The sequence below is a fragment of the Gluconacetobacter asukensis genome (assembly GCF_014174375.1).
Lineage (GTDB): Bacteria > Pseudomonadota > Alphaproteobacteria > Acetobacterales > Acetobacteraceae > Gluconacetobacter > Gluconacetobacter asukensis.
Genome location: NZ_JABEQE010000012.1, coordinates 57,672 through 115,342 on the forward strand (window position 1 = coordinate 57,672; position 57,671 = coordinate 115,342).

Here is a 57,671-nt window from a genome sequence, read left to right on the forward strand (position 1 = left end):
TGCGCGCTGACCGCGCCCAACTGGCTGGCAATCTGCGCCTCGCGCGACGTGACATCCAGTTGAAGCTGCGGGTTGGTCAGCCGCGCGAGAATATCGCCCTTTGCCACCAACGCGCCGTCACGGGCCACAACCTCCGACACCTCGCCGCCCTGCACCGCCCCGACATAGGTCACATGCAGCGGCGCCACGCTGGCCCGAACCGGCAGATAATCCAGAAACGGCGCCGAGCGGACAGTCTCGATCGTCAACTGGTCATTGCGGACCGACAGCGTGCCCGACGCCGGCACTATCCGCCACACGACCACGCCAGCCATCACCATTGCGGCCGCGACACCCCAGCGCCTCGCGCGCCGCATCAGCACATGATGGCGCGAACGGCGCACCGCCCGATCCATCCCCCCACCCGGGATCGGACGTGTTGGCGACGCCACCGCGCCGGGGGATGAAATCGGTCGGTCCATGCTCTGTTTCCCTCGTTCGCAAACAGTGTATGGTACCCGAACGGATTTTTATCCCATTGTAAGAAAACGATGTTTTCCGCATCACCGCCTCACCCTGTCCGCCAGCGGACAAACTGTCCGAAACCGGACAGTCCCCTAGACGTGTCAAGACGGTATCCGGACGACTGCGAAACGAATCGGGAGCGACCACACCATGACGGACCCGGCCAGCCAGCCAACGGTCCTGTTCGTCGATGACGATGCCGACATCCAGTCCGCCGCCCGCCTGCTGCTGACGCGGCGCGGTTTTCGCGTACTCGCGGCACACAACGCGGCAGAGGCCCTCACCCGCGTCGCCGCCGCCCCGATCGACCTGGTGCTGCTGGACCTGAACTACGCCCCCGGCGCCACCACCGGGGCGGAAGGGCTGGCCCTGCTGCGCGACCTGCACGCGCTGCGCCCCGCGCTGCCGGTCATCGTGGTGACAGGCCATAGCGGGGTTGCCATCGCCGTCGCCGCCATGCGCGAGGGCGCCACCGATTTCGTCATGAAGCCGTGGCATAACGAACGGCTGGTCACCCTGCTGCACGACACGCTGGACCGCCAGCGGCGCGAAGCCCGCCCCGAAGCGCCGGGGGCGGAAACGGACGAACCCGTCCTGATCGCGGTGTCGGAGCAGATGCGCGCGCCGATCGCCCTGGCCGACCGCGTCGCCCCCACCCGCGCGCACATGCTGCTCTCGGGGCCGCCCGGCAGCGGCAAGACCCTGCTGGCCCGCCGCATCCATGCGCGGTCGGGCGATGCGCAACCACCGCTCCTGCTCGACGCGGATGGCCTGTCCGCCCTGCCGCCCGGGCACGGCACCTGGGTCCTGCGCGGTATCGAGGCACTGACATCCCCGCTCCAACGCGCCCTGGCTGACCGGCTGGACGGCACCGCCCCGCCCCGTGTCCTGGCCCTGTCCGCCCTGGGGCCGGAGGAACTCGCCGCCCGCCTGCCCCCCCGCCTGTGGCTGCCGATCGAGGCCGTCCGCATATCGCTGCCCCCCCTTACGGAGCGCCCGGACGATATTCCGGCACTCGCCGCCCACTTCCTGCATTATTTCGCCATCCGCCACGGCCTCGCCGAACCGGCGCTGGATGCCGCATCCCTCGACGCCCTCCGCCTGCGCCCCTGGCCGCAGAATGTCCGCGAACTCCGCGCGGCGATGGAGCGGATGGTGGTGCTGGGCGATGTGACCTCCCCCGTGTCCACCGACGGCGAACGCGCCCACGACAACCCCACCCTGGCGCAGTCGGAACAGGCCCTGATCGAGGCCGCGCTGCGCCGGCACGGCTTCAACGTCTCGCATGCGGCACGCGACCTGGGGCTGACCCGCCCCGCTTTGTATCGCCGCATGGCGCGCTACGGCCTGTAGATGCGCGCCATCCGCAGTTTCGTGGTCTGCATCCTCATGGTCGCGGGCGCCTGCCTGCTGGCACCGCACGCGCTGGCGGCCGGCCTGTATGCCACCACCGCATTGCTGGCGCTGGCGGCCCTGGGCACGGCGACCGTCCACCTGGCCACGCTGGCCGGCCTGTCGCGCCGCCCGGTACGGGTGGAAACCTCCATCGTCCGGCCGTCGGACCGCGAGCGGCTGCGCAACCGGGCCCTGCTGGACCATGCGCCCATCCCCCTGCTCTACCGCACGGGCGACGGCGCCTTCCACGCCGCCAACCGCGCCGCCCGCCGCCTGTTCGCCACCGAGGACCGCCTGCCCGCCGACACGGCATCCCTGCTGGGCACCCCCACGCCCGAACGCCGCATCGTACGCATTCCCACCATGCCGGACGCCCCGCCCCGCACCTTCGCGCTCGCCATCGCGCAGGGCAGCGGCGCGGGCGGGGTGACGCATTTCCTGGCCCTGACCGATATCGAGGCGGAGCTGAACGCCGCCGACGCGCGCACCCTGCGCGACCTGCTCCAGATCCTCGGCCACGAGATCATGAATTCGCTGACCCCGATCATCTCCCTGGCCGAAACGGCCCACGAGGTCGCGGACCACCCCATGGACCCGCCGGCGGCGGACATGATCCGCGAGGCATTGGCCACCATCCTGCGCCGCACACGCGGGCTGGACCGCTTCGTGCAGGGCTATCGCGACCTGGCCCGCCTGCCGCCCCCCGACCTGCGCCCGACCGACCTGCACGACCTGCTGCGCGCGCTCGGCGCGCTGTTCCACGCCCGCTGGAACGGCCGCGTGCATCTGGAAACGAGCGTCCCCTCCAGGCGCGTCATCGTCCGCCTCGACGCGGCGCAGATGGAACAGGCGCTGCTGAACCTGCTCAACAACGCGGCGGAAGCCGCCCTCGCCTCCAGCGACGCCGCCGGCCCCACCGTCTGGCTCCAGGGCCATGCCACATCGACCGGCATGGTCATCGCCGTCCGCGACAATGGCAGCGGCATCGAAGACGCCTATCGCGACGCGATCTTCCGCCCCTTCTTCTCGCTGAAACCCAACGGCAACGGCATCGGCCTCAGCCTCGCCCGCCAGATCGCCCTGGCCCATGGCGGCTCACTCACCCTCGAGCCCTCCCGTCCCGACACGCCGTGGCACACCGCCTTCCTGCTGAGCTTATAAAGGGCACGTGCCAGGACCTCTTCGGAGCGTCCCCGAAGCGCAGGCGGCGCATGTTCGACCAACTGGAATTCCAATGCGAGGATCAAGATCCTCAATCACATATCTTCCGCCAAACGAGTGCCGACTTGAAACTGGGGCACATTGGAGGAAGCTGGATCACTCCAGGTTGCTGGAGACGCCGCAATATCTCACTGAAAGCCGGATGCTCCCGCATCACAGCCGAGAAGTTGCTAAAGATACATATATTCTGATAAAATAACGAGCAATGGAGCACCAAAGACAAGGCTCATAGGACTCTTATAAAATTCAGCCTGCCCTTCTGCCTCACCCGCTGATTGTGTAGACGTCAGCAAACGAATTGGGAAATTATTGGCGAAAAACTGAGGAACTGAAATTTGATCCAGTCAACAGCTTCCTTTTATGTCCAACAAGTTGCCAGGAGCGGCTCAATTCGAAAAGCCGCAATGACACTCCGGGTCGCTCCATCCGCCATCAATCGTCAATTATCAAAATTGGAACAGGAACTCGGCGGCAGGATCTTTGAAAGAACCTTGAATGGCATGGTGCCAACAGAATTTGGCAAGATAGTTTTAGAATACATTGAAAAATCGTTCTCCGACTATCACGGAATGCTAAATACTCTCGAAGAAATCAAGAAGACAGGGAAACATCACGTCCGGATACATACTTTGGATAGTTTTATGGTTTCCATAATACCATCCGCCATTATGACTCTCACCACAGAAATGCCGGAAGTCACCTTCTCGGTCGTGGCTGGCAGACCGTCGGACATGCTATACAAGCTTCAGCATGGACAAACGGATATCGTTATTACGTTTTTATTACCGAGCAGCCCTGTCACTTTGACTCATGCCATCTTTTCCACGCCTAGCGGCGCCATCGTTTCTTCCGCACATCCGCTGGCCTCTCAAAGCATCATCTCGTTGAACGAGATGCTCAACTACCGCTTGCTTCTTCCCATGGAACCACTACCGCAACCAGCCTCCGACAATCTCGATTATATCGCATTTCGCCGTGCGGCCAGCAGTGTTTGCAGAAGCAACGAAATAGGTTTCGTAAAAAAACTCATCATGCAAGGCGTTGGAATCGGATGCTACACAAAAGTTGGGTATATAGATGAAATAGAAGAAAATAAAATTTCCTGGATTCCAACGGATAACACTTTTTTAAATTCCCTTAAAACAGGAATATTCTCGTCATTATCGGCCTCAGCAGGAACAAGCTCTGTCATTAAACGTGTCGCCACCTGCCTGGGTCAGGTCGCGGAACATATGATCAATCGGACCTGAACGCGCGGTGCAGGTTCAGTCAATCCGGTAACACGGCAATCGCCGGAGCACCTTGGCGCCAGCCAGGACGCTGTTCGTCTGGCCGATTCCGGCTCTGGCGCGTGACGGTCCGGTCATCATCCGGATCGACGATACGCTGGACCGGCGGACAGGGCGCAGGATCATTGCCATCACCAACAATTCCTATGCCGCGATCGACCGGCTCAACGCGGTCAGGGACCGGGCGTGCATCGCCAGTTATCTGTGCTCGGACGCCAGGCTGTCCGACCCGCCGCCTCCGCATACCGCAAGGATACTGGGCCGGCCCCGCCGGACAGGCGGACGGCAGCCATCACTGGCGATGCCGCCCGCAAAATCCGGCCGTATGGTGGGGCGAAACCACAACCGTCTGCTCTGCCGTGCAAACCGCCAAAGTCCAGCTTAGAAGGACGTGGAAATAGTTCCGGTCATTGAAAAGCGCGGCTCGAGCCAGAACTGGGCACCTGAACCGGTGGAAGGGCCAGCCATTCCGTTGATAAGCGTCACCGCATAGCGATTGATTGCGGTGCCATAAATACTGCTGCGAACGACAGATCCCGTAAGATTACGAAAGTTCAAACGAAAAGTCGGTGATTTCATAAAGCTGATCGGCTTGAAATGATACCCGATCGACACGGAATCGGTCATGTAGCCAGGCATGCGCTGGTCGCCGACGAGCGTGACAGATTGAGGTCCGACATACTTCAACGACAGGTTGCCGAAGAAATGCCCATCATCGTAACTCAGGCCCGCACTGGTGATGACATGCGGCGAGGCGATGGCCTGCTTGCCTTTTGTCGGCAAATAGGAGGTCGCGTAGGGAATATTCGTATCGAACGTTGAATGCAGATATTCAAAGCCGAAGAACGGACTGAAATGATGCCAGGGATGCGTCGACAGCATGGCGTCGAATCCGCGGGAAGTCTGGTTGCCTGCGTTGATCGTCCCACTCTGCGTGGTGGACGTATATGTCGTCAGCAGGCGGTTGGTGATGTTGATGTTGAAAAACGAGAGATCGACGATCAGCACTGGACCGGCGTAACGGTAGCCCAGTTCTTCCTTGATGGAATATTGTGGCTTGGGCATCTCCCCCTTGCTGTTGATGGTCAGGGCATTCGGGCTGGGCTGACGGAAATCGCCTTCGGCATTGAGATAAATCTGATTCTCGCGATCGAAATGATATCCGATCGACAAATGAGGCAGAGGAGCCGTCGTATTCGTGCCGTAGGTACGATTGGAACTCGTCGAGACGACGTTGTCCCAGTAATTTGTCATGACATATTTGAACCCGGCTGCCACCGTCAAGCGATCCTGAAAATATTTTGCCGCATCTTCAATAAAGAGAGAGTGCAGCTCATCTCCAGCATTTGTATAAATCGTATTGTGAACCAGTTGTCCCGCTGCATTCTTGACGAAGACCATATACTGCTCCCAGTTTGGGCTCGGGTTTTCGCCATCTGACATCGTGAAACTTTTCGGTAGACCGCGAGGTGTCGCATAATTTTCAAACCAGTAGCCAAACTGGAGTCGATTATGCCGGTCCAGATCCACTCCGAAATTGGCCATCACGCCGACCCGCTCATCAGCATATTGCTGAAAATAGGATGTCAGTTGCGTTCCCGCCGGTGCAAGCATGCCATCGGCGTAATAATAGGGCGTCGCCGAGCTTGTCGTGCCGCCATTCGAACCATCCCAGCCCCGGCCTAACGTATAATAAGGCGTTATGTCCAGCGTGACATGGGGTGTGATCACGAAATGCTGATGCGCCGAAAGAAAAATCTGGTTCCAATGGTCGATGTTATTCTTCCAGTAATTACCGGAAACATATTCGGCATTACGACCATAACTAACACCGGTGTGTTTATATTGCTCGAACTGAGCAACCGTTGGTTTCACATCGATGACAAAGTCTTCGGAATTCCAGGATATGAAGAAATCGCTCGTCGATCCGTTGGCCCAGCTCTTCCGCAAGCCGAAATCGATATGCTTACGGTCGTTGATTCCAGCCCCGAGCCACGAGCGGGCATGGGTATTGGAAAAAGAAAAATATCCCTTCATACCACTGTGCGCGATGTCACCGGATTCCAGACGGATAAACTCTCGCGACATGTTATTCGTGCCGTAAGAGAAATCCACCATACCTCCAGCCTTGTCGAGTGGCGTATGCGTGGTTTCGTCCAGCACGCCGCCGGCCGCCGCTGTCACCGGAAGGTCAATCCGCGAGGAGCTCGGCGTTACCGTAACTCTTTCGACGTTCTCCGCGTCGGCATCTTCGTTGAGATAGTTGGCTGCCGTTGCGGGAGCACCGTTGAGCATCAGCCCCATGTCCGCATCCGTCAGGCCTCGTGACTGAATTTGACCACCTTGCATACCGGACGTATCAGCCGTCGAGACATTCATGCTGGGGGACATCTTGGCGATGTCGAGCACGGTTGCCGTCGGCGAGAGCATGTCGATATATTGCTTGCCGATCGTCTGGATACTATACGGCGCGGTCTCGATCTTCATCATACCGCCCCCGCCGTAAAGCGCATGCTGGCTGCCCGCGACCGTCAACATCTCAGATGACCGGGCCATCACAGGATTCGCTGGATGCGACGCGACCCTCGTCTGGATCGGGCGACGGGTCGCAACGGGCATGGATCTGGTGGCTTTGTGACCAGGAGGAGCACCACGCTCCGCTGCGGCAGCGGCCTTCACAAACATGAAGCCGAGCAGTACGGTCGACGCAACCAGGCAATGACGCATGCCCGTATTGACCCTATACATTTCTTTTGTTCTCCGAAGAAACTGAGATAGAGAGAAAAGCTCGATCGCTACGAACGGGTCATGAGCGCGAGAAAGAGACGCCGAAAGCGCTGTACGTCGAAATCGGTTGGTACATCGGCAATCTGTGCATCGGCGGCGGGAACAGCCATTTGCATGCCAGGTCCTTCATGCCCGCGTGGCCATGGTGCTCCGCCATATCCTTTGGGCGTGACGTCCCAATAAACCGAGGCACCCCGCTCAAGCCCGAGAGACAGATCGACATCTACGAAATATTGCCGTGAAGATGTAATAATACTTGGATCAACAAGATAAGCCGCCATCAATTCATCGGGCATCCGGAACCATTTTATGGTCTCCCCCCGGTCGTAAGGATCGACGACAGACTTCTTATAGAGCTTGGCGATCGGTTCATTGCCACCAGCAGAAACGGCACGAGCCAATTCGATGTCACGGCGCACCTTTTCGGCAAGATCGACAGTAAAAATAGTAAGTCTTGGCCAGGCTGCGTGCAGGACGCGGGCGGCTGCTTCCGGATCCAGCAGGACGTTGACCGTCCGAGGTTGCAACTCCGGGCTCGTCCCCATGAACACGACCTCTTTGATGAGCGGAACAATATCAGGCGCAAGATTGATTGCCAGCGCCAGGTTCGTAAGCGGTCCACCACAATAGATGACGATTTGGTGGGGATGCGCCCTCACGGCATCGACAATGAACTGGGCTGCCGGAACCGCCTGCTCACGAACCTTGGCAAAGCCTCCCTGCGGCGCGATGACCGTCGAGGCTGCAGGACTATGCGCCGCATAAGCCCCAAGCCATGGGTCCGTCCGAACACCGCCATAGATACGCGTATCGCGCACAAATTCGGCCGGACTCTGCACCAGGGGAAATTCCGCCCCCCTATAGACAGGTATCGATGAGCGTCCTTGTAGCTCCAGTAACTTCAAAGCATATTCCGTTCCCTGCCGCACCCAGCCATCGCCGCTAAGCGTCGTCACGCCCAGGATCTGGATGTTTTCCGCATGAAGCAGCATGGTCAATGGATCAGCATTACCACCGATCAGGTTATCGATATCCTCATCGAAAATGACGGGCGTCTTTCCGAACGCTTCCCCGACACCAGACCCCAGACCGACAAAAAGACACAGACCAAGGAACATGGCGCGAATGGGCTGCGTCCAGACGGATGCATGGCCTCTCCTGTCCTTTGTAACTTTGATCTTCACGCTTTTCCGTCTCCCTGCCATTCGCCGAAAGCGACAAATCGTGACGACAATGGAATGGATCAGATCGGATGCGGAAGTGGATAAGATTTAGAGACGGGTGTCTGAAAATGTGTCCGCCAAACCCCCGCTGCGCGAACCTCTCTCGTTCTTCGTTCTGAGCCGTTGCAAAAATATAGATATCGCCGGCGAGCCGATTTTCCGCTCCGCTTCACACCTTCGCCGGCGATGTGACCGGACCATCCGATCATATGCTGCCGGACCACCGCCCCGCGGCAGCGGAAAGCAGTCTCCGACCGGCCGCCGCCCGCCGCGGAAAAGACGCCCTTACGTTCGACGAAATATTATTTTGACTCCATATCATTCTTGCCGCACAATAAGCAGCGGATCCCACTCCATATCGGTTCCCGCCAACGGCGGCGGATAGGCCGGGAGCGGTCGAAGCGACACAACGAGACACCGGGAAGTCAAAGACGGCTTTCATGCCCGCCGAGGGCGCGTCCCCCTGATACAGGGTGGGCGCTGGATGCTGCACCGTGGACAAGGGATTTTTCAAAGCCGGCAATCCGCGCACGCTTCTTGCCGCGTTTCTCTATTTCGACGTTTCCTTCATGGTCTGGGTGCTGCTCGGCCCATTGGGGATCGCGATCTCGCGCGACCTGCACCTCAATGCCGGGCAGAAGGGCTTCCTGGTCGCCATACCGGTGCTGGCCGGGGCGCTGTTCCGCGTCGCCGCCGGCGCGCTGGTCGATCATTTCGGCCCCCGCCGCGTCGCCATCTCCCTGCAGCTTCTGGTCATCGCCGGCCTGGCCGCGACCTGGCTCATCGCCCCCCATACCTATCTCGGTCTGTTCCCCGTCGCGCTGATCCTGGGCGTGGCCGGCGCCTCCTTCGCCGTCGCCCTTCCCCTCGCCTCGGGTTGGTATCCGCCCCATTATCAGGGCACGGCGCTGGCATCGCGGGCGCCGGCAATTCCGGCACCGCGCTCGCCGCCCTGTTCGCTCCCGGCCTGGCGGTGCTCTATGGCTGGGTGAACGTGCTGGGCCTGGCCACGCTCCCACTGGCCGCCGTCCTTGCCGCCTTCCTGTTCCTGGCCAAGGAGCCACCCCGCCGCCCCAGCGCCGGCTTCGTCGCCTGGCTGCCGGTGCTGAAAAAACCCGATTGCTGGGCGCTGATGTTCTTCTACGGCGTCACCTTCGGCGGCTTCGTCGGCCTCGCCTCGTTCCTGACCATCTATTTCAACGATCAATACGGCCTGTCGCCGGCCGTGGCGGGCAGTTGCACGGCGCTGGTCGTGTTCGCGGGCTCTTTCGTCCGCCCGCTGGGGGGCGCCCTGGCCGACCGTGTCGGCGGCGACCGCGCGCTATGCATCCTCTACGGACTCGCCGCCGCGATCTTCGCCCTGATCGGCTGCGGCCTGCCCACCATCTGGTTGGCCTTTCCGGCCTTCTTCGCCGGCATGCTCGCGCTGGGACTGGGCAATGGCGCCGTGTTCCAGATCGTGCCGACACGCTTCCCCCATCAGGTCGGCGTCCTGACCGGGCTGGTGGGCATGAGCGTCGGCTGCGTCGGTCCCTCATGGGGCACCGAAGCCTGCCTGCGTGGCCTCGGCTTCCTGGTCGGCGGCTCATCCACCGTCATGCCGCCCCACCTCGAAAAACTCCTAGTCATTTCGGACACGATCGCCAACAGCGCCGCCCCCCCTCAAGGCCGCCCTGCGCGACGCCGTGTCCTACTGCCGGGCAGCGGACAACCGGCATGCCATCGCCCAGGACCTCGCCCGCCCACCCGAGAAAGGTGGCCTCGCCCTGCCCTCCCGCGCGACCGTCGCGACACTGGACGAAAAGACGACGCCCGAACCCGTCACCTTCATCGCGGAAGACGTCACGCAACCCGATTTCGAATGGATCACGCAGGACATGTTCGATCTCGGCTGGATCGACGAGACCGAGCGCCGGACGCTGGGGGTCTAGGAAACGCCGCGCGATGTGCGACACTCCGCCGCCAGAACGATCCATCGCCGGAACCAAGGTCCCTTCATGACGCGTCGCCCGCCCCTTTACTGCCTGTCCGCCACGCTGGCGCTCGCAATCGCCCTGCCCTCCGGCCCCGCGCACGCTGCCGGAGACATGAGCGGGGGCCCGGCCGCCATGGTGGACCCGCGCATCGGCACCGGCGGACCGGGGCATACATTTCCGGGGGCGACGGTGCCGTTCGGCATGATCCAGCCCTCCCCCGACACCGCAATGCCGGAATTCCACCACGCCTATGACTGGGCCGGTGGCTATCAGTACAATGACCCCACCATCATGGGGTTTTCGCACACGCATTTCTCCGGCGCCGGACATTCCGACCTCGGCGACGTGCTGCTGATGCCCATCTCCGGCGATGTCCGGATGGAACCGGGCGACCCGGCCAAACCGCAAAGCGGCTACCGCTCGCGCTTCAGTCACACGACCGAGGTCGAACATCCCGGCTATTACGCCGTCACGCTGGATGATTACGCGGTCCGCGCCGAACTGACGGCCGGGCTGCGCGTAGGCTGGCACCGCTACACCTTCCCCACGGGCAAGCCTGCCCATGTGCTTCTGGATCTGCGGCCCAGCATCTACGACTATCCGGGCAAGGTACTATGGACCCGCCTGCGGGTGCGCGAGGACGGCACGGTCACAGGCTGCCGCACCACGCGCGGCTGGGCTCCGGGGCGCACGCTCTGTTTCGCAATGCGCTTCTCCCGCCCGATGACCGCACGCACGCTCTACAACCGGGAAACCAACGTCCTCTATCGCGGCTTTCGCGGGCCGGGCAACGCACCGGTGGACCAGAATGTACAAAACGGCCGCGCGGTGCAGGCAGTATTCGATTTCGGCATGCTGGATGGCCCGCTGGGGGTAAAGGTCGCGATCTCCCCCGTCAGCGAGACGAACGCCATCGCCAATCTCGACAAGGAAGGTCAGGGCTGGGATTTCGACGCCCGCCACGCCGAGGCCACAGCCATGTGGAACCGGGCCCTGTCGGTGATCGACGTCGCCGGCACGCCGGACCAGCGCACGCAATTCTATACCGCCCTCTATCACGCGATGCTGGCCCCGACCCTGAGCATGGATACCAACGGCGAATATCGCGGCCCGGATCAGGAAATACACAAGGCGCAGGGCTTCGGCTTCTACTCCACCTGGTCCACATGGGATGTCTATCGCGCCCAGCAGCCGCTGATGGCCTTGCTGCGCCCGGACATGAGCACGCAATTCGTGCGGTCGCTGATCGCGGCACAGCAGGCCAGCCCGGTGGGCGTGCTGCCGGTCTGGTCCTACCAGGGGCTGGAGACATGGTGCATGACCGGCTATCACGCCGTGCCGATCATCGCGGATGCCTATCTCGCGGGCGTGCGCGGCTTCGACGCGGACGCGGCGCTGAACGCCATGGTCGCCTCCGCCACCTCGCCCGTCTATGGCGACCTGACGGATTACATCAGGCTCGGCTATGTCCCGATCGACAAGGAAGCCGAGGCCGGCTCCAAGACGCTGGAATACGCCTATGACGACTGGTCCCTGGCACGGATGGCACGCGCGATGGGCCGGACACGCATCGCAGAGCAGTTCGAAAAACGCGCCGGCAACTGGCGCAACGAATGGGACCCGCAAACCGGCTTCATGCGCGCGCGCCTCAGCACCGGGGCATTCCACACGCCCTTCGATCCCGCCCCCGCAGCCTATGGCAGCGATTATACCGAGGGCAATGCCTGGCAATATCTGTGGTTCGTGCCGCAGGACGTCCCCGGCCTGATCGCGACGATGGGGGGCGATGCGCCCTTCATCGCCAGGCTCGACGCCCTGTTCGATACCAAGGTCGATCCCGCGCAATTCAAGAATGTGGAGGATATCAGCGGCCTGATCGGCTGGTACGCCCACGGCAACGAACCCAGCCACCATATCGCCTATCTCTACGACTATGCCGGCGCCCCGTGGAAGACGCAGCAGCGCCTGAAACAGATCATGGACAGCCAATATAGTGGCCGCCCCGACGGGCTGGCCGGCAATGACGATCTGGGGCAGACATCGGCGTGGTACCTGTTCACCGCGCTGGGCTTCTATCCCGTCGCACCCGGCAGCAACGACTACACGATCGGCCGCCCGTTCGTGCCCAGGGCCGCGATCCACCTGCCCAATGGCCGGACCTTCACCATGGTGGCCGACCATCTGGATGCCGCCCATCCCTATGTCGCGGCCGTGACCCTCAACGGCAAGCCGCAGGACCTGCTGCACCTGCGACAGCAGGACATCCTCAACGGCGGCAAACTGCACTTCGTCATGCAGGCGGAGCCGAAACGGCCGTAAATCCGTAAAGATCGGCAATCGCCTGCGCCGACAGCATTTCGGCGGCCGGCCCGTCAGCAACGAGCCGGCCCTCGCGCATCAAAATCGCGCGGCTGAAATTCCGCGCAGCGCGCAGCGGGTCATGCGTCGTGGCCAGTATGCCATACCCTTCACCGGCCAGCCCACGCAGCAGGCCGGAGAGTCGCTGTTGCTGGCCGTAATCCAGCCCCGTCTCCGGCTCGTCCAGCACCAGCAGCCGCGCTCCCTGCGCCAGCGCCCGCGCGATCAGGACCGCCTGCCGCTCGCCCCCCGACAGCGCGGCATAGGACCGGTCCGCCAGATGACCGATCGCAAGCCGCGCCATCGCCTGCTCGGCGGCGTCGCGATCGGCCGCCGGCACGACAGGCGCCAGCATCGCCCCTCCGGCCAGCCGCCCCAGCGCCACCACGTCGCGCACCCGATAGGGAAAGACCACCCCATGCCCCTGCGGCACATAGGCCAGATGGGTCGCCAGCACGCGCCGCGTCATGCCCGCGATCGCCCGCCCGTCGAGCAGCACCCGCCCCGACCGGGGCCGCAACAGCCGCAGCACCAACCGCAGCAGCGTCGTCTTGCCTGCCCCGTTCGGCCCCAGCAGCGCGACCATCTCGCCCGCCCGCATCGCGAACGACACCCCGTCCAGCACCGTCCTGCCGCCCCGCGCGAATGACAGGGAATCGACCACCAGCCCGGTCATTCCACCCACCCGCGCCGGATCAGCCGCAACACGCCCAGAAAGACGACAACCCCCAGCAGATCCGCAATCAACCCGACAGGAATTTCCTCGACCGACACGCACCGCGCCAGATCGTCGCAAACCAGCAGGAACGCCCCACCCAGACAGGCACTCAGCGGCAGCACCCGCGCATTGCACGGCCCCGCCAGCAGCCGCGCGACATGCGGCACGATCAACCCGATCCAGCCGATCATCCCCGCCACGGAAACTGTCACCGCCGACAGCACGGTCGCGACCGCAATCACCCCATAACGCAGCACGCCAACCGGCACGCCCAGCGTCCGCGCCTCATCATCGCCCATCGCCAACGCATCCAACATGCGCCCACAAAGCGTCAGCGCCACAATCCCGATTGCCACCGGGGCCGCCATCATGCCCAGATCAGCCCCCGTCACCTGCGTCAAGCTGCCCAGCAGCCAAAAGACGATATCGGGCAATTGCCGGTCGGGATCGGCCACATATTTCAACAGCGACAGCAGCGCGGTGAACAGGGCGGTGCTGACCAGCCCACTGAAGACCAGCATCAGCATCGACACCGCATCGAACAGCCGCGCCACACCGACCGCCACCGCCACCGCGACGGCCCCACCCGCAAACGACAGAAGATGCATGCCCATGGGCGACGCCCCGGCCACGATCCCCAGCGCGGCACCGAACCCGGCACCGGCCAGCACACCGAGCAATCCGGGCGACACCAGCGGATTGCGGAACACGGCCTGGAAGCCAGCCCCCGAAACCGACAGCGCCCCTCCAACAACCACCGCACCGGCAATGCGCGGTAGGCGCGTGCCCAGCACAATGGAATGCAGCAGGGCACGTCGTCCCTCAGGCATCCCCCCGTCATGCCCCACCAGCACCCCCACCAGATCCCCGAGCGGCACCCGATACCGGCCAAGCCCAAGTGACACCACTATCAGGAGCAGCAGGCCTCCCAGCGCCACGGCCCACAGCGCGCGCTCGCGCCACGCAGTCATGGCGCGCTACCGGGCCCCTTGGCCGCCAGGATGCGCGCGGCATCGGAGGAAGACAGATCATATCCGAAAAAATCCTTATAAAACCTTATTGTTTCCTCTTTCATGCCGACCATCGCGAAGCGGTCCGGATACAGTATCCGCGCCGTCCACAGAAGCTGGAGCGGATATTCGATCCCATACCGGTCCCACGGAAACACGCCCGCCGGATTGCGATAGATCCGCCCAGCGCGCACCGCACGCAGCCCCGCCCATTGGACTGCGGCAGGATCGAACACCCCCGCATCGCCGCCCAGAATGATGATGTCAGGGTCCCAGGCGGCAATCTGTTCCACAGAAACCGGATGCATGCCGCCTGGAATATCAGCCGCATTCCGCCCCCCGGCCTGCGTGATCCAGTCATCGATGATCGTGTGCGTACCATCAATTTTCAGCGGAACCAGTGACTGGATATGCAGTACGCGCGGCCGGTGGCCCTCTGGTATGTCGGCAACGGCCGCCGCAACCCGGTCCCGCATCGCATCCAGCTTGGCCACATAGCGCCCGGCAATCTCATGCGCGCGCGGATCACCCAGCACCTCCGCCGTCAACGCCACCGCCCTCCGCAATGAGGCCTCGTTGGTGAATCCCGCCTGCACCACCGGCAACCCGATCCGCCGCATCGGTTCCAGAGCCGGCGAACCGCTGGAGACGAACGCTACATCCACCCCTGCATGGCGCAGCATCTCCACATTCGGCACGGCCCCGGCCACCCCGGCCGCCCGGTACAGATCCGGCGCCACGCGATACATCCAGGGCCGCGTCGTCGGCAGGTCATTGGTCACGGCAATCCGCCCGGCGGCACCAAGCATGATGGTCACGGCATTGTGCGCGAACCACAGATCCGCGATCCGGGCCGGGTGATCCGGAGCCGTCACACTCTGCCCGGCCATGTCCACCACCGTCCGTCCCTGCCCGATGGCAGGCCAGACAATACAGGAAGCCGCTGCAAGAATCCGCATCGTGGCGCGTGGGTCGTATCGTCTCATTCCCGGCCCTCTATTCGACAGGGGACTATATCCCGTCAGATAGATCCGTCACTCCCGGGTTCACGCGCGGCCATCGCGCGCCTCAACCTTAAACTATCTTTTCATGAACGTGGGTGACTGCCCTGTACCACCCTCGGCCGTGAAGGAGGACGAGCCATGATGATCTCAATCCGCACGGTCCTGATTGCCGCCTCATTATCGGCCGCAGCAATCACGTCATCAGCGATGGCCCAGACCGTGGCTTCGGGCCATCGCGATATCCTGTTGCAGACCAACCATTCCTGGAATGGCGTACCCTACACGCATTATCCAACGGCGCAGCCGGAACTGACGATAATCCGCCTGACGATTCCCGCTCATTCGGCCCTGCCGCGGCACAAGCACCCGATCCCCAACGCAGTATATGTGCTGGAGGGCGCCCTCACCCTCACCGACCGGGAAAGCGGCAAATCGCACGTCTATCATGCCGGCGAAGCTTTCGGAGAATCGGTCGACGATGTCCATCATGGACAGGCCGGCGACACGCAAACGGTCCTGCTGATCACCTACGCCGGCACACCCGACGTTCCGACCTCGGTGCCCGTAAAGGGCCAATTGCCGGAATATTGAGCAACGCGCCCGGCGCGTGTTTCCCAGCCTCAGGGGGGACGGCCATAGGGGCCGCGATCAGCGAAGCACAGGAAACACGCGCCGGATTCTCGCCAGCGCGCGCTTACAAACGCCCGATCAGGGGCGCTGGATCAGTTCGATCTTGTACCCATCGGGGTCCTCGACAAAGGCGATGATGGTGGCGCCGAATTTCACCGGCCCCGCCTCGCGCGTCACCTTGCCGCCACCGGCCCGCACAGCCTCGACCATCGCCGCCACGTCGGGCACACCAATTGCGAAATGGCCAAATCCGGTTCCGACCTCGTAGCCGTCATCCTTGCCCCAATTGTAGGTCAGCTCGATTTCCGCATGGCCGGCCGCGTTATCAGCATAGCCGATGAAGACCAGGGTATATTCGCCCTCGGGCACTTCGCGCCGACGCAGTTCATGCATGCCCAGCAGCTTGTAGAAAGCAATGCTGGCATCCAGATTGCGGACACGCACCATCGTGTGCAGATAGAGAGCCATCGTCATTCTCCTGTTCTGGCGGCCGGCATGCCCGTCGCCCCGTCACCGATCCCGATCAGGAACAGACCAGCCTCATCGGCGGCGGCAATGCAGGCCGCCGGATCGGTCATCAGAGTGGCACCGGCCTGAAAGGCGATGCCACGCAATCCGACCTCCGCCGCGCGCCGGACGGTATCCGGCCCGATCGTCGGCAGATCGGCGCGGCGATCCTGCCCGGGTTTGAGCATTTTAACCAGAACACCGCCCGGCCGACCTGGTTGCCGGCATTCCCCGGCCCGCAGCAGCATCCGGTCGGTGCCCTCCATCGCCTCGACGGCCAGCACCAGTCCATCCTGCACCACGCAGCCCTGCCCGATATCCAGCCGCCCCATCGCCTCGACCACATCCTGCCCGCGCCGGATATCGGCCAGTGCTCCAGCATCGGGCCGAATCTGCCCCAGCATGCCGGAACGCCCGACCGAACCGGAGAGGAATTCATGAGCACCGTGAATAGTAAATCCCTCTTCTGCCAGCACGCGCACGATCGCCGCCAGCAGCCCGTCATCGCCCGAGAACAACGCCCGCCCGATTCGCGCCATGATCCGTGCACCTGCTGCGTCCGGGCGCAGATCGGAAAAAGACGGCCGGCGCACCGGTCCGATCAGGACCAGATCCCGGCACCCTTCCGCCCGCAGACAAGACAAGATCTCGCCGGCAGCAGCCAGCCGGATATACCTATGCGGCCAGGAGTCGATCACGTGCGGTTCGACGAAATCCTGGAACCCGACGATAAAAACACGGAACCCCAGCGCCTCAACGGCTCGCGCCACCTGTCCGGGCAGTGGCCCGCCACCGGCCAGAATGCCCACACAATCTCCGACCAGGCGCGGACCGCCGCCGACAGTCATACCGAAGACGGTCCCCTAGACACCGTCCGATTCGATCGATGCCGCGCCACCGCCAGCCACGCGCACCAGCCCTCGATGGCTAGGGGCCTCGATGAAGGCCAAGATCTCGGCCACCTTGGGCTCATCGCCATATTCCGCCCGCACCGCGGCCAAACGTCTGCTGAACGCGGTCGATTCCTCTTCCATCACACGAGGATAAAGAGCGCGGAACGCGCGGCGCAGGCGATGCATCTCATCGGCCTGCACGCCATTGCGCTTCAGCCAGATCCAATGCAGCCCCACCAGTCGGGCACGATTTCCCAGTACGCTGCCATAGGGGATGACATCGGCCTCGACGCCGCAAACGCCACCGACCAGCGCCGCGCGGCCGATTCGCACGAACTGATGCAGCGCTGCCGCTCCCATGATCCGCGCTTGGTCGTCGATCGTGACATGGCCACCCATAACGACATTATTCACGATGATCACACTGTTCCCCAACGTGCAGTCATGCGCAACGTGAGAATTCGCCATGATCAGGCAATCGTCACCCACCCGCGTCACGCCGCTGCCAGTCGCCGTGCCGCGATGGATCGTCACATGCTCGCGTATCACTGTCCGCGCCCCAATGATGCAACGCGTGGGCTCGCCCCGGTATTTCAGGTCCTGGGGCGCCATGCCGATCGTTGTAAAAGGATAGCAGACGACGCCAGCACCGATCCGCGTATGGCCGTCGACGATCACGTTGGCGATCAGGTGGACGCCATCCTCGATCACCACGTCGGGACCGATCGAACACCAGGGACCAATCCGAACCCCGTGTCCGATCCGAGCCCCGTCGGCGACGATCGAGGAGGGATGAATCTCAGCGGCCCGGCTTACGGAGTCCATCTGTGCCAAATTGGTCAATATGCTCTCCCATGGCAGGGTCCGGCCCCGGAACCGTTTGCATGCCGGTATTCACACATGGCGCGGCAATCCCTCTGGGATTGCCGCGCCATCATATCAGATATCGCATTTTTCTCTGGCGAGGAACTGCCGCCCCGCAACAGAACGTTTCAATCCGATCCTGGGCGGCTTCAGCCCATGATCATCGCGCTGAACGTCGCCTCGGCCACAGATACGCCGTCCACGCGCGCGACGCCCTTGAATTTCCAGACATTGGCGCGGCTGCGCTCCTTCTCGACATGGATTCGCAACTGATCGCCGGGTTCCACCGGGCGCCGGAACTTGGCTCCGTCGATGGTCATGAAATAGACCAGCTTGCCCTCGAAAGCCGTCCCCAGAGTCAGCACGACCAAAGTCGCCGCTGTCTGCGCCATCGCCTCGATGATCAGCACGCCGGGCATTACGGGGCGGGACGGAAAATGCCCCTGGAAATGCGGTTCACTGGCCGTGACGTTCTTGATGCCGACCGCCGAAGACCCCAGCACGATATCGACCATTCGGTCGATCAGCAGGAACGGATAGCGATGGGGAATCGCCTCCATGATCCGCATCACGTCAATCGATTCGATACTGGTCGGGCTGTCGCCCACCGCGGGAACCTCTACTTCTTTATTCACGTCGTCCGACCATTTTGCTCAGGACTGCGGGTCCACGCGCCTTTTCATACGAGCACCCACCTGTCCCGGTTAAATTCCGGGGGCCTGCTGTCTCAGGCCTCGCCTCCTCCCTCGCGCGGCGCCTTTTTTGCCAGACGCCGCAACACCGCCACATTCCGGAAGAATTCCCGGAACGGCATCGCAGGGCTGCCGATCACATCAGCCCCCGCGTCCACGTCCGACATCACGCCACATTGCGCCCCGATCCGGGCCCTGGCGCCAATACGAATATGGCCGATCAGGCCGGCTTGGGCAGCAACGGTAACGAAATCGCCAAGTTCCGTAGACCCTGATATCCCAGCTTGGGAAACCACGATACAACAGCGCCCCAAGCGAGCATTATGGCCAATCTGCACCAGATTGTCGAGCCGCGAGCCCGCGCCAATCACAGTGTCCTGTGACGATCCCCGGTCGATAGTGGAGTTCGCCCCAACTTCCACCCCGTCTTCCAGGATCACACGCCCTAGTTGGGGAACGGTCTCGAAACCGTCGGGACCGACTGCGAACCCGAACCCTTCCTGACCAACCCGCACTCCGGCCAGCAGCGTCACTCGATCGCCCAGAAGAGCGTGCGACACGCAGGCCTGAGCGCCAATCCGGCAACGTGCGCCGATCTGCACCCCGTCGCCGATCACTGCATGCGAATCGATGCAGGTTCCCGCCCCGACGGACGCCCCCGCCCCGATTACCACGAAGGGACCGATTTGCGCCGAAGGATCAATGACGGCGCCCAAGCCTACCAGAGCGGTCGGATGAATACCCGGCACCACGGCCGGCAACGGATGGAACAGGCTGGCCACCCGCGCCCAGGCCAGATAGGGTGTCTGGCAGACCAGACCGATCGTCCCTTTGGGAAGCCGATCAACGAAAGCGGGGGCCAGAAGCACCACGCCGGCCCGCGTCTGCTCCAGCAACGGCGCGTAGCGCCGGTTGTCCAGAAAACTGACATCCTGCGGGCCGGCGGATTGCAGCGGTGCTATGCCAGCATACAGCCTGTCTGGATCGGTGCCCTCATCCCCTACGGTTCGCGCACCGGCGCATTCCGCAAGCTTCTGGAGCGGAAACGGGCCGCTCCGCTCGAAGAACCGCCCGTCACCCGGCAGGGCGGTGCCGACCTGCCCTTCCATCGCGTACCGCTCCCGCTCAGTGATGCGCCGCCGCGGGGGCGGCCGCAGCAGGGGCCACAACCGGGGCGGGAGCTTCCTGCTGCTGGCGTTCGACATCGGCAGTGGTCGGCATCGTGCCCGACTTCGCCAGCACTTCGGGATCGACATTCGCCGCCGGGATGAACACCGTCGGCAGCACTTTGTTCAACTGGTCGGCGACCTGCTGGGTGATGTCCAGCCCATCCTGGCTCAAGGCCACCTGTTCACGATGCAGGACCACGTTCATCCCCCGGCTGCTCGCAACCTGACGGATGATCTGGACTAGCTCGCGCTCGATCTGCCCCAGCGAGACCTGGGCCGCTTCCTGGACGATCCGGTTGCGGTTGCGGAAGTCGCGCTGGGCGCTGATCACACGCTCCTGTAAGTGGCGCTCACGTTGCTGGATTTGGTCCGAGGCCATGTTCTTCGCCTGGGCCTGCAGCTTCTGCTGCTCGTCCCGCCAGCCAGCCTGCTCCTTCTGCGCGTCGCGCGCCAGTTCGTCGCGCCGGCCGCCCAGCACGCGCTCGGCCTGCTGCGCGGCGGTCGACAGACGCATCACGTCAGGCACGCTGATCACGCCGATCACCGGCACCGGCGGGGCGACGCCGCGCGGAATATCGGGCGACGGTGGTACGGGCGGCAGCGGCAGCACAGGCGGCGTCTGGGACTGGGTCTCATCGCCATCGGCGGGAGCCGCGGGCATGGGGACGGGGGCCGTACGCGCCGGGCCACGGGGGGCGGAAGCCGCTGGCGCCGGCTGGGCGGTCTTGGGCACGAACCAGCCGGCATTTCCGCCGGCGGGCGCGGCTCCCTGCGCCCAGGCCGGAACGCAGGAGGTGCCGGCGCATGACAGCACGACGGCCGCGACCAAAGCGGATACGCCACGTGAACGAAGCATTGTCACCTCAGAATTGCTGGCCGAAGCCGAAGCGGAACAATTGGGTCCGGTCATGTTTCTGCTTCAGGACCGGAATGCCAAGGTCGATATTGATCAGGCCAAACGGGCTCTTCCACGCAAAGCCGACGCCGGTACTGACGCGGGGCGTCAGTGTGTCGCCATAAACCGGCGTGTAACGGGGCATGTCCTGCGGATAAGATGTATAGCGCCGCGACACACGCAACCCGTCCAGCCCACCCATATCGACGAAATAGCGGCCGCGAATCCCCATATCGGCCCCGAACGGCATCGGGAAATTAAGGGTGGCCGAGGCGGTATAGAGGAAACGGCCGCCGATGAAATCCTCCTGCGAATGCATCGCATAGGATTGGCCGTTCCACGTATAGGCAGGAATACCCATGCTGCGTGGCCCGGCACCACCGTCCAGAAAGCCGCGCAGCGTGTTACCACCCAGATAGAAGTTATCGATGATGTCGCTGCGGCCGCCACCCCAGTTGGCGATCTCACCCGCGCCAGCCGTCAGTGCCAGCGTCCAATCATGGTTGCCCGTCAGGTCATCCATCGGAATGTAGTAACCGAGATCCACCTTGCCGCGCACATAGCGCTCATTGCCACCCAGACCGGCGAAATCACCGCCCAGCCGCACCACGTAGCCGCTATGGGGCTGCATCCGATTGTCACGCGTGTCGTAGGTCAGGGTGGTGCTGAGCTGCGAGAGTAGCGACCAGCCAGTCTGGTCCAGAATATACCACGACGCGTCGCTGTAAGCATTGTCGACATGACGATCCGTCAGCGTGTAGCTCCACGATTGGGACAGGCGGTTGGTATAGGCATACCCCATCCGTAGCGTGATGCCATACCGCCCTTCCGAATAGTTCTGATAGGTCTGGTAATTGTTCTCGATGACGAACAGGTCGACGCCGGCCACCAGGTTGCGGTTAAGGAAATACGGGTCGCTGACCGATATATCTGCCTGCCTCTGGTAATATGCCATCGTACCCGAAATGCCGGCATCGACGCCCGACCCCAACAGATTATGCTGCTTCAGGCCGATATTGCCCAGGATACCCACATCGGTCGAATAGCCGCCGCCCAGCGAGAATTCGCCTGTCGGCTTCTCAACAACATTGATTGCCACATTCGTCCGGTCCGGGGCGGAGCCGGTGGTCTGATCGACCGAAACGGTGCTGAAGAAACCAAGATCCTGCAGGATCGCCTTGGCGTATTTCCGTTCGGTGGGCGTGTACGGGTCGCCTTCGGACATTGGGAGCTGGCGACGGATCACGGCATCCTGCGTGATCGTGTTGCCGTTAATGTCGATCCGCTCGACATAAGCGCGCGGCCCTTCGCTGACATCGAACAGCAGGTCCACAACGTGACGTTCGGGGTTTCGGGCGATTTCAGGCCGCACCATGGCGAACGGGTAACCCTGCCCCTGCAGGATTTCCTGCATGTCGGTGGCATTATGCTGCACTGCGCTGCCGTCGTACCACTGATTCGCAAACAACTCGATATATTTACGCATCGACGCCGCGCTGACATGTTTCAGTGACGAACGGATATTCACCTTGCCCAGCCGGTAGCGGGGTCCTTCGTCCACCGTAAAGGTCACATAGAAGGACTTGCGGTCCGGAGACAACTCGCCCGTCTGGTTGCGCACCTGGAAATCGACGAATCCGTTGCGCAGATAAAACCGGCGTAGCAGTTCCGAGTCGTAGCGAATACGCTCGGGGTTATATTCGTCGGAGGACGCGAAGAATCGGTACCAAGCCGTTTCCTTCGACGAAATGACCTGTGCCAGCCGAGCCTCGCTGAACGCCTTGTTGCCGACGAATGAGATCTTGTGGATCAGCGTCTGCTGGGCTTCGTTGATCAGGAAGACCACATCGACCCGGTTATGGGCCAAGCGGATAATCTGAGGTGTCACAGTCGCGGCATAGCGGGCCTTGCCTGCATACACCTCCAGGATCTTCTGGCGATCAGCCGCTGTGATCTGAGTCGAGAACACAGCGCGCGGCCGCAGCGAAATCACCTTGCGCAAATCCTCGTCTTTCGCAGCGTGATTGCCCTCGAAAACGATGCGATTGACAATTGGGTTCTCAGCTAGGCGCACCTGGAGCACGTCGCCAGCGCGATGTAGCGTCACGTCGCGGAAGAGGCCTGTGGCATACAGCGTCTTCAACGAACGATCGAGCTCGTCCTGATTGAACGGGTCCCCCGGCTGCACCACCATATAGGACAGGACGGTACTGGTCTCGATCCGGTCGTTGCCGGTGACCTGGATGGATTCGATGACGCCGCCGGACCGGGCCGATTGCGTCGCCGAGGAATGACCTGCCGCCGCAACGCCGCGCCGAGCCTCGGCGGTCCCGGCAAAAAACAACGGCACGAGGCAAACCGACGCAAGAAGCGTTGAACGTTTAGTCGGCAAATTCGGCTTCCCCCAAACCAGACGCTCCGCGAACCCTGACACCACGCCACGCGAACAGAGTCGCCGGGCACGAGATCGATCATATCCGCTTGGCGGACGTATCCGAAATCCCCCCCCTCGCGCAAGCTCCCGCATGCCGCAACATGCAGAGGCGTCAACCGCTCAGCGACGCAACCCAGCGAAACAGGCCGAAATGGGACAGATCATTAAATGTAGAAAACAGAAATAATCCCGCGATGACCGCAAATCCCGCCTGGAAACTGATATCGCGCACCCGGCGCGAAACTGGGCGGCCGAGCAGTGCCTCCAGCCCGTAGAACACCAGCCTCCCGCCATCCAGCACGGGAATCGGGAACAGGTTGATCAGCCCCAGATTGACCGACAAAAGCGCCATGAACGACACCAGGCTCGCCACCCCATATTGCGCGACCTGCCCCGACATCTGCGCGATGCGCAGCGGTCCGCCGAGATCCTTCGCGCTATGCTGGCCAGTCAGCATCTGCCACAGCCCATCCAGCGTCTGAACCGTCAGGCGCCACGTCTCCTGCACGGCAGTACCAAGCGCCGCCAGTGGCGTCATCGGCTTGCCGATCGTCGCGGTGAACATCACCCCAAGCTGACCGGTCCGACCGCCGTTCTTGTCCGTCACAATTCCGACGGTCACCGGCAACGTCACCACCTGATCGCCTCGGCGGACGCCCAGTTCGGTGTGCGCACCTGGCTCCGCGGTGATGCGGGCCTGGATATCTGCGACGTCAGAGACTGCATGAGCGCCTATGCGTACGATCACGTCCTCCGGCTTCACCCCGGCCGCCTCCGCCGCACTGCCCGGCACGACCTGACCCACGACATTGCGAATCTCCGGCCGTCCCGTCGCCATGAACAGGCCGGCGAACAGAACGATGGCCAGAAGAAAATTGAACACCGGCCCGGCGGCAATCACGATCGCCCTGGACAATACCGGCTTATCATGAAAGGTGCGCCCCGGCAGCCAAGCGGCCACCTGCTCCGGCGTCGCTTCTTCCGGCCCTTCGAACCCGTGCGGCTTAACGTATCCGCCCAGCGGAACGGGGCACAGCCGCCATTCGGTTCCCACCCGGTCGTGCCAGCGGAGCAGGGGCCGCCCGAAGCCGATCGAGAAGACTTCGACATGCACTCCCCGCCAGCGGGCGGCCAGATAGTGGCCCAGTTCGTGAATGAAGACCAAGACACCCAAAACGAGGGCAAAGGCCAGAAGGGTCCGAAGCAGCTCGGGCATAATGATGGGTCAGCTCCTCATAGCGATATTGCCGCTCCATATCCCCGGGACACACGGACCCGGGGATGAGTCAGGCAGCGAGCGATGTCGTGCGCAGACGTGCCGCGCGACGGGCTTCCTCGTCCCAATGCAACACCTCCTCCAACGAATCGGCACTCTGACGTCCAAGAGCCCGCATTACGTCCTCGACCACCCGCGCGATGTCGAGGAACCCGATGGAGCCCCCCAGGAACGCCTCGACCCCAATCTCGTTTGCCGCCGACAAAATAGTGGGGACGGCGCCGCCCATGCGCAAGGATTCACGCGCCAGCCGCAGTGCGGGAAAGCGCACCTCGTCGGGCTCCTCGAAGTCCATCCGTCCCAACGCCGCCAGATCCAGGCGGGGCGAGCTCGTCGCCATGCGTGCCGGCCAGGCCAAGGTATGGGCGATCGGGATACGCATATCGGCCGATCCCATCTGCGCCACGATGCTGCCGTCGCTGTATTGGACCAGGCCATGCACCACCGATTGCGGATGTACCACGACGCCGATCCGGTCCTCGGTTAGCGCAAACAGGCGTGCCGCCTCGATCACTTCCAGCCCCTTGTTGAACATGGTGGCCGAATCGATGGTGATCTTGGCGCCCATCGTCCATGTCGGATGCTTCAGCGCCGCTTCCAGCGTCGCCTTTTCCATCTCGGCAAGCGTGGCCCGACGGAATGGTCCGCCCGAGGCGGTCAACACGATCTTCTCCACTTCAGAGACCTGACGGTCGGCCATCGACTGGAAGATCGCATTATGTTCGGAATCGACCGGCAGCAACGTGGCACCGGCCAGTTCCACCGCCCGCAGCATGACGTCACCCGCGCAGACAAGGGCTTCCTTGTTCGCCAGCGCGACGGAACCACCGTTCCTTACCGCCGCCAGCGTGGGCTCAAGCCCGATCGCCCCGGTGATGGCGGCCATGGTCCAGTCCACTGGTCGCGCAGCGGCTTCGATCACCGCCTGGCGGCCGCCTGATGCCGCAATGCCCGTACCATCCAGCAATGTGCGCAATTCCGGCAGGCAGGCCTCGTCAGCGATGACGGCATGCTCGGCCCGCAATGCCCGGGCCTGCTCGGCCAAGCGCTGGACATTGCGCCCGCCGACCAGAGCGACAGCGCGAAAACGCTCCGGTGCCTGCAACAGCAGATCGACCGTGGAGCACCCAATACTGCCGGTGCTGCCCAGAACGGTGACTGACTTCATGCCTCTTTCTTTCCTGCCGTTCGGCGTCGACACGCCATCATCCCAATCCGATCGTACGCCCGCCGTCCAGCGCGTGCGGCACTGCATCCGCGTGCGCCCCAAACAGGGCCGAAACCAGACCGGCGGGCGTCACATACCAGAACGCCCCGCCACCCGCCGCCCCCAGAGACAGCAGGGCTGCTAGCGGTGCTGCGACCAGCAGCCCGTCGAAACGATCGAGCAACCCACCATGCCCTGGAATAATCGCGCCGGAATCCTTGACCCCACGCGCCCGCTTCAACGCGCTTTCCGCCAGGTCGCCAATCTGGGCCGCGACAGCCATCAACGCGCCGAACGCCACCCCGCGCCCCCACGCATCGGGTCCGGACACCAGCGCGCAAACCAGTCCACCGGCCACCATGGCGCTGGCCAGCCCTCCCAACGATCCGGACCATGTCTTGGCCGGCGAGATCGCAGGCGCCAGCTTGGGCCCGCCGATCAGGCGGCCGATCAGATAGGCCCCACTGTCGCTGATGGCGACACAGGTGATGACGAACAGTACGACACCGGCGCCCGGCACTGTCATCAGCCGCAGCCACAGCAGCGCCAGCCCTGCACAGCCGATCACTACCTGGCCGCTCCACAGCGCCGGACCAAACACGAATGCTCCGCCAATGACCAGGAAGGCCTCCAGCCAGTGTCCGCCCAACGCCGCCGCCATGGCGGCAACCGGCCAGGCGACATACAGCGCGCCGCGCCAGGACCGGGCGTGCAACCCGAACAGGCGCCCCCACTCCACCGCCATGCCCGCCGTGGCCAGCAGGACGAGCACTGCATAAGCAGCCCCTCCCGCCCATATGCATAGCGCAGCCATGGGGACCAGCACGGCGGCAGAAATCAGACGGGCACGAAGGTCCTTCCAGTTCCTGCCCCCACTTGGAATGGCGGTAGGCTCAGAGCGTGGGTCGGGCACCGAATCGCCTTTCACGCCGGGCGAACATGTCCAGCGCAGCGTCGAAATGCTGCTCATTGAAATCCGGCCAGAGCGTGTCAAGAAACACCAACTCGGCATAGGCCGACTGCCAGAGCAGAAAGTTGGACAAGCGGCATTCGCCGCTGGTGCGGATGATCAGATCGGGGTCGGGCAGATCGGCTGTGAGCAGGAAACGCCCGAACAGGGCCTCGTCCAGCCGGTCTGGGTCCAGCGTGCCATCACGCACGGCCAGAGCCACATGCTTCGCTGCCTGCATGATGTCGGCCCGTCCGCCATAGGACAATGCCAGCACCAGCGTCAGCCGATGGTTTGCGGCGGTTGCATCTTCTGCCCGTTTTGCTTCGGCTCGTACCTCGACGTCAAAGCGCGACAGATCGCCGATAATGCGGATCCGCACCCCCTCGCGCGACAGCTCGGCCACTTTGTGCCGTAGATAATAGCGGAGCAAAGATGTCAGGTCCGCCACCTCGTCGGGCGTCCGGCGCCAGTTTTCCGAGGAAAAGGCATATAATGTCAGATATCGGACTCCGCGCTTGATCGCAGCCTGGACGCAACGCCGCACTGCCTCGGCGCCCGCGTTATGCCCCGCAGCACGGGGCAGCCCGCGGGCCATCGCCCAGCGCCCATTGCCGTCCATGATCAATGCGACATGCCCCGGCGGGGCCGGAACGGCACCGCCATTGCCACGCCCCGCCACAGTCGGCGGGGGCGTCGGAGGTGTCTGCGCGTCTGTTGTCCCGGCCGCCGGGCCGGGTACGGAGCCCACAGTCACAGCGAGGTCAGACCTGCTTGATCTCGCGTTCCTTTTCCGCGAGCATGTCGTCGATTCGCTTCACATACTGGTCGGTCAGCTTCTGAATCGCCTCGGACCAGACCTTCACCTCATCCTGGCTGATCTCGCTCTTCTTTTCGAGCGTCTTCGTCTGGTCCATGCCGTCACGCCGCACGCCGCGCACCGCGATCTTCGCGTTCTCGGAATATTTGCCGGCGGTACGGGCTAGGTCATTGCGGCGCTCCTCGGTCAACTGCGGAATGGGCACCCGCACGGTCTGCCCGTCTGCCGCCGGGTTCAGGCCAAGCCCGCTATCGCGAATCGCACGCTCCACCGCGCCGACCAGCGACCGATCCCACACCTGTACGGTCAGCATCCGGGCCTCGGGCACCGCGATCGACCCAACCTGCGTCAACGGTACTTCACCGCCATATGCCTCAACCCGCACCGGCTCGATCAGGGCGGGGCTGGCCCGTCCCGATCGCAATCCCGCGAAGTCGCGGCGCAGGCTCTCCAGCGCGCCGTCCATCCGGCGGACAAGGTCATCCAGCAGTGTCTTCTGATCAGCAGCCACAATGGCCCTCCACACTCAAGCAGGGCAGCCGCCGGAGCGGCCACCCATCGCAACATATCATATCCCGCCGCATGATCGCCGGGTCAGCGAAGCTGTCAGGATGCCTCGACGATCTTGGTATACAGCCCCTCACCCCGCATTACCTGGGGAAACGCCCCCGGCGCATGGATATTGAACACGAGGATGGGCAGCCGGTTTTCGCGCGCCAGACTGATGGCCGCAGCGTCCATCACATGCAGATCGCGCGCCAGGACGTCGAGATAGGTCAGCGTCTCGAAGCGCGTGGCGTCCGCGACCTTGCGCGGGTCGGCCGAATAGACGCCATCGACCTGCGTGCCCTTCAGCAGCGCGTCGCACTCCATTTCGGCAGCGCGCAAGGCGGCTGCCGTGTCGGTGGTAAAGAAAGGATTGCCCGTTCCCGCCGCGAAAATGACCACACGGCCTTTTTCCATATGGCGGACTGCCCGCCGGCGGATATAAGGCTCCGCCACCGACGACATATGGATGGCCGACATCACGCGGGTCGGCACGCCGTGCCGTTCCAGTGCGTTCTGCACCATCAGGGCGTTGATCACGGTCGCCAGCATGCCGGCATAATCGCCCTGCGCGCGGTCCATGCCCCGCGCGGCAGCCGCGACACCGCGGAAGATATTGCCGCCGCCGATCACCAGGCAGACCTCGACCCCGGCCCGGGCCACGGTGGCCACATCGCTGGCGATGGTATCCACCATTTCAGGATCGATGCCGTACGAGCCGTCGCCCATCAGGGCTTCGCCCGAAATTTTCAGCAGGACACGGCGGTAACCCTGAACGTCTTGTGCTTCACGATCCGTCACGAGGTCCCCCGATTGCTCACATGATGGCTCCTCACGGGGGTGTCCCCCATCCGGGCCAGACTTACGCCGATCCTCTTATCCCCCCTTAGGATCGGTCACAAGCACGCTCTTCGTTCCGAAATCATTCCCGGTTCAAGGGGCGTCGTCCAGTCCGATGGCGCGCAGGCGTGCCTTCTCCTCGTCCCAACCGGCGCGTTCCTTCACGTTCAGAAACAGATGGCATGTCCTGCCCAGCAGACGAGACAGATCCTTGCGCGCTTTCTCGCCGATCGAGCGGATACGGCTGCCTTTCTCGCCGATCAGGATCGCCTTGTGCCCCGCTCGCGCCACATAAATCGTTACCTCGATCCGCACCGAACCGTCGGGCTGCTCGCGGAAGCTTTCGGTTTCGGCGGTCGCGGCATAGGGCACTTCTTCGTGCGTCTGGAGAAAGATCTGCTCGCGCACCAGTTCAGCCGCCAGCAGGCGGTCGGGCAGATCGGTCAGGTCATCCTCAGGATAGAGGTATGGCCCCTCGGGCACCGCGGCACCCAGTGCGTCCAGCAGGTCGTCCACCCCGTCACCACTGCGCGCGCTGACCATGTAGACATGCTCAACGTCCAGCAGGCCGGACAATTCGGCCGTCAGCGGCAGCAGCGCCTGGCGGTCCACCAGGTCGGTTTTGTTCAACACCAGCCAGACGCGGCGGCGCGTCTTGGCCAACTGCTCGACAATGGGGCGCACCGTGTCACACAGGCCGCGACGCGCGTCGATCAGCAGCAGCGTGATGTCGGCGTCCTCGGCCCCGGTCCACGCCGCAGCGACCATTGCGCGGTCCAGCTTGCGCCGGGGCTTGAAAATGCCTGGTGTGTCCACCAGCAGGATCTGGCTGGCGCCCCGCATCAGGATGCCCAGCACGCGAAAGCGGGTCGTCTGCGCCTTCGGACTGACGATGGACAGTTTCGCCCCCGCCATCCGGTTCAGCAATGTCGATTTCCCGGCATTCGGCGCACCGACGATAGCGACAAAGCCGCAGCGGGTGGTCATATCCTGTACCCTTTCCAGCGAGGTCGTCTCCTCGCCATAATAATCCGTCATCCGATCCGCCGCAGCAGGTCTGCCGCCGCTGCGCTTTCGGCAGCACGCTTGCTGCCGGCCTCCCCTTCGCCTGACTGGCCACCGGCCGTCACTGCGATCACGAACCGGGGGGCATGCGACGGCCCGTCGACCAGGACCGTCCGATAGGATGGCAGCGGTTGCCCGCGGGCCAGCACCCATTCCTGCAAGGCGGTCTTGGGGTCCTTGGGCGGTCGGGCCTGGGCGATGATCGCATCGTTCCAGGCCGCACGCACGAAACGGCGCGCGGGTTCCAGCCCGCCATCCAGATACATCGCGCCCAGAATCGCTTCGACCGCGTCGGCCAGCACATTGGCCATCTGCCGCACGCCGGCGCGGGCCTCGTGTTCGGCCACGTCCAGGGCCTGTGTCAGGTCCATCGCGCCGGCTATGGCGGCCAGGACCGGACGCGAGACCAGATGGGCATGGCGGGGTCCCAACGCGCCTTCCTGCTCGTCGGGGAAGCGCTCGAGCAGCCATTCCGCCATCAGGAGGCCCAGAACGCGGTCACCGATGAATTCCAGCCGTTCGTTCGATCCGGCCCCACGGCGCGATGCCGGCTGGCGGCCGCGACGCCCCGACCCGGCGCTGCGCTGATGCGCGGCCGAGCGGTGGGTCAGTGCTTCGCGCAGCAGGTCGGTCCGGCGGAAATGATAGCCCAGCCGTGCCTCGACTGCCGCCACGTCGCCGCCGGGTCCGGAGGACGGCGCGACATCGTCCACGGCGTCTTCTCCGCTCATCGCACGCCCATGAACAGGCGGTTCCAGCGGATTTCGGCCGGCCACATCCAGAATTCCCATACCGGATAGCGCGCGTCGAGCGACAGGAAGATCCATTTGGCCTGGCCGATCAGGTTTTCCATCGGCACGAAGCCCAGATCCTCCGGGTCGTCGCCCATGAAGCGGCTGTCGGCGCTGTCGTCGCGATTGTCGCCCATTGCGAAGAAATAGCCCGGCGGCACGACATAGACAGGGGTATCGTTCTGAAATCCCTCGTTTGTCAGCTTCAGGATATCATGCTCGACCGGCGGTGCGCCGGCGCTGCCCGGGAGCGTTTCCTGGAAGCGCTGGCCTTCCATGCGGGTGCGATGCTCGTCCACCGCGACGTAATCGCCCTTGGCCACGCGGGGCACCAGCACGTCGTTGAGGTAGAGTTCGCCCCCCCGGACCTGCACCCGGTCGCCCGGCAGGCCGACGATGCGTTTGATATAGTCGATCGACGTGTCCCTGGTGAAGCGGAAGACCGCGACATCGCCACGATGAGGTGTGCTTTCGAAAATGCGCCCGCTGAACAGATCGGGAGACCATGGCAGCGAGAAATGGGAGTAGCCGTAGCTGTATTTGGCGACCCAGAGATAATCCCCGACCTGCAAGGTCGGGATCATCGATCCGGAGGGAATGTTGAACGGCTCGAACAGCACGGTGCGCACCCCGATCGCCAGCGCGCCGGCGATGACGATGGTGCGGACCAGGTCCCAGACGCCGCGCAAGGCCGGAAGAATACCCCCTGAGGAGAGGGGGGACATGTGGGTCTTGTGCGGGTCGTCCATAGGGATGATGTCTGAATCCGGAAATGATGCGGGAGGTCTGGCCGAGGGGGCCGGACGGCAAGCCCGCGGATGAAGCGAGGGGGACCATCCCCACCCGGCGCGCCGACCTTAGCCCGATCCTAGGGGGCTGGACCAGCGTCGATCATCACCTGCGCGAACGCATAGGGATATTCGTCGGTCATGGTCAGCAGAATCCGGGCGGCCTCGCCGGGCGGCAGCAGGGCGTCCAGCCGCGCCCGGGCCCCGCCGGTCAGGACCATGACGGGCTGGCCGGTCGGCAGATTGTCGACCCCCAGGTCGCGATGGAACACGCCGAGCGAAAATCCGGTTCCCAGTGCCTTGGCGCAGGCTTCCTTCGCCGCCCACCGCTTGGCATAGGCCCCGAGCCGCGCCTGCCCCTTCCGCCGGTCGGCCCGCCGCCGTTCGGCTTCGGTGAAGACCCGGTCCAGAAACCGTTCGCCGTGGCGATCCAGCGCGCGTTCGATGCGCCGGATATCGCACAGGTCGGACCCGATGCCGAGCAGGCTCATCCTTTCGCCCGCTCCACCTGGACGACGCTGCTGGAGGCGCGCATCGCGGCGATCAGCGACGACAGATGGCGCAGGTCGCGCACCTCGATATCCGCCAGGATCTCCATGAAATCGAGCTGGCGGTTCACGATGCGCAGATTGACGATGGTGCCGTCATGCTTGGAGGCGACATTGGTCAGGGTCGCCAGGATCGAGGGCTCGTTGGCGGCGACGATGCTGAGCCGCCCGATATGCGGCTCGCTCGTGCCCCGGGCGATCACGTCGTAATCCCAGTCCACGTCCATGAAACGCTCGGGCGTGGCGGCGAAGCTCTCCAGCGTCTGGCAACCGGCTGTGTGGATGGTGATGCCCTTGCCGGTCGCGACGATCCCCACGATCCGGTCCCCGGGCAGCGGATGGCAGCAGCCCGCGAAATGGACCGCGATGCCGGGGCCGATGCCGGCCAGCGCCATGCCGCCGCCCGATTTGGGCCGCCCGGTGCGCGTGGGTGCACGCATGGGGATACCCGGCACCATGCGCGGCGCGCGCGGCGTCTGGCGCAGTTCGGGATAGGCCGCATGCACCACGTCGCGCGGCCCGATATTGCCGTTGCCGACCGCGACATACAGATCTTCGACCGAAGCCTGTTTCAGGTCGGACAGGATGCTCTCCAGCACCTTTTCCGACCCGTCCACGCCCTCCTGCCGGAAGGCTTTGGCCAAGGCGGCGCGGCCGCCATCGACATGGGCTTCGCGCTGCTGGGCGGCGACATGGCGGCGGATGCGTGCCCGTGCCTTGCCGGTGACGACGAACCGCTCCCACGACGGCGACGGCGTGCCGCCGCGTGCCGTCATGATCTCGACCTGGTCGCCGTTCTGCAATTCGTGGCGCAGCGGCATCAGCCGCCCGTTGATCCGCGCGCCCACACAGGTGTCACCGACCTGGCTGTGCACCGCATAGGCGAAATCGACCGGCGTTGCGCCCCGTGGCAGCGAGATGAGTTGCCCCTTGGGCGAGAAGCAGAAGACCTGGTCCTGGTAGAGTTCGAGCTTGGTATTTTCCAGGAATTCGTCGGGTGCCGCCGAATCCTCCAGGATGTCCAGAAGGTCCTGCACCCAGCGCAGGCCCGTGCCCACCCGCGCGGCATCGCCGCCGGCGCCGGGCAATTGCTTGTACATCCAGTGCGATGCCACGCCGTTCTCGGCGATGTCGTGCATCTCGGCAGTGCGGATCTGCACCTCGATCTTCTGGTTGCGCGGATAGCGCAGCGTCACGCCCGTATGCAGGCTCTGATAGCCGTTGGCCTTGGGCGTGGAGATGTAGTCCTTGAACCGGCCGACGATGACGGGGAACGCGGCATGGACCGCCCCCAGCGCCACGTAGCAGGCCTCGCGCGTCGGCACGATGATGCGGAAGGCCATGATGTCGGAAAGCTGCTCGAAGGCGACATTGCGCTTCTGCATCTTTTCCCAGATCGAGAAGGGCGATTTTTCGCGCCCCGACACTTCGACCTCGCCCAGCCCGGCATCGCGGCACAGCCGGACCAGCTCGCGCCGCACTTCTTCGATCACGTCGGCGCCCTGGCCGCGCAAATAGTTCAGGCGCGCGCGGATGGTCGCGTTGGCTTCCGGCTCCAGCTCCGCGAAGGACAGGTTCTGGAGTTCGGTCTTGACCTTGTCCATGCCGATGCGCCCGGCCAGGGGCGCATAGATTTCCATGGTCTCGCGCGCGATGCGCTGGCGCCGGTCGAGCCGCTGCACGTAATGCAGCGTGCGCATATTATGCAGCCGGTCCGCCAGCTTGACGATCAGCACCCGGATGTCCTTGGACATCGCGAGCACCAGCTTGCGGAAATTCTCGGCCTGCTTGGTGCGGTCGGACTGGAGCTCCAGCCGGGTCAGCTTGGTGACGCCATCCACCAGGTCGGCAATGGCCGGCCCGAATTCGGCGCGCAGCCGCTCATGCGTGACGCCGGTATCCTCGATCGTATCGTGCAGCAGCGCGGTTGCGATCGAGGACGGGTCGAGATGGAAGCCGGCGAGGATGCTGGCCACCGCCAGCGGATGGGTAATGTAAGGGTCGCCGTTGTCGCGGACCTGCCCGGCATGGGCCTCCTGCGCGACGGCGAAGGCCCGGCGGATCAGGTCGAGATCGGCATCCGGGGCATAGGTGCGGACACGCCGCACAAGCCCTTCGCAGGAAATGACGCGGGCGGGGGGCTGTGTGGTCCCGGCGGGTTCACCCTCTTCCGGTTCAGGCACGGACGCGGGCGAGGCCGGCGCCTGGGCGGCGACATGTACCGTGTCGGCAGGGCCGGCCGCGTCCGCTGCCATTGGCTTATCGCCGCGTACGGCCGCCCAGCTCGGCCTCGATCGCGGCCTCCAGTTCCTCGGCCGACATGCCGGCCCCGTGGGCCGCCTCTTCCTCGGCCGAAACGTCCTGGAGACCGAAAATGTTCTGCTCGGTCGGGATCAGGTCCATCACTTCCTCATCCGCGGGCTCGGGCTCGGGCGCGCGGGCCAGCGAACGAACCAGGTCGCTGCGGATCTGTTCCAGTTCGATCGTCTGGTCCGCGATTTCACGCAGTGCAACGACCGGGTTCTTGTCGTTGTCGCGGTCGATCGTCAGCTCCTCGCCACGCGACAGGCCGCGCGCGCGCTGCGCCGCCAGCAGAACCAGTTCGAAGCGATTGGGAACCCGTTCGACGCAATCTTCGACGGTGACGCGAGCCATGAGGCAGGCCTCCGGAGTAAATTAGTTAAAAAAACAATTTTATCCACAACGAAGGCCAAACGCAAGGTCCGCGTGTCACGCGCCTTCCAGACGGCGGATCTGCTGGTCCGCGAGGGCCGCGATCGACGCCCCGATATCATGCCCGGTCCTGGGATTGCACCAGGCCGGCGCCACATCGCGCAACGGCAGCAGGACGAACGCCCGCTCTTCCGCCCGGGGATGCGGCAGGATGGGATCGGGGGCATCGCGCACACAGTCCCCCATGGCCACAATATCCAGGTCGAGCGGCCGCGCGGCGTTGGCGACCGTACGCCGCCGCCCGGCCTCGGCCTCGATCGCCTGCAGGGCGGCCAGCAGCGTCACCGGGTCGATCTCCCCTTCCGCCGCCACCACGCCATTGACATAGGGCGGCTGGCCGGATGGCGGGACCGGCGCGCTTTCATACCATGCCGAGACCGCCGTGACCCGCAATCCGGGAATGGTGGCGATACGCCCGACCGCCCAGCGGCAGGTCTCGATCGGCGTGCTGCCCCCTTCGCGCGGCAGATTGGCCCCGATCGCGATCAGAATCATCGGGCCCACCGCCGCGCAGGCCGCACCGCAATTCCATGGCGCGCACCCGATGGCGCGGGCGTTTCAGCGTTTTGCAAAAGGAACATCATATGCCTTATTCGCCCATATCAATTTGCCCCCGGCGGCTCTACCCTTCCGCCTGGTGGGCATATTGTTAAGTGCGGCAATCAATCCGCGCGACATTTCTAGCTCAGGCCATACTACAAGGATTCAAGGCCCATGTTTTTTCAACCCGACGAACGTACATGTCTTTTTATCGACGGCTCAAGTCTCTACTCGGCCTCCCGTCATCTGGGGTTCGACGTCGATTACCGTAATCTGCTGACATTCTTCCGTTCCAAATGTCACATCATCCGCGCTTATTATTATTCCGCGATCCTGGAAAGCGAGGAATATTCGCCCCTCAAGCCCCTGACCGACTGGCTGGTCTATAACGGTTATTCGCTCGTCACCAAGACGGCGCGGGAATTCGTCGACCAGAACGGACGCCGGCGCGTGAAGGGCAGCATGGATATCGAGCTTGCCGTCGACATGATGGAGATGGCCCCCAAGATCGACCATGCCATCCTGTTCAGTGGCGATGCGGATTTCCGGCGCCTGCTGGAAAGCGTTCAGCGCCAGGGCGTGCGGACCACGGTCGTCTCGTCCGTCCGCACCTCGCCGCCGCTGATCGGCGATGATCTGCGGCGCCAGGCCGACCAGTTCATCGAGCTCGCCGACATCGCGGCGCAGTTCACCCGCCGCCAGGGCGAGGCCCGCGTGACCCGCCAGCAGCAGGCCCCCGTCCGCCACCCGGCGGACCAGTTCAGCGAACTGGACCACGACGAAGACTGACGGACACCGGAGCCGGGCAGGGCCGCCACACGGCGCCCTGCCCGGCTCCACAGTCTGGTTGGGCCTCAGCCCTCGAGTTGCAGGGCCCGCGTCGTCCAGTCATGGACATGGGCGCACAGGTCGGGCCGGTCGGCCAGCGGGCCGCCATAGGACGGAATCATTTCCTTCAGCTTCGCGTCCCAGCGCGGCAGTTCGCTGGCAAAGCATTTGCTGATCACGGTCAGCATGATCGACACGGCGGTCGAGGCCCCCGGCGAGGCCCCCAGCAGGGCCGCGACCGTGCCGTTGGCGCCGGTGATGACTTCGGTGCCGAATTGCAGGACGCCGCCCTTCTTTTCGTCCTTCTTGATCACCTGCACGCGCTGGCCGGCGGTAATCAGTTCCCAATCCTCGGACCGGGCGTTCGGGACGAAATCGCGCAGCGCGTTGAGGCGCGTCTCGTTGGATTGCAGGACCTGCTGCACCAGGTAGCGGGTCAGCGGCATATTGTCGCGGGCCACGGCCAGCATGGCGCCCAGATTGTCCATGCGAATCGATTTCGGCAGGTCCCACAGCGACCCCTGCTTCAGGAACTTGGTCGAGAAGCCGGCATAGGGGCCGAACAGCAGCCCCTCCTTGCCGTCGATCACGCGGGTATCCAGATGCGGCACCGACATCGGCGGCGCGCCGACCGATGCCTTGCCGTAGACCTTGGCATGGTGACGGGCGATGATATCCGGGTTGGTGCAGCGCAGGAACTGCCCGCTGACCGGGAAGCCGCCAACCCCCTTCGATTCGGGGATGCCGGTCTTCTGCAGCAGCGGCAGCGCGCCGCCGCCGGCGCCGATGAAGACGAAGCGCGCGGCCACCGGCACGGTGGTGTTCGTCGTGAGGTCGCGCACCGAAACGCGCCAGGCGCCGGAGGCGTCCTGCTTCAGATCCTCGACCTCATGCGACAGTTTCAGGTCGAAACCCTGCTGGCCCGACAGGAAGTTCACCAGCAGATGCGTCAGCGCGCCGAAATTCACGTCGGTCCCCGACGCGATCCAGGTCGCGGCCAGCTTGGTGCCGGCGGTGCGGCCCTCCATCACCAGCGGCATCCACTGCGCGAGTTGAGCCGGGTCGGTCGAGAACCGCATGCCGCCGAACAGCGGGTGATCCTTCAGTGCTTCGTAGCGGCGGCGCAGGTAATCGCAATTCTCGTCGCCCCAGACGAAGCTCATGTGCGGAATCGGGTTGAGGAACGCGCGGGGCGAGGCGATCACGCCCGATTCGACCAGATAGGCCCAGAACTGGCGCGAAAGCTGGAATGCCTCGTTCACGCCGACGGCCTTGGAAATGTCGATCGTGCCGTCGGCGCGCGACGGCGTGTAATTCAGCTCGCACAGCGCGGCATGGCCCGTGCCGGCATTGTTCCAGGCGTTGGAACTTTCCTTCGCCACGTTGTCCAGACGCCCGAACATCCCGATCGACCAGTCCGGCTGCAAAAGCTTGAGAAGCGCGCCCAACGTGGCGCTCATGACCCCTCCGCCGATCAGGACGACGTCATAGGCGGATTCGGTTCGGGTCGTATGCGAGGTCATGACATTCTCCGGAACGAGGCGCGCAGGCCGAGGCCTGTGAATACGGTCTGGGCCGCCGGTCCCATCGCGGCGGACCGAAGGCGGGAAAGGGTGATCGTCCATGAACCGGACGAACCTGAACCGGGTGCCATGCGGGCCGTATCGTCGCGGACACTCCGCACATCGCACATACGGTATCGCACAGCCATCACCCGGTCCGGTCCACCGGAACGCCTCAACCTCTTGCCATCTGAACCGGTTTTCCGAGGCATCATCTCTGCGCGAGCCGATCCTGACCCGCCTTGCCCGCCACGACAAGCGGGGGGTGAATACAGATTCCGCCTCTTCCTTTTTATTTCTTCCATTTTTCGGACTTCCCCGTCGGAATGGCGCTTCTGTCCATTCCATTACCGCATGACTGTCAGGCTTTTCCCGCATCATGGCAAGGGAACCACCTGCCACGATACGGCACGCGCGCCTCAGAGCCTGACCGAAAATGCGGGCTGGCGAGCGAGAGCGGCCCATAGGGCCGCGCCCGGCGTGTGTTGCCGAGCATCGGAGCGGAGTGGCCTTGATGGCCATGAGCACCGAAGCGCAGGCAACGCGCGCTGGATCGCCGCCAGCGCGCGTTTTCGGTCAGGCTCTCAGACCGGCGGGGCTTTCGCGCGGCGAGGTGCCGCCCGATAGACCCGGAAGGCCAGCAGGGCGGCCACGACCAGGCCATAGAGCAGCGTCTCGACCCGTATGACCTTGAAAGACAGGATGAAATGGATGGCGGCGCAGATCGCGGCGGCATAGACCCAGCGATGCAGTGCCTTCCAGCGCCGCCCCAGCCTGCGGATGGCCCAGCCATTGGACGTCGCGGCCAGCGCGGACAAAATGGTGAAGGCGACCATGCCCAGGATGATGAAGGGCCGTGTGGTCACGTCGGCCAGCAGGGTGTGCAGGTCGAATCCCTGGTCGAGCGCCACATAGGCCGACAGATGGAACAGCGCATACCAGAAGGCCAGCAGCCCCACCGCCCGCCGGTAGCGGACCAGATTGACCCCGGTCAGGTCCCGCAGCGGCGTGATGCACAGCGACAGGATCAGGAACCGCAGGGCCCACAGGCCCAGCGTGCGCTCGAACGTGTTGACCGGGTCGGCCCCCAGCCGGTTCGTCGCCCCCAGGACGAACGAGACCACCGCCGGCACCAGCCCGATGCCATACAACGCCAGCCGGATCAGGCCGGCCGATCTCCCTCGCCGCGCCGCCATCAGAAATCGCGCCGCAGGTCCATGCCGGCATACAGGCCCGCCACCTGTTCGCCATAGCCGTTGAACGGCAGGGTCAGCTGCCGGCTTGCGCCGAAAAACCCGCCGCCGGCCCCGATCGGCCGCTCGCTCGCCTGGCTCCAGCGCGGATGGTCCACGGCGGGATTGACGTTGGCGTAGAACCCGTATTCGTCGGGCGCGCGCACGTTCCATGACGTGCGAGGCTGCCGGTCGGTTAGCCGGATGCGCACGATCGACTTGATGCCCTTGAACCCGTATTTCCACGGCACGACCAGCCGCACCGGCGCCCCGTTCTGGTTGGGCAGCGTCTGGCCGTACAGCCCGACCGCCAGGATCGTCAGCGGATGCATGGCCTCGTCCAGGCGCAGCCCCTCGACATAGGGCCAGTCCAGAACCGGCAGCACCCCGCCCTGCCCCGGCATTTCCGACGGGCGCACCACCGATTCGAAGGCGACATATTTCGCGCTGCCCAGCGGTTCGACCTCGGCCAGAAGGTCGCGCAGCGCGAATCCGATCCAGGGGATGACCATCGACCACGCCTCGACACAGCGCATGCGATAGATCCGCTCTTCCAGCTTCCGCCCCAGCAGCGCGTCGATGTCATAGGTGCGGGGTTTGGCCACCATGCCTTCGACCCGCACGGTCCATGGACGCGGGTGGAAATCGCCGGAGCGTTCGGCAGGGTCGGTCTTCTCAAGCCCGAATTCGTAGAAATTATTGTAGTGCGTCACGTCGCGCAGCGGTGTGGGCTTCAGCCCCTCGCCCGACAGGGGGCCAGGCTGCGCCGCCAGATCCACCGCCCTGGCCGCGCGGGACGGCAGGATGCCGCCGACGAGGCCGGCGGCGGCACCCGCCGCCAGCAGGTCGCGCCGCGACAGCCAGAGAGCGTGCGGCGTGATCGAGGAGGGTGGCGGAGAAGGGTAGCGGAAGACACGCATGCAGGACGCCTTCTGGAAAATGGGGCCGGATCGGCGGACCGCCTGGGGACGTGACACCACCGGGATCGTCCGGCACCCTGCCGCAAACGGGACGAAAAAGAAAAGGAGCAGGATCATGCCCGATTTCTCTGAGCGCGGCACGGCAGGCACTGTCGGCTTTATCGGCTTCGGCGCCATGGCCAGCCGCATGGGCCGCAATCTTCAGGCCGCAGGCTACCAGATCGTGGCTTACACCCCGTCCGGCAAGGGCGGCGACGGCGACACACGCTTCCTGCCCTCGCCGCGTCTGCTGGCCGAAGCGGCCGGCGGAACGGTCATCCTCTGCGTCCCCGACGACGAGGCGCTGACCAGTGCCGCCTACGGGCCTGACGGCGCGCTGGCGGGCATGGCGGCGGGACAATTGCTGATCAACACCAGTTCGGTATCGCCCGAGGCCTCGCTGGCGCTGGCCGCAGCCGCCGGGGAACGCGGGATCGCCGCGCTGGATGCCCCGGTCTCGGGCAGCACGCCCGAGGCCGATGCCGGGGCGCTGGTGGTGCTGGTCGGCGGGGATGCGCAGAGTGTCGCGCGGGCCCAGCCGATCTTCGACATTATCGGCAAGACGACGATCCATGCCGGGCCGGCAGGCAGCGGCTCGAAGCTGAAGCTGGTGATCAACGGCATTATGGGCGTGGGGCTGGCGGCGGTTGCCGAGGGCGTATGCTACGGGCTGGCCGCCGGGCTGGAGCGCGACATGCTGTTCGAGGCCCTGGATTCGGTCGCGGTGATCTCGCCCCACCACAAGCGCAAGCTGAAAGCGGCGCGGACCGGCGATTTCCGGCCGCAATTCCCGACCCGGCTGATGCAGAAGGACATGCGGCTGCTGCTGGACGCCGCTGCCCGCGTTGCGGCCCCGGTGCCGACCATGGCCGCCACCACCCAATTGCTGTCCCTGACGCGGCGGCTGCACCCGAACGACGATTATTCAGCGCTGTTCGCCGTGCTGGAAAGCACGGTGGCCAATACGCCGTAAGACGCTCGATTGGGCCCGGGTGGGGCGGCAGGGTCAGCCGAAGGCCATTGCGGCCATCACCGCCAGCCGGTCGCCCAGCCCGCGAGGTGCGAATCCGGCCGGCGCGCCGTCGGCGCCGCGGGCCAGATCCCGCCGTGCCAGAACGCCGGGCAGTGCCGCCGCCCGGGCCGCGCGCGGCAGGCGCGGGCGCCCGGCCTCGGCCAGAAAGACCGCGCCTTCGCGACACAGGGCGGCGCGCAGGGCCCGCAGGATGTCCGGCGTCAGCGTCGCGCCGTCGCGAATCGCATCCCCCGACAGGCCGGCTTCGGCCAGTGCGGAGTCCGGCACCGGGCATCGGCCACTGGCCAGCACCATGTCCAGATGCCGCACCAAGCCGCCCGCGCCATAGGCGGCGCCGTGCGATTCGACGGCTTTCAGCAGAGCGGGGTCGGTCACGCCGGCCGCCTGGGCGATCGCGACCTGCACGCCGCCCGCCCCGCCAAGCATCGCGGCGCGCCAGGCGGGCCAGTCCGCCAGCCCGTCCAGTTCGGCCTCACGCGCGTCCAGAATGCCCAGCAGCGTTTCCGCCTTTACCCTGCCGGCCGCGATCAGCGCGCGCAGCGGGCCGGCGACCGCGTGCGGGTGGCCCGCGCCCTCGACGATCTCGCGCCACCATTGCAGGCGAATCAGCCCCGCCATCGGCCCCGCGACCGCACGGGACTGCATGCCGCCCAGGGCACGAACGGTTTCGTGATTGAACGCGATCAGCGTGAAGGCGTCCTCGCGCGCTGCCTGGGGCAGGAACAGGGCGCACAGGAAGCGGTCGGGATCGGCCCGCCGGGCGACCGCGGCACCGGGGGAAACTCCGGCTGCGGCGGCGCGTCTTTCAGGGGGGGCTGGCGTGGCAGCGATTGTCATGACAACGACTTGCCGCGCGCAACGGCGTGGCGCAAGAGTTTCGGCCGGCGGGTCGGCCGTCCCTGTTCCGTCACTTGACGCCCCTTCCCCGCCCTCATAGCTCTGACGGGCGGCGTTTCCGCCGCTGCAATTCCAAGGAGAACGTCCATGGCTTTCGAATTGCCCACTCTTCCGTTCCAGACCAACGCGCTGGCGGCGCGCGGCATGTGCCAGGAAACGCTGGAGCTGCATCACGGCAAGCACCATCAGGCCTATGTCACCGCGCTGAACGGCTTCGTCGAGGCCAAGCCCGAACTGCAGGGCAAGTCGCTGGAAGAGATCATCCTGGCGGTCAAGGGTGATGCGGCCCTGGCGCCGGTGTTCAACAATGCCGGCCAGCACTGGAACCACATCCTGTTCTGGCAGAACCTGTCGCCCACCGGCGGCACGATCCCCGACGCGCTGGCGGCCAAGATCGCCGAGGATTTCGGCAGCGTCGACACGTTCAAGACCGATTTCAAGGCGGCCGCGACGTCGCAGTTCGGCTCGGGCTGGGCGTGGCTGGTCCTGGGCTCCGACGGCAAGCTCAAGGTGACCAAGAGCGCCAACGGCTCCAACCCGCTGGCCGAAGGCCAGGGCAAGGTGCTGCTGGGTCTGGATGTGTGGGAGCATTCCTACTATCTCGACTTCCGCAACCGTCGCCCCGACTACGTGACCAACTACCTGGACAAGCTGGCGAACTACGAGTTCGCCGAGGCGCAGCTCAAGGCCGCCTGATCGGCCGACGGCAGCTCTGGTTCTGGAATGCCCGGCCCCTTTGGGGCCGGGTTTTTCATGTCCGGCCGCCTGTTACCGGGGCCCGCGCCCGATATCGCGCAGGCGCACGCCGGCGGTGAGGTCACGCTCGATCCGCTCCAGCGTCAGGCCCTTTGTCTCGGGCACGAACAGGGCGACCAGCACCACGAACAGCGCATTCAGCCCCGCATAGAGCCAGAAGGTGCCGGACAGGCCCAGCCGGTCCACCAGGGTGAGGAACGACACGCCCACGATCATGTTGGCGATCCAGTTGGCCGCGGTGGAACAGCCGACGCCGAACTCCCTGCCCTGAAGCGGCTGGATTTCCGCGCACAGCACCCAGACGATCGGCCCGGCCGAAAACGCGAACCCCGAAACGAAGCAGACCATTCCGCCGATGGTCAATGCCTGCGCGGTCGCCTCCCGCACCTCGGCGGAGGGTGAGAGGCCGAGCAGCACCATGCCGATGCTCATCACGACCAGTCCGCAGATCAGCAGGGGCCGGCGGCCCCAGCGATCGACCAGGCCGATCGCCACGAAGGTGGCAGCCACGTTCACCGCCCCCACGCTGACGGTGCCCCACAGCCGCCCATGGTCGATGAAGCCGGCCAGCCCGAGGATACGCGGGGCGTAATACATGACCACGTTCATGCCGGTGAACTGCTGGATGGCCTGCAACGTCACCCCCAGCAGCACCGAGCGGCGGAAATTGCGGTCCGCGCGCAGCAGCGCCCAGCCCGACGTGCGGACATGCAGGCGGGCGTCGATCTCGCGCAGTTCGCGGGCCACGCTGTGCCCCTGGCCGCGCAGGTCCTGCAGCGCGCGCCGCGCCGCCTCGCGCTTGCCGCGCATCATCAGCCAGCGCGGGCTGGACGGCAGGAAGGCGACACCGATCATGAAGACGATACCGGGAAACGCCACGATCCCCAGCATCCAGCGCCAGGTATCGAAATAGGAAAACAGCGCGTTCGAGACGAAGGCCGCCATGATGCCGAGGGTGATCATGAGCTGATAGATCGACACCATGGCGCCGCGATGCAGGGGATCGGCGATTTCGGCGATATAGAGCGGCGCGGTGAAGGTCGAAATGCCGACCGCCAGCCCCATCATCACCCGTCCCGCGATCAGCGTCCCCACCGATCCGGCCACGGCGCAGAACAGCGACCCCGCCACGAACAGGGCCGCGCCGATGAGGAGCGTGTGCTTGCGCCCCCAGCCGAAGGAGAGGCGCGCCGCAATGGGCACGCCCAGCGCCGCGCCCAGCATCATGGCCGCGACGATCCATTCCTGCAGGAGACGGCTGGCGTGGAATTCCCGCGCGATCGGGCCGAGGGCGCCGGAGATGACGCCGATATCGAGACCGAACATCAGGCCGGCCACCGCCGCGAGGCCCGAGGCCACGCCGGCCCGGCCCGATGCATTGGTGGCCGCGAAACGCCCGGCCTTCGTCGCGTCGAGTTCTCCGTACAGCGTCATTCCCCCTCCCCTGAACGGGCATAACGGCGGGCGACGCCGCCGGTTCGCCCGTTCGGGGGGAGGCTTGCCGTCAGTCGGCCTTGGGGGCGGCGTCGTTGGCCGGCTTGGCGGTGCTGGTGATCACCGAGGTCAGGGTCTCGCGCAGGACCGTCACCCGCACATTGGGGGCGATCTCGACCTCCAGCTCGTTCGAATCGTCGCGCACCTTCTGCACGACGCCGACGATGCCGCCGGCCGTCAGCACCCTGTCGCCGCGACGCACCGCCGCGAGCTGGGCGCGCAACTGCTTCTGCTTCTGCTGCTGCGGGCGGATCAGGAGGAAATAGAAGATCGCGAACATCGCGACATAGGGCAGGATCGACATCAGACCGCCGGCGCTCAGGAATCCTCCCTCGCCTCCAGCGCTCTGGGCATATGCCGGGGTCACAAGGAAATCTGAAACTGAGGTCATGTCGCGCTTCCGGCCATCATTTAGTGGGTTGCGGGCTGAGGCAGTGGACCATAGTTTTCGTCCGTTTCCCGTCAAGGCGTCGGTTTACCTCTCCGCCGCGCTCCGGGTCCGATCGCGCCTTTCCAGCCACAGGACCGACGATGGAGTCCCACCCTCTCCTGCCCGTTCTCGACCGTATCGCCCAGGCGCTGGAGCGGCTGTCTCCGCCACCGCCGAGCCTTGCGGGCCTCGATGCGGCCGATGCCTTTGTCTGGCACCCCACCCAAGGGCGCCTGGCGCCGGTGGCCCATGTGGCGCATGTCGATATCGGCCTGTTGCGCGGTGTCGAGATCCAGAGCCGGCTGGTGCTGGACAACACGCTGCATTTCGCCCGTGGCCTGCCGGCCAACAATGTCATGCTGTGGGGCGCGCGCGGCATGGGCAAATCATCGCTGGTCAAGGCCGCCCACGCCCAGGCCAACCGGACCGACGGCGCGCCGGCCGAACCGGGCGCGGGCCGGCTGGTGCTGATCGAGATCCAGCGCGAGGACCTCGCCACCCTGCCCGACCTGCTGGCCCTGCTGCGGACCAACCCGCGCCGCTTCATCGTCTTCTGTGACGATCTGTCGTTCGAGAGTGAGGATGCCGACTACAAGGCCCTGAAATCGGTGCTGGATGGCGGCATTTCCGGCCGGCCGGAGAATGTGCTGTTCTATGCGACATCGAACCGGCGGCACCTGATGCCCCGCGACATGATCGACAATGAGCGCTCGACCGCCATCAACCCGTCCGAGGCGGTCGAAGAGAAGGTCTCGCTGTCCGACCGGTTCGGGTTGTGGATCGGCTTTCACAACTGCGCCCAGGATATTTTCCAGGACATGGTGCGGACCTATGCAAGGGCCCGCGATCTGGCGATCGGGGATGAGGATCTGGCCCGGCGCGCCAATGCGTGGTCCGTCTCCCGCGGCGGGCGGTCGGGCCGTGTCGCCTGGCAGTTCGTCGAGGACCTGACCGCCGAACTCGCCACCGCGCCGCACGTTGGGGAATCGACACGTCCTTGATCCGGATCAAGGCCGGCGACCGATTCCATCCCTGATATCTTGATGCCCTCCGGCCCTGCCGGCCGGAAGGGGAACCGGGCCCGTATCGTTCCGGAGCATTGATACGCGTTATCAATTGCACGACACGATGAGATGCCTCTTTAATGTGTGCGGCTTCTGTCGTGGTACCGCACGACCCGCCGGACAGAAGCAGGCGACCGAGCATATAGAGAGACGATGAACCAGATTCTTTCGACGGACAGCATGCCCCGCCCCGCCCTGACCCTGGGAGAGGACCTGCGACGCATTCGCTGTGATCCCGATTTCTGGTACCCCGTGGCCTGGTCGCGCGAACTCAAGGCCGGCAAGACGATCGGCACCCGCTATGCAGGCCAGCCGATCGCGCTGGTCCGCCCCGTCGAAGGCGAGGTCTTCGCGCTGGAGGATCGCTGCGCGCACCGGCAGGTGCCGCTGAGCAAGGGCACCGTGAAGGGCCAGGCGGTGCAGTGCTGCTATCATGGCTGGGCGTATGGCCGGTCGGGGCGCTGCATCGACGTGCCCTATCTGGGCAAGGGCAAGCTGCCCAACGGCGTGCGCACCTATCCGTGCCGCGAACAGGACGGGCTGATCTTTGTCTTTCCCGGTGATCCCGAGAAGGCCGAGTCCGTGCCGATGCCCAAGCTGTCGCAGGTCGCCAACCCCGAATACAAGACCAGGCGCTTCGGCCGGCATGTGAAATGCCATTACAGCTTCATGCATGAGAACCTGATGGATATGAACCATCAGTTCATGCACATGAAGCAGATGGGCCAGATGAAGCCCCGTTTCCTGGGCCAGGATCGCGGGCCCGGCATGATCGAGGCGCGCTATACCTTTGCCCGCACCGGCGGCAAGCAGCCGATCGGCGAGGCCCTGGTGTTCGGGCAGAAGCGCGACAACAGCGCGAAATTCGCCCATCGCGACGTCATGACGATCCGCACCGAATATCCGTACCAGACTCTGAAGATCGAGCCGACCGGCGGCGAGGCGGTGATGGATCTGTGGATCGCCTACGTTCCGCAGGACGAGGAGCAACTGACCAACCGCGTCTTCGGGCTGCTGTCGATCAAGCGCCCCAAGCTGCCGGGCGTGCTGGACCTGGCATGGCCGTTCCTGGTCGCCTTTACCGAGCGGATCTTCCGCGAGGATCGCGAGATCGTGGAACTGGAACAGAACGCCTGGAACGAACTGGGGGGCGATCACAACCAGGAAGTGTTCCCGGTGATCCGCGACCTGCGCCAGCTTCTGGCCGAATGCGGCATCCGCGCCCCCGCCGTCGGTTGAGGGTGTCGTCACATCCATGAGCGACGAACGGACGGATACCACCCTGCAGGCCGGGCCCTTCCGGCTGCGGGCCCTTCTGTCCTCGGACGCGGGAGCGATGCACCGGCTGGTCAATGACTGGAGCGTCATCCGGATGCTCAGCCGCGTCCCGTTTCCCTATCCGCGCGGGCTGACGGATGAGTGGATTGCCTCGACCGCCGATCTGTCCCGGCGGGGGGTGGCCTATCATTTCGCCATCACTCACCCTGAATCGGAGACACCCGATTCGCTGATCGGCTGCATCGGGTTGCAGGTCGATCGTGGGCGCCGTTCGGCGACCGTGGGATACTGGGTCGGCCGCCCCTACTGGAACCGCAAGGTCGCCACCAGCGCGGTGGGGCGGATCACGCGCTGGGCGCTGGCCAACATGTCGGTCGACCGGGTCGCGGCTGCCGTCGCGCATGACAATCCGGCTTCGATCGCCGTGCTGCGCCGGCTGGGTTTTCGCGAAACGGGCACCGGGCACCAGGAATTCGTCTCGCGCGGCGGCGAGCATCCGGTTTTGCTGTTCGAAGCGACGCGGGCGGATATGGCGATGGACGCGCCATCGGCGGGTTCTCCCACCCAGGCGGCGGAACAGAAGCGCGTGGTGCTGGTGGCCGCCGTTGCGCTGATCGATACTGACGGACGCATCCTCCTGGCCCGGCGGCCGGAAGGCAAGCCGATGGCCGGTCTGTGGGAGTTCCCTGGGGGCAAGGTCGAGGCCGGTGAAACGCCCGAAGCGGCGCTGATCCGCGAACTGGACGAGGAGTTGGGGCTGGATGTCAGCCGCTCCTGCCTCGCGCCCTATACGTTCGTGTCGCACGATTACGGACATTTTCACCTGCTGATGCCCGTCTATGTCTGCCGGCGCTGGAAGAACATTCCGCGCCCGCGTGAGGGCCAGACCCTGGCATGGGTTCGGGGGGAGGATCTGTCGGCCTACCCGATGCCCGAAGCCGATCTGCCGCTGGTGCCGCTTCTGCGCGATCTGGTCTGAGCGTGGGAGGACATGCGCACGGGCGAAGGGCCGCGCGCGTCTTTCCACTCTGATACCTTCTGCCCATCGCAGCCGCCCCGCGCCGAGGGCGCGAAAGCACGCCCGGACACTCTTTTCCGACCGCTTTCGTTCACTCGTTCGAATATCTGATCCGCCTCTTATGCCATGCACGACGGATGCATTCAGATGGCACCGATGGGTCGGATCTGTCAGCGTCTGAAATAAGCTGCCTCTCCCTGAGAGCAATGCCGCCATTTCCCGATTGGCGCCGATGAATACCATGACGCGAGCCAAATCCCGGTTACGAGGTGCCATTCGTCGCCGTGTATTCTTCTCATCTCTCCGCGACAACCATGGTCCAATCTCCTCTCCGCGCTTGTCAAGGCGACCGAGGCGCTGCAACGTAACGCAACAGATTATTATATAATGTTGCATTGGTGGCGCGATGTCTGACCTGACGACCCGGCGTTTCTCAAGACCGGCTCTTCCCGTTGACGATTCCCAGCATCATGCGGATCGTCCCGCGGCCAAGGCGGCGTCCGCGATGCCTGACGCCACCCAGGATGTCGGCCGTTCGTCGCGTAACCTCTCCGACCCGCCGGCCCGCGATCGTGACGATCGGCCCGCGCGCAGCGCCCTCGCCCGCCGGGTATTTCCATGATTATCGCCGCGACCCGGCCCTCCTGAATGCCCTTGCCGCAGGGCAGACGCCGCATCACCCGCGCGCGGCAGAACCGCAACCCGCGACAGCGCCGACCGACCAGACGGACGGGACCGGCACCACCGCGCCAGCCCAGATGAAAATGCTCTCTCTCGTCGCCGATACCGGCAATGACAATGACGATGACGATGACGCAGGCACAATCAACATCCCTGGCGATAATGGGGATGTAACGGTCATAGGCACTCCTCCGTCATCCGATGACGGGGATGGCATCTCATCTCCCGACCCCACGACGCCTGATACGCCGCCGCCCGATACATCTCCTTCCGATACCGGTCCCGAACATATCGTCGTGCATGGGGTCCCCGTGACCGTTGTTCATGGCGTCGAGTACCTGACAGGCGCGTCGGGCGGGGTCGCGACCTACGAGACGGCGTCAGGCGCGCACGTCCCGATCAAGCTGGCGGATATCGACAAGGACATCCAAAAAGACACCAACGATCTCCTGGGTCATTCGACGACGGAGGCGGATTACACCACGGCCTACCAGCAATTCGCGGCAGGCCAGTCTCCCGACCAGGTCCGCAGCACAATCGCCCATTCGACGGAAGCCGGCAACGCGATCAAGGCACTCTACCCGCAACTGCTCGGCCGCAGCGCGACTTCGGATGAGGTCGCCACCTACAAAAAGGCCCTGGTATCGGGCCAGACCCTGGCCCAGGTTCGCAGCACGCTGGCCCATTCGACGGAGGCCGGCGATGCAGTCAAAGCGCTCTACCCCCTGATCCTGGGCCGCAAGGCAACTTCGGACGAAGTGGCCACCTATAAGAAAGCTATGGTGTCGGGCCAGACGCTGAATGACGTCACGGTCGCACTCAGCCAGTCGGACGAAGCTAAGTCGCAGGTCACCAGCTTCCTGAACAATGCCGTCGGCGAAGTCTCAGACGATCTGGTGCATGCCGGGCAGACGATGCTGCAAGGCATCACGCAGGCCTATCAGACGGTCGAGAATTATACATCGAGCCAGCTTCAAGCTGCGGCGAAGGGTTTTCACGCATCATGGGCTTCGAGCACGAACCCGCTGGCGAGCATGCTGCCCACCACCACAGAAGGATGGATCGGCCTGGCGGCTACCATAGCTCTGTTACCGGTTGCCGCTCCGGAAGAAGCTGTCGCTGGCGCCGCGATAAAGCTCGGCGGAGCGGATCTTCTCGAGGCAGGGTTTCAGATCGTCGAATCCCGCTTACCCTATACGCTGGAAGAGGGTCAATCGGTATGGGATCTGGACCCGATATACCGTGGCGTTGCGATAGAACAAAAACTTTCAAAAACGGAATATAGTTCTGCAGAGGGCTGGTATCATATCGGAAGTTCAAATGGTGGATATTTCCCCCTTATCGATTTTCAAAAAGGGAATACTCTTGTCAGTTTGAAAAGCGTCAACACAACCGGATCGACATGGCTCTCGCGCATGGAAAACATTATTAAAGAGCTCGATGCCCGACGGGGGAAAGTCAACGGTGTTCCCGCGGATATGGTGTTGGATATACGCGTGCAACCCGGCGGTGTTGAGGCGGCAGAGCCGCTGATAGAGTATGGCGAAAGAAACAAGGTAACGGTAACAGTCGAGGCGCATCCATGATGATAAGAAGCAGAACAGAAAAAATAGAATTTATCTTTTCGACAAATGAGATCGGCGCTCCCAAGGAAGTGCGGATTGGTTCTGCCGATTTTACATTTCAGGATCTGGAAAGCACGATAGCACCCGCTGAAGCTTTTATTCAAATAAGCAAAATATTGAAAGAATTAAATATCAGGGATGCCTTTGTTTATCCTGTAAAAAAATCCTCTTCCGCCATGATGCTGAAAAAAATTCAACGGGAAAAAAATTGGGGACGGATAGAAACCGCCGAACTGTCCTTTCAATATGGCCTTGTCGGCAGCTGTGACCATTGCTTTGTCTCCATCAAAGAAAAAACCCCTCACGCGGCCGGAGATTGGGAAAAATGGGCCCATCCATTCATAAAAATGGACGGCTTTGTCCAAGGATGGGTTGTAGATGTAGACTATAACTATTGGCAGAATGCGAAAGATACTTTACAGTACAAAACTGCCGGTCGCGATTATTCACAATTGCCCATGAAATCGAATGGGAAGCCTCCTCCCGTTCAACGGATGATCATCGACACATCCGGGAATCCAGGGCGTTGGGTATTCCGGGAAGGTTATATCGAAGCCGTCGGGGCGGTCATGTGGCTGAGCGACTTATTCTGGGATCGCGTTGGGCGGGAGCATGAGAGACGCGTGCAATCTGCCGAATGGGTGCGTAAGAGCGAGCCGGAAAAGGGGGTCATGGAGATCCGCGTCGCAGATCGCTGTTTCGTTTCCGATGAAACGGCAGATCTCCAGAACCGGTTGCGGGCGCTTCTGTACGAGTGATGTCCGTCAGGGGCTGGCGTTTTTTTGCGTTGCTCACGACGGAAAACGGAACGTTCAGCGTGCCAGAGGTGATCAGGGAGCCGATCCGTGGACTTCATCGGGGCCGGCAGCCCCGGCTACGCAAACAGCGCCGGACATATGGCTGCATTCAAGTGTCAAATTCAATACGTTCCACTTGCGTTGTCACGGCCGTCCACACATGGCTCCCGGCATTTTAGACAATGACCTCTCTATCCTCGTACATTCCGTACGGGAGCCATCCACAACATCGCCTCGTTCCTACCCTGTTGGATATCCGATTCGCGGATTTCAAAAGATCGCAGGAAGCGAGACGAAGGCGATTTACCGGCTTCTTGAGGTGGTGGAAGCCGCCATGGAACGCAATTGGCGTTACCAGAATAATTCCGGTCTTATCCATTAAGCACTTCCATAAACCTCGCTTGCAGTCGGCACCCGCCGAGACACTCCCCTACAGCGCGAACGGGGCGTCGAGCGTGAAGGTCGCCTGTTTCTGTCCGGCGATGCTGGTGCCGAAGGCGAACAGGCTGCCGCTGAGGGGCTGGTCGGCGAGCTGCTGTGCCGACAGGCCCTTGCGGGCGGTGGTGACGAACACGGTACGGTAATCGGCGCCGCCGAAGGCAACCTTGGTGACGTTGCGCGCCGGCATGGGAATGGGTTCGACCTTCGTGCCGTCCGGGGCCAGGCGCTCGATCCGGCCGCCGTCCCACACGCCGATCCACAGGAAGCCCGCGCTGTCCACCGCGATGCCGTCGGGATAGCCATCAAGCAGGGTGGCGAAGACCCGCCGGTTCGACAGGCTGCCGTCGGGCGCCACGTCGAACGCGTAGACGGTGCGGGCTGGCGAATGGTTGTGATAGAGTGTGCGCCCGTCGGGCGACAGGGCCGGGCCGTTGCTGACGACATAGCCCGTATCCTCGCGCCGGATCGACAGCGCGCCGCGATCCTGGCGGACGGAATAGAGCGAGCCGGTGGGGTCGGTTTCGGCGTCATGCATGGTGCCGAACCACAGGCGGCCGAACCGGTCCACATGGCCGTCATTGATCCGGTTGCCGGGCTGGTCGGGTTCGACCGGCAGGTCCAGGCCGAATCGGCCGGTGGTGGGCGAAAACCGGTGCAGCCCGTCGCGCAGGCCGCACAGGAAGGTGCCGTCGGTCAGCGGTACCAGGAAGCCTGGCCGGTCCGGCGCGGCCCAGGAGGTCCGCTCCCCGCTTTCCGGCCGGTAGCGGTGGATCGCCTTTCCGACGATATCGACGAAATACAGGGCCTGCTCGGCTTCCGACCAGACGGGGCCTTCGCCCAGCATGGCTGGGAGCTCCCACACGCAGCGCGGCACGCCGCACATCGGTCCTTCCCTCATCGCCCATTCCTCCTGTCTGGCCGGAAGCGGATTCCGGGCCCATAATGATGGTCCATGCCATCGGACAGGGACCTGCCGCCATGAACCCGACAGCCTGCATTCTGGTCATCGGCAACGAGATTCTTTCGGGCCGGACGCAGGACGTCAATGTGCAATATATCGCACGACGCCTGTCCGAACTGGGGATCACGCTGTCCGAAGTGCGGATCATCCCCGACCGCCGCGAAATTATCGTGACCACGCTGTGCGACGTGCGGGCCCGATTCGACATGGTCTTCACCACCGGCGGCATCGGCCCGACCCATGACGACATCACGGCGCCCTGCGTGGCCGAGGCGTTTGGCGTGCCGTGGACCGTTCACCCCGAAACCTTCCGCGCGCTGGAAGCCCATTTCGCCCCGGGCGAATTCAATGCCGCCCGGCAGCGCATGGCCACCCTGCCGCAGGAGGCGACCCCGATCACCAACAGCGTCTCGATCGCGCCGGGCTTCAGCATCGGCAATGTCCATGTGCTGGCCGGCGTGCCGCGGATCATGCAGGCGATGTTCGATTCCCTGGCCCCCAGCCTGCCGCGCGGCACGCCCGTGACCTCGCGCAGCTGGTACGCGCTGGACCTGTATGAAGGCGCGCTGGCCGCCGGCCTGTCCGAGATTCAGGACCATCATCCGGACCTCGATATCGGGTCCTATCCGTTCCGGCGGCCGGATGGGCGACGGGGCGTCGCGCTGGTCAGCAAGGGCCTGGACCGCGATGCCGTGCTGGCAGCGGCGGAGGCGACGCGCGACCTGATCACCCATCTGGGCTTTACGCCGCAGGAAGGCGAACCGCCGCCCTGAGCCTGACCGAAAATGCGCGCTGACGGCGATCCGACGCGCGTTTCCTGTGCTTCGGTGCTCACGGCCATCAAGGCCGCTCCGCTCCGATGCTCGGAAACACACGCCGGGCGCGGCCCTCTGGGCCGCTCTCGCTCATCAGCCCACATTTTCGATCAGGCTCTCACCAAGGTCGAATCTCCATCCGGTTTTCTACCCGCCTTCGCCATCCGGCAACGCGCCGGGGGCGTGCAGGTCCGGCAGGTGGATCATCACCTGCCGGACCAGATTGGCGGAATGGCCGCCGAGCGACACGCCGTAATCGCCGGCCGGCACCATCCATTCCAGCGTGGCTGGATTCCATCGCCCCAGCATCCGCGCATCGACCGCCAGCGTGAGATGCGTGGTCTGTCCGGGCGCGAGCTGTACGGGGCGCCAGCCGACCAGCCGCTTGGGTGCCTCGCCGCTTCCTTCCGACTGGTCCAGATAGATCTGCGGCACGTCGCGCCCGGGCGCGGCGCCGCGATTGGTCACGCTGAACGCGACCAGCAGCCGCGATCCGTCCCGCGTCGCCTTCAGCTCGCCATAGGTAAAACGCGCGCGGACCGACAGCCCGTATCCGAATGGAAACAGCGGCGCGACATGCGCCCGGTCGAATGCCTTGTAGCCCGCCAGATGTTCCTGGGGCGGCGCCATGCCGCCGGTAAAGGTCACCGGCAGCCGCCCGGAGAAATCGCGCTGCCCGACCAGCAGGTCCGCCAGGACATCCCCGCCGCCATCGCGCCATGACCAGGCCTGCACAAGCCCGTCGACCAGATCCAGCCAGGGCATGCGCCGGTCGGGATCGTCCGACAGCAGGACAACGACCACATGCCCCCCATTGTCGGCCACCGCGCCGATCAGCCGGTCATCCTCGGGGCCGGCGGACAGGATCACGATGTGGCCGGCCTGCGCGATGTCGGGCGGCAGCGGCCCGTTTTCCGGCGCATCGGCGGCCAGTCGCGCGGCCTGTCCCGTGCGGCCCAGGGCATCGACCACCACCTGCGCCGCCGCACGGGCCGTCCCCGCGCCCAGGACGAGGATCGGCTCGGCTGGGGTACCGGCCAGCGGCAGGACCGCGTTTTCATTCCGCAGGAGGACCGCCCCCTCGGCCATCATCTCTTCCGCCAGCGGGTCGCGGTAGGGGGTGGGGGCGCGCAGCGCGCCGAAGGGGGGCGGATGCTCGGTCACCCCGGCCTCGTCCATCGATTGCATGACATGGGCAGCCATGTGATCCAGCCGGACGGGCGGCACGAAGCCGCCCTTCATTACCGCCTGCCGCAGGGTGGCGCCGAACAGCGCCGTGTCGGCGGGTCCGGGCTCGCCCTCCACGTCGACGCCGGCCGCCAGCGCGGACAGCAGGGCATGGCGACGGGCCGGCAGGTCGTCCGGCGTCGCATGGTCCGCCAGCAGGGCGATCATGCCGCCATATCGCCATCCGTCGCGGAGCGTGCGCTCCATGCCGTCCAGGCCCCCGCACGGCCGGAGCCCCACGGTGGCGACCTGGCAGAGCATGCCCGCTCCCCTGGCCTGCCCCAGCGCGATGGAGAGCGCCAGCATGCGGTCCTCGGACATGTCGTCGGCACCGGGCCGGCCTCGGCCGCCGAACAGCGGCAGCACATGGCCCGAGATCAGCCCGGATGCGACCTCGCCCATCATCCGGCCGGCCAGCAGCGGGTCCTCGCCATCATAGGCCCGACCCGCCGGCAGCGGGCCAATTCCGCCGACCGCCGCGATCGCGCGCCCGCCGGCCCGGATTGCGCGGGCCTGGGCCTGTCCCACCCGCCGGGCCAGGTCGCGGTCCCAGGTCGCCATCAGCGCCAGCGGGGAAGATTGGCCCGCCTCGCCATCCACCATGGCCATGCGCAGGGCCGGCAGGCCGGCGCGCGGGACGCCGGGCAGGGTTACGATCGACACGCCCTCGGCTGGTGCGGGTGCGGGCACGACATCCGCCCGGACCAACATCAGTTTCTCGGCCTGGGTCAGACGGGCGGCCAGGGGCGTGGCCCGCGCCGCCCGGTCGGCCGCGCCGGCATGCGGGACCACCAATAGCGACAGGGCCGCCAGAAGGGCCACGCGCCGCCATTGCCCGTGGAGCCGCCATGTCCGCCCGCCCGCGATGCCTGCCACGCCGCCCCTCCGATCCTTCGTCCGTCGCGCGGCGACTCCTCGCGCGGCCCCGTATGATGGCCCTTTTCAAACCGCCTGGAACAGGGAAGGCAAGGCTTGGGATCGTCGTTGCCGCCCCCATTCGTGACCCGTTGCCGATCGCCATCGCGGGCGGCACGGAGAAAATCACCGGCCGGCTTGGCGGGGATGGCGGGCCGGGATATGAAGATGGCAGTGAAACCGGCTGAACCGTGGCCCGACCGCAGGCCCCGGACGGGCAGGACAGGCCACGGCCGCCGATCCATCAGCGGGGCCAGACCCGAGGGGACCACAGGGGCAACATGACCGTTCGACCGCCATTCGCCATTCACCGCCTTTCGCCGTCGGCCCGCCTGCTGGGCGGGCTGGCGCTGTCGTCTCTCCTGGGCCTGACCGCTTGTTCCTCGTCGCACCGCCGCGCCGATGCGGGGCTGGCGATGCCGCAGAACCACCTGATCACCGAGGATCGGTCCGCCAGCGGCGGTGACGACCAGATCGGCAAGAGCGGCGTGAACGCCTATCTGTGGCGCGGCGCGATCGACACGCTGTCCTTCATGCCCTTTGCCTCGGCCGACGCGATCGGCGGCGTGATCCTGACCGACTGGTACACGCCGCCGGCGACCAGGAACGAGCGTTTCAAGATCACGGCCTATGTCCTGTCGCGCAACCTGCGTTCGGACGCGCTGCGCGTGTCCGTCTTCCGCCAGGCGCTGACCGACGGGCAGTGGCTCGATACCCCGGTCGCCCCGAACACGGTGTCGGACATCACGACCCGAATCCTGACCCGGGCGCGGCAGCTTCGCGCCGACAGTGGCGGCGGCAAGTAAGCCCCTCCCCCCGGCGCACCGCGCCGGGGACGATGCCGGGCTGCTGCCCGGCATCCCTTCTTCGTATCGGCCGGTCGTGACAGACCGTGACGCTCCGGCCCATGCTCCTGGACCCTGCCATGACTGAAATGACCCCCGCTTCCTACGATTTCCGCACGGCCGAACCGCGCTGGCAGGCCGAGTGGGAGCGGGCGGGCGCCTTTGACGTGCCCGACGTGCCGCCGGCCGATCGCCCGAAATATTACGTACTGGAGATGTTCCCCTATCCGTCGGGGCAGCTCCATATGGGCCATGTCCGCAACTACACGCTGGGCGACGTGGTTGCGCGCTACAAGCGGGCCAAGGGGTTTTCGGTGCTGCACCCGATGGGGTGGGACGCGTTCGGCCTGCCGGCGGAAAACGCGGCGCGGGAGCGGGGCGTGCATCCGCAGGCCTGGACGCTGGACAATATCGCCGCCATGCGCGGCACGCTCAAGCGGCTGGGCTTCTCGTTCAACTGGGACCGCGAGATCGCGACCTGCCTGCCCGAATATTACGGCAAGCAGCAGAAGCTGTTCCTGGACATGCTCCAGGGCGATCTGGTCGAACGGCGTGAGAGCTGGGTCAACTGGGACCCGGTGGACCATACCGTGCTGGCGAACGAGCAGGTGGTGGACGGGCGCGGCTGGCGGTCGGGCGCGCTGATCGAGAAGAAAAAACTGTCGCAGTGGTTCCTGCGCATCACCAAATTCGCCCCTGAGCTGCTGGAGGGCCTGTCGCACCTGCCGCGCTGGCCCGAACGGGTTCGCATCATGCAGGAACGCTGGATCGGTCGCTCGGTCGGTGCGCGCGTGCGCTTTGCGCTGCATACGCCGCCCGAGGGGTTCGATGCCGATCTGGATTCGGTCGAAGTCTATACGACCCGGCCCGACACGCTGTTCGGCATGGCGTTCCTGGCTGTTGCGGCCGATCATCCGCTGGCTGCGAAGGTCGCGGAAAACAATCCCGATGCCGCCGCCTTCATCGCCGAATGCCGCCGCCTGGGCACGTCCGAAGAAGCGATCGAGAAGGCCGAGAAGCGTGGGTTCGACACCGGCCTGCGCGTGTCGCATCCCTTCGTGCCCGATCAGAGCTTTCCGGTCTGGATCGCCAATTTCGTGCTGATGGATTACGGCACCGGCGCCATTTTCGGCTGTCCGTG

General features: G+C 64.6%; 52 protein-coding genes and 1 pseudogene (2 of these 53 cut by a window edge). 19 read left to right on the forward strand and 34 right to left on the reverse strand.

The genetic code is table 11. The features are described 5' to 3' along the window. Nucleotides 1–461 carry the 5' portion of an efflux RND transporter periplasmic adaptor subunit gene (locus HLH35_RS13765; protein WP_246385095.1) on the reverse strand. Its footprint begins 862 nt before the window's first position, so 461 of the gene's 1,323 nt are visible here — the first part of the coding sequence; it begins with the start codon at nt 459–461; the stop codon falls past the left edge of the window. A gap of 193 nt (nt 462–654) precedes the next feature. Here HLH35_RS13765 and HLH35_RS13770 point away from each other — a divergent pair, with 193 nt between their 5' ends. The 4 genes from HLH35_RS13770 to HLH35_RS13785 all read left to right on the forward strand — a co-directional run bounded on the left by HLH35_RS13770 (nt 655) and on the right by HLH35_RS13785 (nt 4,794). Further along, complete coding sequence (locus HLH35_RS13770) at nt 655–1,857, forward strand: sigma-54-dependent transcriptional regulator (protein WP_182979685.1); 1,203 nt, start codon at nt 655–657, stop codon at nt 1,855–1,857. Beyond that, nucleotides 1,858–3,060: a sensor histidine kinase gene (locus HLH35_RS13775; RefSeq protein ID WP_246385096.1), complete on the forward strand. Its 1,203-nt coding sequence runs from the start codon at nt 1,858–1,860 to the stop codon at nt 3,058–3,060. It begins immediately after the preceding gene. 395 nt (nt 3,061–3,455) lie between these two features. Further along, nucleotides 3,456–4,370, forward strand: a complete 915-nt coding sequence (locus tag HLH35_RS13780; protein ID WP_182979686.1) for a LysR family transcriptional regulator — start codon at nt 3,456–3,458, stop codon at nt 4,368–4,370. A 52-nt stretch (nt 4,371–4,422) separates the two neighbouring features. Then, complete coding sequence (locus tag HLH35_RS13785; protein ID WP_182979687.1) at nt 4,423–4,794, forward strand: hypothetical protein; 372 nt, start codon at nt 4,423–4,425, stop codon at nt 4,792–4,794. On the opposite strand, the gene HLH35_RS13790 is transcribed toward HLH35_RS13785, so the two are convergent. After that, nucleotides 4,791–7,157: a TonB-dependent receptor gene (locus HLH35_RS13790; protein WP_246385097.1), complete on the reverse strand. Its 2,367-nt coding sequence runs from the start codon at nt 7,155–7,157 to the stop codon at nt 4,791–4,793. The two genes, HLH35_RS13785 and HLH35_RS13790, sit on opposite strands and share 4 nt — an antisense overlap. A gap of 47 nt (nt 7,158–7,204) precedes the next feature. Continuing rightward, entirely contained in the window at nt 7,205–8,380 is a 1,176-nt protein-coding gene (locus HLH35_RS13795) for a nucleoside hydrolase (protein WP_182979688.1), read from the reverse strand. A 533-nt stretch (nt 8,381–8,913) separates the two neighbouring features. Between HLH35_RS13795 and HLH35_RS13800 the strand changes: the two are divergent. The 3 genes and pseudogenes from HLH35_RS13800 to HLH35_RS13810 all read left to right on the forward strand — a co-directional run. Beyond that, nucleotides 8,914–9,950 (forward strand): annotated as a pseudogene (locus HLH35_RS13800) (MFS transporter); the annotation flags it as partial. 154 nt (nt 9,951–10,104) lie between these two features. Next, entirely contained in the window at nt 10,105–10,350 is a 246-nt protein-coding gene (locus HLH35_RS13805) for a hypothetical protein (protein WP_182979759.1), read from the forward strand. A gap of 66 nt (nt 10,351–10,416) precedes the next feature. Then, nucleotides 10,417–12,714, forward strand: a complete 2,298-nt coding sequence (locus HLH35_RS13810) for a GH92 family glycosyl hydrolase (RefSeq protein ID WP_182979689.1) — start codon at nt 10,417–10,419, stop codon at nt 12,712–12,714. Here the strand turns inward: HLH35_RS13810 and HLH35_RS13815 are convergent. The 3 genes from HLH35_RS13815 to HLH35_RS13825 are packed head-to-tail and all read right to left on the reverse strand — an operon-like array spanning nt 12,686 to nt 15,467. After that, a complete protein-coding gene (locus HLH35_RS13815) occupies nt 12,686–13,429 on the reverse strand; it encodes an ABC transporter ATP-binding protein (RefSeq protein WP_182979690.1) in 744 nt (247 codons plus the stop codon). The genes HLH35_RS13810 and HLH35_RS13815 overlap by 29 nt on opposite strands. Then, entirely contained in the window at nt 13,426–14,442 is a 1,017-nt protein-coding gene (locus tag HLH35_RS13820; protein WP_182979691.1) for a FecCD family ABC transporter permease, read from the reverse strand. Before HLH35_RS13820 ends, HLH35_RS13815 begins: the two co-directional genes overlap by 4 nt. Continuing rightward, on the reverse strand, nt 14,439–15,467 hold the full coding sequence (locus HLH35_RS13825) for an ABC transporter substrate-binding protein (protein ID WP_182979692.1): 1,029 nt from the start codon (nt 15,465–15,467) through the stop codon (nt 14,439–14,441). The genes HLH35_RS13820 and HLH35_RS13825 overlap by 4 nt, the downstream gene beginning before the upstream one ends. 159 nt (nt 15,468–15,626) lie before the next feature. Between HLH35_RS13825 and HLH35_RS13830 the strand changes: the two genes are divergently transcribed. Next, nucleotides 15,627–16,076 (forward strand): cupin domain-containing protein, encoded by a 450-nt coding sequence (locus tag HLH35_RS13830; RefSeq protein ID WP_182979745.1) that lies wholly within the window; start codon nt 15,627–15,629, stop codon nt 16,074–16,076. Nucleotides 16,077–16,193: 117 nt separating this feature from the next. Here HLH35_RS13830 and gloA read toward each other — a convergent pair whose 3' ends face one another. From gloA to folK, 20 genes are all read right to left on the reverse strand, one after another. Next, entirely contained in the window at nt 16,194–16,583 is a 390-nt protein-coding gene (gene gloA, locus HLH35_RS13835; RefSeq protein WP_182979693.1) for a lactoylglutathione lyase, read from the reverse strand. 2 nt (nt 16,584–16,585) lie between these two features. Continuing rightward, a complete protein-coding gene (locus HLH35_RS13840; RefSeq protein ID WP_182979694.1) occupies nt 16,586–17,470 on the reverse strand; it encodes an LpxI family protein in 885 nt (294 codons plus the stop codon). 15 nt (nt 17,471–17,485) lie between these two features. Continuing rightward, nucleotides 17,486–18,340, reverse strand: a complete 855-nt coding sequence (gene lpxA, locus HLH35_RS13845; RefSeq protein ID WP_182979746.1) for an acyl-ACP--UDP-N-acetylglucosamine O-acyltransferase — start codon at nt 18,338–18,340, stop codon at nt 17,486–17,488. Between the two features lie 188 nt (nt 18,341–18,528). After that, complete coding sequence (gene fabZ, locus HLH35_RS13850) at nt 18,529–19,014, reverse strand: 3-hydroxyacyl-ACP dehydratase FabZ (RefSeq protein ID WP_182965400.1); 486 nt, start codon at nt 19,012–19,014, stop codon at nt 18,529–18,531. Between the two features lie 92 nt (nt 19,015–19,106). After that, nucleotides 19,107–20,180 carry a UDP-3-O-(3-hydroxymyristoyl)glucosamine N-acyltransferase gene (gene lpxD / locus HLH35_RS13855; protein WP_182979695.1) on the reverse strand — a complete coding sequence of 358 codons (1,074 nt, stop codon included), beginning with the start codon at nt 20,178–20,180 and terminating at the stop codon, nt 19,107–19,109. Nucleotides 20,181–20,196: 16 nt separating this feature from the next. Beyond that, nucleotides 20,197–21,096: an OmpH family outer membrane protein gene (locus HLH35_RS13860; protein ID WP_182979696.1), complete on the reverse strand. Its 900-nt coding sequence runs from the start codon at nt 21,094–21,096 to the stop codon at nt 20,197–20,199. 7 nt (nt 21,097–21,103) lie between these two features. Continuing rightward, entirely contained in the window at nt 21,104–23,389 is a 2,286-nt protein-coding gene (gene bamA / locus HLH35_RS13865; protein WP_338029358.1) for an outer membrane protein assembly factor BamA, read from the reverse strand. Nucleotides 23,390–23,681: 292 nt separating this feature from the next. Next, nucleotides 23,682–24,785, reverse strand: coding sequence for an RIP metalloprotease RseP (gene rseP / locus HLH35_RS13870; RefSeq protein WP_182979698.1), 1,104 nt, complete (start codon nt 24,783–24,785; stop codon nt 23,682–23,684). Nucleotides 24,786–24,855: 70 nt separating this feature from the next. Then, nucleotides 24,856–26,013, reverse strand: coding sequence for a 1-deoxy-D-xylulose-5-phosphate reductoisomerase (dxr, locus tag HLH35_RS13875; RefSeq protein ID WP_182979699.1), 1,158 nt, complete (start codon nt 26,011–26,013; stop codon nt 24,856–24,858). Nucleotides 26,014–26,050: 37 nt separating this feature from the next. Beyond that, a complete protein-coding gene (locus HLH35_RS13880) occupies nt 26,051–26,980 on the reverse strand; it encodes a phosphatidate cytidylyltransferase (RefSeq protein WP_338029359.1) in 930 nt (309 codons plus the stop codon). Then, nucleotides 26,946–27,623: a polyprenyl diphosphate synthase gene (gene uppS / locus HLH35_RS13885; RefSeq protein WP_220790689.1), complete on the reverse strand. Its 678-nt coding sequence runs from the start codon at nt 27,621–27,623 to the stop codon at nt 26,946–26,948. The genes HLH35_RS13880 and uppS overlap by 35 nt, the downstream gene beginning before the upstream one ends. Before the next feature lie 142 nt (nt 27,624–27,765). Next, entirely contained in the window at nt 27,766–28,332 is a 567-nt protein-coding gene (gene frr / locus HLH35_RS13890) for a ribosome recycling factor (protein ID WP_182979701.1), read from the reverse strand. A 95-nt stretch (nt 28,333–28,427) separates the two neighbouring features. Continuing rightward, a complete protein-coding gene (pyrH, locus tag HLH35_RS13895) occupies nt 28,428–29,168 on the reverse strand; it encodes a UMP kinase (protein WP_182965388.1) in 741 nt (246 codons plus the stop codon). Between the two features lie 132 nt (nt 29,169–29,300). Then, nucleotides 29,301–30,245 carry a GTPase Era gene (era, locus tag HLH35_RS13900; protein ID WP_246385098.1) on the reverse strand — a complete coding sequence of 315 codons (945 nt, stop codon included), beginning with the start codon at nt 30,243–30,245 and terminating at the stop codon, nt 29,301–29,303. Continuing rightward, nucleotides 30,242–31,003, reverse strand: coding sequence for a ribonuclease III (gene rnc, locus HLH35_RS13905; protein WP_182979702.1), 762 nt, complete (start codon nt 31,001–31,003; stop codon nt 30,242–30,244). The genes era and rnc overlap by 4 nt, the downstream gene beginning before the upstream one ends. Next, on the reverse strand, nt 31,000–31,788 hold the full coding sequence (gene lepB, locus HLH35_RS13910) for a signal peptidase I (protein ID WP_246385099.1): 789 nt from the start codon (nt 31,786–31,788) through the stop codon (nt 31,000–31,002). The genes rnc and lepB overlap by 4 nt, the downstream gene beginning before the upstream one ends. Nucleotides 31,789–31,931: 143 nt before the next feature. Beyond that, a complete protein-coding gene (gene acpS / locus HLH35_RS13915; RefSeq protein ID WP_182965380.1) occupies nt 31,932–32,342 on the reverse strand; it encodes a holo-ACP synthase in 411 nt (136 codons plus the stop codon). Then, a complete protein-coding gene (locus tag HLH35_RS13920) occupies nt 32,339–34,582 on the reverse strand; it encodes a RelA/SpoT family protein (protein WP_182979748.1) in 2,244 nt (747 codons plus the stop codon). The genes acpS and HLH35_RS13920 overlap by 4 nt, the downstream gene beginning before the upstream one ends. Nucleotides 34,583–34,658: 76 nt before the next feature. After that, the gene (gene rpoZ, locus HLH35_RS13925; protein WP_182979704.1) at nt 34,659–35,054 is read right to left on the reverse strand and encodes a DNA-directed RNA polymerase subunit omega; all 396 of its coding nucleotides are present in this window, start codon (nt 35,052–35,054) and stop codon (nt 34,659–34,661) included. A gap of 75 nt (nt 35,055–35,129) precedes the next feature. Continuing rightward, entirely contained in the window at nt 35,130–35,627 is a 498-nt protein-coding gene (folK, locus tag HLH35_RS13930; protein ID WP_182979705.1) for a 2-amino-4-hydroxy-6-hydroxymethyldihydropteridine diphosphokinase, read from the reverse strand. Between the two features lie 219 nt (nt 35,628–35,846). Between folK and HLH35_RS13935 the strand changes: the two genes are divergently transcribed. Then, a complete protein-coding gene (locus HLH35_RS13935; RefSeq protein WP_182979706.1) occupies nt 35,847–36,461 on the forward strand; it encodes a LabA-like NYN domain-containing protein in 615 nt (204 codons plus the stop codon). 65 nt (nt 36,462–36,526) lie between these two features. On the opposite strand, the gene HLH35_RS13940 is transcribed toward HLH35_RS13935, so the two are convergent. The 3 genes from HLH35_RS13940 to msrP all read right to left on the reverse strand — a co-directional run bounded on the left by HLH35_RS13940 (nt 36,527) and on the right by msrP (nt 40,214). Beyond that, nucleotides 36,527–38,023, reverse strand: coding sequence for a malate:quinone oxidoreductase (locus HLH35_RS13940; protein WP_182979707.1), 1,497 nt, complete (start codon nt 38,021–38,023; stop codon nt 36,527–36,529). A gap of 623 nt (nt 38,024–38,646) precedes the next feature. Further along, nucleotides 38,647–39,261: a protein-methionine-sulfoxide reductase heme-binding subunit MsrQ gene (gene msrQ, locus HLH35_RS13945; RefSeq protein WP_182979749.1), complete on the reverse strand. Its 615-nt coding sequence runs from the start codon at nt 39,259–39,261 to the stop codon at nt 38,647–38,649. Continuing rightward, complete coding sequence (gene msrP / locus HLH35_RS13950; RefSeq protein WP_182979750.1) at nt 39,258–40,214, reverse strand: protein-methionine-sulfoxide reductase catalytic subunit MsrP; 957 nt, start codon at nt 40,212–40,214, stop codon at nt 39,258–39,260. Before msrP ends, msrQ begins: the two co-directional genes overlap by 4 nt. Nucleotides 40,215–40,329: 115 nt before the next feature. Here msrP and HLH35_RS13955 point away from each other — a divergent pair, with 115 nt between their 5' ends. After that, nucleotides 40,330–41,226, forward strand: coding sequence for an NAD(P)-dependent oxidoreductase (locus tag HLH35_RS13955; protein ID WP_182979708.1), 897 nt, complete (start codon nt 40,330–40,332; stop codon nt 41,224–41,226). Between the two features lie 33 nt (nt 41,227–41,259). On the opposite strand, the gene HLH35_RS13960 is transcribed toward HLH35_RS13955, so the two are convergent. Continuing rightward, nucleotides 41,260–42,123 carry a squalene/phytoene synthase family protein gene (locus tag HLH35_RS13960; protein WP_182979709.1) on the reverse strand — a complete coding sequence of 288 codons (864 nt, stop codon included), beginning with the start codon at nt 42,121–42,123 and terminating at the stop codon, nt 41,260–41,262. 147 nt (nt 42,124–42,270) lie between these two features. Between HLH35_RS13960 and HLH35_RS13965 the strand changes: the two genes are divergently transcribed. Then, entirely contained in the window at nt 42,271–42,879 is a 609-nt protein-coding gene (locus HLH35_RS13965) for a superoxide dismutase (RefSeq protein WP_182979710.1), read from the forward strand. Between the two features lie 72 nt (nt 42,880–42,951). Here HLH35_RS13965 and HLH35_RS13970 read toward each other — a convergent pair whose 3' ends face one another. Further along, nucleotides 42,952–44,373 carry a sugar porter family MFS transporter gene (locus HLH35_RS13970; protein ID WP_182979711.1) on the reverse strand — a complete coding sequence of 474 codons (1,422 nt, stop codon included), beginning with the start codon at nt 44,371–44,373 and terminating at the stop codon, nt 42,952–42,954. A gap of 70 nt (nt 44,374–44,443) precedes the next feature. Continuing rightward, nucleotides 44,444–44,824 carry a preprotein translocase subunit YajC gene (gene yajC, locus HLH35_RS13975; RefSeq protein ID WP_182979712.1) on the reverse strand — a complete coding sequence of 127 codons (381 nt, stop codon included), beginning with the start codon at nt 44,822–44,824 and terminating at the stop codon, nt 44,444–44,446. A 140-nt stretch (nt 44,825–44,964) separates the two neighbouring features. On the opposite strand from yajC, the gene HLH35_RS13980 reads away from it, so the two are divergent. The 5 genes from HLH35_RS13980 (at nt 44,965) to HLH35_RS14000 (ending at nt 51,287) form a co-directional block, all read left to right on the forward strand. After that, nucleotides 44,965–45,864 carry an ATP-binding protein gene (locus HLH35_RS13980; RefSeq protein ID WP_182979713.1) on the forward strand — a complete coding sequence of 300 codons (900 nt, stop codon included), beginning with the start codon at nt 44,965–44,967 and terminating at the stop codon, nt 45,862–45,864. Nucleotides 45,865–46,080: 216 nt separating this feature from the next. Beyond that, nucleotides 46,081–47,166, forward strand: coding sequence for an aromatic ring-hydroxylating oxygenase subunit alpha (locus tag HLH35_RS13985; RefSeq protein ID WP_182979714.1), 1,086 nt, complete (start codon nt 46,081–46,083; stop codon nt 47,164–47,166). A gap of 16 nt (nt 47,167–47,182) precedes the next feature. Then, complete coding sequence (locus tag HLH35_RS20255; RefSeq protein ID WP_182979715.1) at nt 47,183–48,184, forward strand: bifunctional GNAT family N-acetyltransferase/(deoxy)nucleoside triphosphate pyrophosphohydrolase; 1,002 nt, start codon at nt 47,183–47,185, stop codon at nt 48,182–48,184. Between the two features lie 611 nt (nt 48,185–48,795). Beyond that, nucleotides 48,796–50,490 (forward strand): DUF4214 domain-containing protein, encoded by a 1,695-nt coding sequence (locus tag HLH35_RS13995; RefSeq protein WP_182979716.1) that lies wholly within the window; start codon nt 48,796–48,798, stop codon nt 50,488–50,490. Next, nucleotides 50,487–51,287, forward strand: a complete 801-nt coding sequence (locus tag HLH35_RS14000; protein ID WP_182979717.1) for a hypothetical protein — start codon at nt 50,487–50,489, stop codon at nt 51,285–51,287. Before HLH35_RS13995 ends, HLH35_RS14000 begins: the two co-directional genes overlap by 4 nt. 469 nt (nt 51,288–51,756) lie before the next feature. Here HLH35_RS14000 and HLH35_RS14005 read toward each other — a convergent pair whose 3' ends face one another. Then, complete coding sequence (locus HLH35_RS14005) at nt 51,757–52,665, reverse strand: SMP-30/gluconolactonase/LRE family protein (RefSeq protein ID WP_182979718.1); 909 nt, start codon at nt 52,663–52,665, stop codon at nt 51,757–51,759. Between the two features lie 80 nt (nt 52,666–52,745). Here HLH35_RS14005 and HLH35_RS14010 point away from each other — a divergent pair, with 80 nt between their 5' ends. After that, a complete protein-coding gene (locus tag HLH35_RS14010) occupies nt 52,746–53,501 on the forward strand; it encodes a competence/damage-inducible protein A (RefSeq protein ID WP_182979751.1) in 756 nt (251 codons plus the stop codon). Nucleotides 53,502–53,690: 189 nt separating this feature from the next. Here the strand turns inward: HLH35_RS14010 and HLH35_RS20325 are convergent, their stop codons facing one another. Continuing rightward, nucleotides 53,691–55,646 (reverse strand): glycoside hydrolase family 3 C-terminal domain-containing protein, encoded by a 1,956-nt coding sequence (locus tag HLH35_RS20325; protein WP_338029357.1) that lies wholly within the window; start codon nt 55,644–55,646, stop codon nt 53,691–53,693. A 320-nt stretch (nt 55,647–55,966) separates the two neighbouring features. Here HLH35_RS20325 and HLH35_RS14020 point away from each other — a divergent pair, with 320 nt between their 5' ends. Both HLH35_RS14020 and leuS read left to right on the forward strand, forming a co-directional pair. Beyond that, complete coding sequence (locus tag HLH35_RS14020; RefSeq protein ID WP_182979719.1) at nt 55,967–56,491, forward strand: DUF3576 domain-containing protein; 525 nt, start codon at nt 55,967–55,969, stop codon at nt 56,489–56,491. Nucleotides 56,492–56,610: 119 nt separating this feature from the next. After that, nucleotides 56,611–57,671, forward strand: partial view of a leucine--tRNA ligase gene (gene leuS, locus HLH35_RS14025; protein ID WP_182979720.1) — the 5' portion only. 1,555 nt of this gene lie beyond the right edge of the window; only the first 1,061 of its 2,616 coding nucleotides appear in the window; its start codon is at nt 56,611–56,613; its stop codon lies off the right edge, out of view.

Excerpts from the sequence above, each read along its gene's own strand:
- HLH35_RS13770 (WP_182979685.1), top strand. The coding sequence starts at position 655 with ATGACGGACCCGGCCAGCCAGCCAACGGTCCTGTTCGTCGATGACGAT.
- HLH35_RS13775 (WP_246385096.1), top strand. The coding sequence starts at position 1,858 with ATGCGCGCCATCCGCAGTTTCGTGGTCTGCATCCTCATGGTCGCGGGC.
- HLH35_RS13790 (WP_246385097.1), bottom strand. The coding sequence starts at position 7,157 with ATGTATAGGGTCAATACGGGCATGCGTCATTGCCTGGTTGCGTCGACC.
- HLH35_RS13810 (WP_182979689.1), top strand. The coding sequence starts at position 10,417 with ATGACGCGTCGCCCGCCCCTTTACTGCCTGTCCGCCACGCTGGCGCTC.
- HLH35_RS13815 (WP_182979690.1), bottom strand. The coding sequence starts at position 13,429 with ATGACCGGGCTGGTGGTCGATTCCCTGTCATTCGCGCGGGGCGGCAGG.
- HLH35_RS13820 (WP_182979691.1), bottom strand. The coding sequence starts at position 14,442 with ATGACTGCGTGGCGCGAGCGCGCGCTGTGGGCCGTGGCGCTGGGAGGC.
- HLH35_RS13825 (WP_182979692.1), bottom strand. The coding sequence starts at position 15,467 with ATGAGACGATACGACCCACGCGCCACGATGCGGATTCTTGCAGCGGCT.
- HLH35_RS13830 (WP_182979745.1), top strand. The coding sequence starts at position 15,627 with ATGATCTCAATCCGCACGGTCCTGATTGCCGCCTCATTATCGGCCGCA.
- gloA (WP_182979693.1), bottom strand. The coding sequence starts at position 16,583 with ATGGCTCTCTATCTGCACACGATGGTGCGTGTCCGCAATCTGGATGCC.
- HLH35_RS13840 (WP_182979694.1), bottom strand. The coding sequence starts at position 17,470 with ATGACTGTCGGCGGCGGTCCGCGCCTGGTCGGAGATTGTGTGGGCATT.
- lpxA (WP_182979746.1), bottom strand. The coding sequence starts at position 18,340 with ATGGACTCCGTAAGCCGGGCCGCTGAGATTCATCCCTCCTCGATCGTC.
- lpxD (WP_182979695.1), bottom strand. The coding sequence starts at position 20,180 with ATGGAAGGGCAGGTCGGCACCGCCCTGCCGGGTGACGGGCGGTTCTTC.
- HLH35_RS13860 (WP_182979696.1), bottom strand. The coding sequence starts at position 21,096 with ATGCTTCGTTCACGTGGCGTATCCGCTTTGGTCGCGGCCGTCGTGCTG.
- rseP (WP_182979698.1), bottom strand. The coding sequence starts at position 24,785 with ATGCCCGAGCTGCTTCGGACCCTTCTGGCCTTTGCCCTCGTTTTGGGT.
- dxr (WP_182979699.1), bottom strand. The coding sequence starts at position 26,013 with ATGAAGTCAGTCACCGTTCTGGGCAGCACCGGCAGTATTGGGTGCTCC.
- uppS (WP_220790689.1), bottom strand. The coding sequence starts at position 27,623 with ATGGACGGCAATGGGCGCTGGGCGATGGCCCGCGGGCTGCCCCGTGCT.
- era (WP_246385098.1), bottom strand. The coding sequence starts at position 30,245 with ATGACGGATTATTATGGCGAGGAGACGACCTCGCTGGAAAGGGTACAG.
- rnc (WP_182979702.1), bottom strand. The coding sequence starts at position 31,003 with ATGAGCGGAGAAGACGCCGTGGACGATGTCGCGCCGTCCTCCGGACCC.
- lepB (WP_246385099.1), bottom strand. The coding sequence starts at position 31,788 with ATGTCCCCCCTCTCCTCAGGGGGTATTCTTCCGGCCTTGCGCGGCGTC.
- acpS (WP_182965380.1), bottom strand. The coding sequence starts at position 32,342 with ATGAGCCTGCTCGGCATCGGGTCCGACCTGTGCGATATCCGGCGCATC.
- rpoZ (WP_182979704.1), bottom strand. The coding sequence starts at position 35,054 with ATGGCTCGCGTCACCGTCGAAGATTGCGTCGAACGGGTTCCCAATCGC.
- folK (WP_182979705.1), bottom strand. The coding sequence starts at position 35,627 with ATGATTCTGATCGCGATCGGGGCCAATCTGCCGCGCGAAGGGGGCAGC.
- HLH35_RS13935 (WP_182979706.1), top strand. The coding sequence starts at position 35,847 with ATGTTTTTTCAACCCGACGAACGTACATGTCTTTTTATCGACGGCTCA.
- HLH35_RS13940 (WP_182979707.1), bottom strand. The coding sequence starts at position 38,023 with ATGACCTCGCATACGACCCGAACCGAATCCGCCTATGACGTCGTCCTG.
- msrP (WP_182979750.1), bottom strand. The coding sequence starts at position 40,214 with ATGCGTGTCTTCCGCTACCCTTCTCCGCCACCCTCCTCGATCACGCCG.
- HLH35_RS13955 (WP_182979708.1), top strand. The coding sequence starts at position 40,330 with ATGCCCGATTTCTCTGAGCGCGGCACGGCAGGCACTGTCGGCTTTATC.
- HLH35_RS13960 (WP_182979709.1), bottom strand. The coding sequence starts at position 42,123 with ATGACAATCGCTGCCACGCCAGCCCCCCCTGAAAGACGCGCCGCCGCA.
- HLH35_RS13965 (WP_182979710.1), top strand. The coding sequence starts at position 42,271 with ATGGCTTTCGAATTGCCCACTCTTCCGTTCCAGACCAACGCGCTGGCG.
- HLH35_RS13970 (WP_182979711.1), bottom strand. The coding sequence starts at position 44,373 with ATGACGCTGTACGGAGAACTCGACGCGACGAAGGCCGGGCGTTTCGCG.
- yajC (WP_182979712.1), bottom strand. The coding sequence starts at position 44,824 with ATGACCTCAGTTTCAGATTTCCTTGTGACCCCGGCATATGCCCAGAGC.
- HLH35_RS13980 (WP_182979713.1), top strand. The coding sequence starts at position 44,965 with ATGGAGTCCCACCCTCTCCTGCCCGTTCTCGACCGTATCGCCCAGGCG.
- HLH35_RS13985 (WP_182979714.1), top strand. The coding sequence starts at position 46,081 with ATGAACCAGATTCTTTCGACGGACAGCATGCCCCGCCCCGCCCTGACC.
- HLH35_RS20255 (WP_182979715.1), top strand. The coding sequence starts at position 47,183 with ATGAGCGACGAACGGACGGATACCACCCTGCAGGCCGGGCCCTTCCGG.
- HLH35_RS14000 (WP_182979717.1), top strand. The coding sequence starts at position 50,487 with ATGATGATAAGAAGCAGAACAGAAAAAATAGAATTTATCTTTTCGACA.
- HLH35_RS14005 (WP_182979718.1), bottom strand. The coding sequence starts at position 52,665 with ATGAGGGAAGGACCGATGTGCGGCGTGCCGCGCTGCGTGTGGGAGCTC.
- HLH35_RS14010 (WP_182979751.1), top strand. The coding sequence starts at position 52,746 with ATGAACCCGACAGCCTGCATTCTGGTCATCGGCAACGAGATTCTTTCG.
- HLH35_RS14020 (WP_182979719.1), top strand. The coding sequence starts at position 55,967 with ATGACCGTTCGACCGCCATTCGCCATTCACCGCCTTTCGCCGTCGGCC.